This is a genomic window from Actinoplanes sp. NPDC049599, assembly GCF_044465625.1.
In the GTDB taxonomy this organism is placed as follows: domain Bacteria; phylum Actinomycetota; class Actinomycetes; order Mycobacteriales; family Micromonosporaceae; genus Actinoplanes.
This window is the reverse complement of sequence record NZ_JBITLX010000005.1, coordinates 229277-285878: the sequence shown is the minus strand read 5'-3', so window position 1 is coordinate 285878 and position 56602 is coordinate 229277. Positions and strand designations below refer to the sequence as shown.

The 56602-nt window shown below is 73.3% G+C and carries 50 protein-coding genes and 1 pseudogene (1 of these 51 only partly in view); 20 read left to right on the top strand and 31 right to left on the bottom strand.

The window, feature by feature from the left end:
* The 4 genes from ACIBQZ_RS12280 to ACIBQZ_RS12265 form a co-directional block, all read right to left on the bottom strand.
* Positions 1–286: the 5' portion of a response regulator gene (locus ACIBQZ_RS12280; protein ID WP_396088637.1), read on the bottom strand. 908 nt of this gene lie to the left of the window's left edge; only the first 286 of its 1194 coding nucleotides appear in the window; its start codon is at positions 284–286; the stop codon falls past the left edge of the window.
* Positions 283–2220 carry a PAS domain-containing protein gene (locus ACIBQZ_RS12275; protein ID WP_396088636.1) on the bottom strand — a complete coding sequence of 646 codons (1938 nt, stop codon included), beginning with the start codon at positions 2218–2220 and terminating at the stop codon, positions 283–285. Before ACIBQZ_RS12275 ends, ACIBQZ_RS12280 begins: the two co-directional genes overlap by 4 nt.
* Before the next feature lie 75 nt (positions 2221–2295).
* Entirely contained in the window at positions 2296–3735 is a 1440-nt protein-coding gene (locus ACIBQZ_RS12270; protein ID WP_396088635.1) for an RICIN domain-containing protein, read from the bottom strand.
* Between the two features lie 83 nt (positions 3736–3818).
* On the bottom strand, positions 3819–4559 hold the full coding sequence (locus ACIBQZ_RS12265) for a hypothetical protein (RefSeq protein WP_396088634.1): 741 nt from the start codon (positions 4557–4559) through the stop codon (positions 3819–3821).
* Between the two features lie 170 nt (positions 4560–4729).
* Here ACIBQZ_RS12265 and ACIBQZ_RS12260 point away from each other — a divergent pair, with 170 nt between their 5' ends.
* Positions 4730–6670 carry an ATP-binding protein gene (locus ACIBQZ_RS12260; RefSeq protein WP_396088633.1) on the top strand — a complete coding sequence of 647 codons (1941 nt, stop codon included), beginning with the start codon at positions 4730–4732 and terminating at the stop codon, positions 6668–6670.
* Here ACIBQZ_RS12260 and ACIBQZ_RS12255 read toward each other — a convergent pair.
* Both ACIBQZ_RS12255 and ACIBQZ_RS12250 read right to left on the bottom strand, forming a co-directional pair.
* Positions 6625–7668: a glycosyltransferase gene (locus tag ACIBQZ_RS12255; protein ID WP_396088632.1), complete on the bottom strand. Its 1044-nt coding sequence runs from the start codon at positions 7666–7668 to the stop codon at positions 6625–6627. The two genes, ACIBQZ_RS12260 and ACIBQZ_RS12255, sit on opposite strands and share 46 nt — an antisense overlap.
* Entirely contained in the window at positions 7665–8624 is a 960-nt protein-coding gene (locus tag ACIBQZ_RS12250) for a phosphodiester glycosidase family protein (protein WP_396088631.1), read from the bottom strand. Before ACIBQZ_RS12250 ends, ACIBQZ_RS12255 begins: the two co-directional genes overlap by 4 nt.
* A 94-nt stretch (positions 8625–8718) precedes the next feature.
* Between ACIBQZ_RS12250 and ACIBQZ_RS12245 the strand changes: the two genes are divergently transcribed.
* Positions 8719–9270 (top strand): pyridoxamine 5'-phosphate oxidase family protein, encoded by a 552-nt coding sequence (locus ACIBQZ_RS12245; RefSeq protein WP_396088630.1) that lies wholly within the window; start codon positions 8719–8721, stop codon positions 9268–9270.
* Positions 9271–9273: 3 nt separating this feature from the next.
* Here the strand turns inward: ACIBQZ_RS12245 and ACIBQZ_RS12240 are convergent, their stop codons facing one another.
* The 12 genes and pseudogenes from ACIBQZ_RS12240 to ACIBQZ_RS12185 all read right to left on the bottom strand — a co-directional run bounded on the left by ACIBQZ_RS12240 (position 9274) and on the right by ACIBQZ_RS12185 (position 20711).
* The gene (locus tag ACIBQZ_RS12240) at positions 9274–10572 is read right to left on the bottom strand and encodes a tannase/feruloyl esterase family alpha/beta hydrolase (protein ID WP_396088629.1); all 1299 of its coding nucleotides are present in this window, start codon (positions 10570–10572) and stop codon (positions 9274–9276) included.
* 4 nt (positions 10573–10576) lie between these two features.
* Positions 10577–12523 (bottom strand): helix-turn-helix domain-containing protein, encoded by a 1947-nt coding sequence (locus ACIBQZ_RS12235; protein ID WP_396088628.1) that lies wholly within the window; start codon positions 12521–12523, stop codon positions 10577–10579.
* Positions 12508–13269: a 3-hydroxybutyrate dehydrogenase gene (locus ACIBQZ_RS12230; protein WP_396088627.1), complete on the bottom strand. Its 762-nt coding sequence runs from the start codon at positions 13267–13269 to the stop codon at positions 12508–12510. Before ACIBQZ_RS12230 ends, ACIBQZ_RS12235 begins: the two co-directional genes overlap by 16 nt.
* A gap of 9 nt (positions 13270–13278) precedes the next feature.
* Positions 13279–14295, bottom strand: a complete 1017-nt coding sequence (locus tag ACIBQZ_RS12225; protein WP_396088756.1) for a branched-chain amino acid ABC transporter permease — start codon at positions 14293–14295, stop codon at positions 13279–13281.
* A gap of 5 nt (positions 14296–14300) precedes the next feature.
* On the bottom strand, positions 14301–15173 hold the full coding sequence (locus tag ACIBQZ_RS12220) for a branched-chain amino acid ABC transporter permease (protein ID WP_396088626.1): 873 nt from the start codon (positions 15171–15173) through the stop codon (positions 14301–14303).
* Positions 15170–16420, bottom strand: coding sequence for an ABC transporter substrate-binding protein (locus tag ACIBQZ_RS12215; protein ID WP_396088625.1), 1251 nt, complete (start codon positions 16418–16420; stop codon positions 15170–15172). Before ACIBQZ_RS12215 ends, ACIBQZ_RS12220 begins: the two co-directional genes overlap by 4 nt.
* A gap of 10 nt (positions 16421–16430) precedes the next feature.
* Positions 16431–17126: an ABC transporter ATP-binding protein gene (locus tag ACIBQZ_RS12210; protein ID WP_396088624.1), complete on the bottom strand. Its 696-nt coding sequence runs from the start codon at positions 17124–17126 to the stop codon at positions 16431–16433.
* On the bottom strand, positions 17113–17871 hold the full coding sequence (locus ACIBQZ_RS12205; protein WP_396088623.1) for an ABC transporter ATP-binding protein: 759 nt from the start codon (positions 17869–17871) through the stop codon (positions 17113–17115). Before ACIBQZ_RS12205 ends, ACIBQZ_RS12210 begins: the two co-directional genes overlap by 14 nt.
* A gap of 558 nt (positions 17872–18429) precedes the next feature.
* Entirely contained in the window at positions 18430–18702 is a 273-nt protein-coding gene (locus ACIBQZ_RS12200) for a transposase family protein (RefSeq protein ID WP_396088622.1), read from the bottom strand.
* Between the two features lie 97 nt (positions 18703–18799).
* Positions 18800–18964: pseudogene (locus ACIBQZ_RS12195) on the bottom strand (IS5/IS1182 family transposase); the annotation flags it as partial.
* A gap of 306 nt (positions 18965–19270) precedes the next feature.
* The gene (locus ACIBQZ_RS12190) at positions 19271–20107 is read right to left on the bottom strand and encodes a HEAT repeat domain-containing protein (RefSeq protein ID WP_396088621.1); all 837 of its coding nucleotides are present in this window, start codon (positions 20105–20107) and stop codon (positions 19271–19273) included.
* Positions 20108–20171: 64 nt separating this feature from the next.
* Positions 20172–20711, bottom strand: a complete 540-nt coding sequence (locus ACIBQZ_RS12185; RefSeq protein ID WP_396088620.1) for an AAA family ATPase — start codon at positions 20709–20711, stop codon at positions 20172–20174.
* Between the two features lie 116 nt (positions 20712–20827).
* Here ACIBQZ_RS12185 and ACIBQZ_RS12180 point away from each other — a divergent pair, with 116 nt between their 5' ends.
* The 3 genes from ACIBQZ_RS12180 (at position 20828) to ACIBQZ_RS12170 (ending at position 24045) form a co-directional block, all read left to right on the top strand.
* Positions 20828–21736, top strand: a complete 909-nt coding sequence (locus ACIBQZ_RS12180; protein WP_396088619.1) for a hypothetical protein — start codon at positions 20828–20830, stop codon at positions 21734–21736.
* A 61-nt stretch (positions 21737–21797) separates the two neighbouring features.
* Complete coding sequence (locus tag ACIBQZ_RS12175) at positions 21798–23030, top strand: low temperature requirement protein A (protein ID WP_396088618.1); 1233 nt, start codon at positions 21798–21800, stop codon at positions 23028–23030.
* A 16-nt stretch (positions 23031–23046) separates the two neighbouring features.
* On the top strand, positions 23047–24045 hold the full coding sequence (locus ACIBQZ_RS12170; RefSeq protein WP_396088617.1) for a nitronate monooxygenase: 999 nt from the start codon (positions 23047–23049) through the stop codon (positions 24043–24045).
* Here the strand turns inward: ACIBQZ_RS12170 and ACIBQZ_RS12165 are convergent.
* Positions 24038–24643: a DsbA family protein gene (locus ACIBQZ_RS12165; protein ID WP_396088616.1), complete on the bottom strand. Its 606-nt coding sequence runs from the start codon at positions 24641–24643 to the stop codon at positions 24038–24040. The two genes, ACIBQZ_RS12170 and ACIBQZ_RS12165, sit on opposite strands and share 8 nt — an antisense overlap.
* Before the next feature lie 80 nt (positions 24644–24723).
* On the opposite strand from ACIBQZ_RS12165, the gene ACIBQZ_RS12160 reads away from it, so the two are divergent.
* The 4 genes from ACIBQZ_RS12160 (at position 24724) to ACIBQZ_RS12145 (ending at position 29386) form a co-directional block, all read left to right on the top strand.
* On the top strand, positions 24724–26145 hold the full coding sequence (locus tag ACIBQZ_RS12160) for a PLP-dependent aminotransferase family protein (protein WP_396088615.1): 1422 nt from the start codon (positions 24724–24726) through the stop codon (positions 26143–26145).
* Between the two features lie 112 nt (positions 26146–26257).
* Positions 26258–27484, top strand: a complete 1227-nt coding sequence (locus ACIBQZ_RS12155) for an MFS transporter (RefSeq protein WP_396088614.1) — start codon at positions 26258–26260, stop codon at positions 27482–27484.
* A gap of 28 nt (positions 27485–27512) precedes the next feature.
* Positions 27513–28100 (top strand): helix-turn-helix domain-containing protein, encoded by a 588-nt coding sequence (locus ACIBQZ_RS12150; protein ID WP_396088613.1) that lies wholly within the window; start codon positions 27513–27515, stop codon positions 28098–28100.
* Positions 28097–29386 (top strand): MFS transporter, encoded by a 1290-nt coding sequence (locus ACIBQZ_RS12145; protein ID WP_396088612.1) that lies wholly within the window; start codon positions 28097–28099, stop codon positions 29384–29386. The genes ACIBQZ_RS12150 and ACIBQZ_RS12145 overlap by 4 nt, the downstream gene beginning before the upstream one ends.
* A gap of 91 nt (positions 29387–29477) precedes the next feature.
* On the opposite strand, the gene ACIBQZ_RS12140 is transcribed toward ACIBQZ_RS12145, so the two are convergent.
* Positions 29478–30914 (bottom strand): pyridoxal phosphate-dependent decarboxylase family protein, encoded by a 1437-nt coding sequence (locus tag ACIBQZ_RS12140; RefSeq protein WP_396088611.1) that lies wholly within the window; start codon positions 30912–30914, stop codon positions 29478–29480.
* 192 nt (positions 30915–31106) lie between these two features.
* Here ACIBQZ_RS12140 and ACIBQZ_RS12135 point away from each other — a divergent pair, with 192 nt between their 5' ends.
* The 5 genes from ACIBQZ_RS12135 (at position 31107) to ACIBQZ_RS12115 (ending at position 35854) form a co-directional block, all read left to right on the top strand.
* Positions 31107–32573, top strand: coding sequence for a GGDEF domain-containing protein (locus ACIBQZ_RS12135; RefSeq protein ID WP_396088610.1), 1467 nt, complete (start codon positions 31107–31109; stop codon positions 32571–32573).
* Between the two features lie 45 nt (positions 32574–32618).
* Positions 32619–33365 (top strand): SDR family oxidoreductase, encoded by a 747-nt coding sequence (locus ACIBQZ_RS12130; RefSeq protein WP_396088609.1) that lies wholly within the window; start codon positions 32619–32621, stop codon positions 33363–33365.
* Positions 33366–33464: 99 nt separating this feature from the next.
* Positions 33465–34625, top strand: a complete 1161-nt coding sequence (locus ACIBQZ_RS12125) for an alkaline phosphatase PhoX (protein WP_396088608.1) — start codon at positions 33465–33467, stop codon at positions 34623–34625.
* 43 nt (positions 34626–34668) lie between these two features.
* A complete protein-coding gene (locus ACIBQZ_RS12120) occupies positions 34669–35052 on the top strand; it encodes a hypothetical protein (RefSeq protein WP_396088607.1) in 384 nt (127 codons plus the stop codon).
* Between the two features lie 46 nt (positions 35053–35098).
* Complete coding sequence (locus ACIBQZ_RS12115; RefSeq protein WP_396088606.1) at positions 35099–35854, top strand: hypothetical protein; 756 nt, start codon at positions 35099–35101, stop codon at positions 35852–35854.
* 49 nt (positions 35855–35903) lie between these two features.
* On the opposite strand, the gene ACIBQZ_RS12110 is transcribed toward ACIBQZ_RS12115, so the two are convergent.
* Together ACIBQZ_RS12110 and ACIBQZ_RS12105 are read right to left on the bottom strand one after the other, a co-directional pair.
* Positions 35904–37082 carry a cytochrome P450 gene (locus ACIBQZ_RS12110; protein ID WP_396088605.1) on the bottom strand — a complete coding sequence of 393 codons (1179 nt, stop codon included), beginning with the start codon at positions 37080–37082 and terminating at the stop codon, positions 35904–35906.
* A gap of 132 nt (positions 37083–37214) precedes the next feature.
* The gene (locus tag ACIBQZ_RS12105) at positions 37215–38165 is read right to left on the bottom strand and encodes a DUF4034 domain-containing protein (protein ID WP_396088604.1); all 951 of its coding nucleotides are present in this window, start codon (positions 38163–38165) and stop codon (positions 37215–37217) included.
* Between the two features lie 102 nt (positions 38166–38267).
* On the opposite strand from ACIBQZ_RS12105, the gene ACIBQZ_RS12100 reads away from it, so the two are divergent.
* The gene (locus ACIBQZ_RS12100; protein ID WP_396088603.1) at positions 38268–38492 is read left to right on the top strand and encodes a hypothetical protein; all 225 of its coding nucleotides are present in this window, start codon (positions 38268–38270) and stop codon (positions 38490–38492) included.
* 26 nt (positions 38493–38518) lie between these two features.
* Here the strand turns inward: ACIBQZ_RS12100 and ACIBQZ_RS12095 are convergent, their stop codons facing one another.
* From ACIBQZ_RS12095 to ACIBQZ_RS12080, 4 genes are all read right to left on the bottom strand, one after another.
* The gene (locus ACIBQZ_RS12095) at positions 38519–40147 is read right to left on the bottom strand and encodes a methyl-accepting chemotaxis protein (RefSeq protein ID WP_396088602.1); all 1629 of its coding nucleotides are present in this window, start codon (positions 40145–40147) and stop codon (positions 38519–38521) included.
* Positions 40148–40193: 46 nt separating this feature from the next.
* Positions 40194–41636, bottom strand: coding sequence for an RAD55 family ATPase (locus ACIBQZ_RS12090; protein ID WP_396088601.1), 1443 nt, complete (start codon positions 41634–41636; stop codon positions 40194–40196).
* Complete coding sequence (locus ACIBQZ_RS12085) at positions 41633–41992, bottom strand: response regulator (protein WP_396088600.1); 360 nt, start codon at positions 41990–41992, stop codon at positions 41633–41635. The genes ACIBQZ_RS12090 and ACIBQZ_RS12085 overlap by 4 nt, the downstream gene beginning before the upstream one ends.
* A gap of 292 nt (positions 41993–42284) precedes the next feature.
* Positions 42285–42857, bottom strand: coding sequence for a TetR/AcrR family transcriptional regulator (locus ACIBQZ_RS12080; protein ID WP_396088599.1), 573 nt, complete (start codon positions 42855–42857; stop codon positions 42285–42287).
* 194 nt (positions 42858–43051) lie between these two features.
* On the opposite strand from ACIBQZ_RS12080, the gene ACIBQZ_RS12075 reads away from it, so the two are divergent.
* Positions 43052–44647, top strand: a complete 1596-nt coding sequence (locus tag ACIBQZ_RS12075; protein ID WP_396088598.1) for a CocE/NonD family hydrolase — start codon at positions 43052–43054, stop codon at positions 44645–44647.
* Positions 44648–44912: 265 nt separating this feature from the next.
* Complete coding sequence (locus tag ACIBQZ_RS12070; RefSeq protein WP_396088597.1) at positions 44913–46325, top strand: hypothetical protein; 1413 nt, start codon at positions 44913–44915, stop codon at positions 46323–46325.
* A 101-nt stretch (positions 46326–46426) separates the two neighbouring features.
* On the opposite strand, the gene ACIBQZ_RS12065 is transcribed toward ACIBQZ_RS12070, so the two are convergent.
* A complete protein-coding gene (locus tag ACIBQZ_RS12065; RefSeq protein ID WP_396088755.1) occupies positions 46427–46588 on the bottom strand; it encodes a rhamnogalacturonan lyase B N-terminal domain-containing protein in 162 nt (53 codons plus the stop codon).
* Between the two features lie 266 nt (positions 46589–46854).
* Here ACIBQZ_RS12065 and ACIBQZ_RS12060 point away from each other — a divergent pair, with 266 nt between their 5' ends.
* Both ACIBQZ_RS12060 and ACIBQZ_RS12055 read left to right on the top strand, forming a co-directional pair.
* Positions 46855–47337 carry a sigma factor-like helix-turn-helix DNA-binding protein gene (locus ACIBQZ_RS12060; RefSeq protein ID WP_396088596.1) on the top strand — a complete coding sequence of 161 codons (483 nt, stop codon included), beginning with the start codon at positions 46855–46857 and terminating at the stop codon, positions 47335–47337.
* Positions 47334–48149, top strand: coding sequence for a hypothetical protein (locus tag ACIBQZ_RS12055; RefSeq protein WP_396088595.1), 816 nt, complete (start codon positions 47334–47336; stop codon positions 48147–48149). Before ACIBQZ_RS12060 ends, ACIBQZ_RS12055 begins: the two co-directional genes overlap by 4 nt.
* Before the next feature lie 34 nt (positions 48150–48183).
* Here the strand turns inward: ACIBQZ_RS12055 and ACIBQZ_RS12050 are convergent, their stop codons facing one another.
* The 4 genes from ACIBQZ_RS12050 to ACIBQZ_RS12035 are packed head-to-tail and all read right to left on the bottom strand — an operon-like array spanning position 48184 to position 52575.
* Positions 48184–49314, bottom strand: coding sequence for an AI-2E family transporter (locus ACIBQZ_RS12050; RefSeq protein ID WP_396088594.1), 1131 nt, complete (start codon positions 49312–49314; stop codon positions 48184–48186).
* A 47-nt stretch (positions 49315–49361) separates the two neighbouring features.
* Positions 49362–50228 (bottom strand): carbohydrate ABC transporter permease, encoded by an 867-nt coding sequence (locus ACIBQZ_RS12045; RefSeq protein ID WP_396088593.1) that lies wholly within the window; start codon positions 50226–50228, stop codon positions 49362–49364.
* Complete coding sequence (locus tag ACIBQZ_RS12040) at positions 50228–51184, bottom strand: carbohydrate ABC transporter permease (RefSeq protein ID WP_396088592.1); 957 nt, start codon at positions 51182–51184, stop codon at positions 50228–50230. The genes ACIBQZ_RS12045 and ACIBQZ_RS12040 overlap by 1 nt, the downstream gene beginning before the upstream one ends.
* Positions 51184–52575, bottom strand: coding sequence for an ABC transporter substrate-binding protein (locus ACIBQZ_RS12035; protein ID WP_396088591.1), 1392 nt, complete (start codon positions 52573–52575; stop codon positions 51184–51186). The genes ACIBQZ_RS12040 and ACIBQZ_RS12035 overlap by 1 nt, the downstream gene beginning before the upstream one ends.
* A gap of 176 nt (positions 52576–52751) precedes the next feature.
* Here ACIBQZ_RS12035 and ACIBQZ_RS12030 point away from each other — a divergent pair, with 176 nt between their 5' ends.
* Complete coding sequence (locus tag ACIBQZ_RS12030) at positions 52752–55976, top strand: Ig-like domain-containing protein (RefSeq protein WP_396088590.1); 3225 nt, start codon at positions 52752–52754, stop codon at positions 55974–55976.
* Positions 55977–56602: the final 626 nt, after the last annotated feature.

The following is a 56602-nucleotide window of genomic DNA, read 5'->3' as shown; positions in this document are numbered from 1 at the left end:
CCACCTGGATCGCCGCCGCCGGCTCGATGTGCCCGGACAGCACCACCCGGGCCACCTCCGGATGCCGCCGGCTGACGTTGGTGAGCAGCTCGGCGCCGTCCATCCCGGGCATCCGCATGTCCGACACCACCACGTCGTACGGCGCCCGGGCCAGCAGCTCGAGGGCCTCGGCGCCGTCGCAGACGAAGTCCATCTCCCACTCGCCCCGCTTGCCGCGCAGCGAGCGGCGCAGTCCGTCCAGGATCCGGGGCTCGTCGTCGACGAACAGGGCACGGGCCTTGGTCATGCGGAGGCGTCCTGCTTGCCGGCGATCGGCAGCCGCACGATGAACTCCGTGCCCTGGCCCACCGCCGAGCGCACCTCGATCGAGCCGCCGTGCTTCTCCAGCACCGCGCGGGCCAGCGCGAGCCCCTGCCCGGTGCCCTTGCCGACCTCCTTGGTGGTGAAGAAGGGCTCGAAGATGGACTGCTGGATGTCCTCGGGGATGCCGGCGCCGTTGTCCGCGAAGCTGAGCACCACGGTGGGACCGGCCGTCGTGGAGGTGATCCGGATCTCGCCCCGTTCGGCCTTGTCCTTGAGGGCGTCGGCGGCGTTGACGAGCAGGTTGAGGAAGACCTGGTTCAGGTCGCCGAGGTGGCACAGCACGTCGGGCAGCTCACCGAGCTCCAGCACGACGTCGGCGACGTACTTGACCTCGTTGCGGGCGACCGTGAGCGTGGTCCGGATCGCCTCGTTCAGGTCGGCGTACGCCTGCTCCGAGGAGTCCTTGTAGCTGAACGACTTCATCGCCCGGACCAGCGACGCCACCCGTTCGACGCCCTCCAGGCTCTGGCTGACCGCGGCGGGGATCTCGGTGGCGAGGTACTCGATGTCCGCCTTGAGCTCGGCCGCCTGCGCGCGCTGCGTCCGCTCACCCCACTCCACCTCGCCCAGCGCCGGGGTCATGCACTCGCGGTAGACCAGCAGCAGCTCCACCATGTCCTGGTAGGCGTCGGCCAGGAACCGGGTGTTGTCCCCGACGAACTGGATCGGGGTGTTGATCTCGTGCGCCAGGCCGGCGGAGAGCCGCCCCAGGGACTCGAGCTTCTGGTCGTGACGGTCCTCGAGCTCGGCGCGGCGCACCTCGGTCATGTCCCGGAAGGTGACCACCGCGCCGGGTGGCCCGCCGCCGTTCTCCAGCGGTGCGACCGAGCACGCGACACCGAAGGTGGAGCCGTCCTTGCGGACGAAGGTCTCGTCGACGGTCTGCAGGGCGTCCGGCCGGATCCGCCGCAGCGGGCACTCGCTCTCCGGCTGCGGGGCGCCGTTCCAGGGCACGGCGTGCACCACGTCGTGCACCGACAGGCCGAGCAGTTCCTGCTCCTGCCAGCCGAGCATCTCCGACGCGGCCCGGTTCATCGACGTGAGCTTCCCGTCGCCGTCGACCGTGTAGAGGCCCTCGGCCAGGTCGTCCATGATCACCGAGCGGAACGCCTGCGCCTGCTCGCGCTCGGTGACGTCCACCAGCACCAGCGCGACGCCCATCGGCCGCGCCCCGACGCACACGGGATAGCACCCGAGGAGCCAGGAGCGCAGACCGTCGGTGCCGTCCGCCGCCGGGGCGGTGATCGCGGTCCCGACGACCGCCTCGGCGGTCTGCCAGGCCCGGCGGTACGGGATCTCGAGCTGGGGCCAGAGCGCCGCCAGCGCCTCGTGCACGGGCATGCCGAGCTGCTGTGACCGCGGCACGCTCCCCAGCGCGGCCAGGGTGTCGTTGACCCGGGCCAGCCGGGCGTCGCTGTCCACGAAGCCGAAGCCGGCGGGTGCGGCCGACTCCAGGGTCTCCAGCAGGGACCGGGTCTCCGCGAGGCACCGGCGGTCGTCGAGGTCCGTCGCGGTCACGATCCAGGAGCCGGCCGGGTCGTCACCGGGGCGCGCCGGGGTGAACCGCACGCTGTGCCAGCGGCTCGATCCGTCCGCGCCGATCCGGCATTCCACCTCGTACGGTTCCGCGCCGGGCCGGGCCGCCACCGCGTCGGCGTCGTCGGGGTGCACCAGCGAGCTCCAGGGGGCCCCGTCGCCGCCCGGGTACTGCCGGGCACGCTCGTTGGCGTACCGGATGAGCCCCTGCCCGGAGACCACCCAGACGGCGTCGCGGACCGCCTCGGCGACCGCCCGCGCGTCGAGGTCGAGCGGCGGCGGGCCGCCCGGAGCCGGCCGTGGCGCTCGAGGTCCAGTCACGTTTGCCTTCCTCAGGGGCCGCGGCGATGGGCACCCTTCGTACTGCCCATCGGCCGCGCACACGCCGATCTGAGGTCAGGGCGTCCGGCTGAGCCATTGCTGGTTGGCGCCGGTGCCGCAGGCGTACTGGATGAGCCGGACGCCGTCGGCCGTGCCGCCGCTGATCACGTCGAGGCATCGGCCGCTGTGCCGGGCCACCAGCCGGTAGTAGCCGCCGCCCGCGTCCTGCACCTGCCACTGCTGGTTGGTGCCGGTGCCGCAGGTGTACTGCACGACCCGGGCGTTGTCGGCGGTCGACGCGTCCGCCACGTCCAGGCACTTTCCGCTGTGCCGGGCCTCCAGCTGCACGTAGCCGTTGCCCAGGTCGCGCCGGCGCCACTGCTGGTTGAGGCCGCTGCCGCAGGTGTACTGGATGGTCTCGGCACGGTCGGCGGTCGAGGCGCCCACCACGTCGACGCACTTGCCGGAGTGCCGGGCCACCACGGCGGTGTAGGCGCCGCCCGGCCCGGTCACCGTGCCGGCCGCGGTGTCCACGACCAGCGACGGGAAGTAGTCCATCGCCAGCGTCGTGGCGGTCGGGAAGCGCAGCGGCGCCCAGACGTAGCGGGAGTCGTTGACCGTGCCGCCCAGGGAGTTGCCCCACCGGTCGCCCAGATACAGGTACGCCGTGCCGGCCGTGCCCGAGATCGGCAGGACGTACGCCGTCTGCGACTGGTACGCCGTCGCGTCCCCCACGTTGGCCCACGCGCTCCAGGCGCCGGTGATGCTCGTGGCCGACGAGTACTTCTGCTGGTTGGGGCTCCAGCCGGTGGCCCCCGAGGTGAGCATGAAGTAGACGCCGTTGCGCTTGAACAGCGCCGGCGCCTCCCGGACGTCGCCGGGCCAGCTGCGGACCAGCGCGGCGATGCCGGTGTAGTCGCCGGTGAGCCGGTAGACGTTCAGGTCCCGGTTCTCGTTGGCCGAGGACACCATGTAGCCGGTGCCGTCGTCGTCGACGAAGGTGGTGATGTCGCGGGACATGTGCGTGTTCAGCGGCCGGAAGCTGCCCCGGTAGGCGTACGCGCCGTCCACGGTGCTGGACACCGCCACCGCGGCCCGGGCCTGGCCGTAGTCGGTCGCGGTCTCCTTGTGCATCCACATGACGAACTGCCCGGTGCCGGCGTTGTAGATCACCTTGGGCCGCTCGATGTTGGCACTGGCCAGCTCGGCGGCCGACGACTGGGTCAGCACATGGTTGCGGAACTCCCAGGTGCGCAGGTCGGTGGAGCGGTAGGCGGACACGTACCGGAAGGTGTTGTCGGCGTTGCGGTTCTCACCGAACCAGTAGTAGTAGGCGCCGACCTTCAGGACGCCGCCGCCGTGCGCGTGCACCACGGCGCCCGAGGTGTCGGTGAACTGGGTGCCGTTGGTGATCGTCACGGCCGCCGCGCGGACCGGTCCGCCGGTCAGGGCGAGCACGGTGATGCTCCCGGCGAGGGCGGCGACGAGGGCCCGGGCGCAGCGTCTGAACGACATCGAGACCTGCTTTCTATTCAGATCGATCGATGTGACCGTTAACACAGATTGCCCGGAGGTTTCCGCCGTGTCAACACCCCGGGTCAGCGGCGCAGGCCCACCGAGACCAGCACGGCGCGGGCCGTGACCGCCGCAGGCCGCAGCACCGCCTCGCGCACCCACCGCCCGGCGGCCGCGACCACCCGGTGGACGGGCACCACCGTGTGCCGCCAGCCCCAGGCGAGCGCGCGCCCGGCGGGCCGCAGCACCCACCGGTAGAGCTGCCCCAGCACCCAGCCGGCGCCGCGCCACCCGGCAGCCAGCACCGTGGCGACGCCCCGGGCGAGCCCGGCCAGCAGCCACCCCAGGCCCCGCCACAACGGCAGGCTCAGCTCCCACAGCCAGACCACCGGCACGACCAGCAGGTAGTGCAGCACGACCGCGAACGGCCGCAGGAGCAGCCGCCGGTGCCGCCGGAGCCAGGCGAACGCCGGCCCGAGCACCCGCTGCCAGAGCCGGCTCACCGGCACGACCACCAGGTGGCGCCAGAGGAAAGCGGCCGGGACAGCGACCAGATAGCGCCAGAGGAAAGCCGCCGGGACAGCGACCAGGTAGCGCCAGAGGAAAGCCGCCGGGACGGCGACCAGGTAGCGCCACAGGAAAGCCGCCGGGACCGCCACGGCGTAGTGCCACAGCCAGGCCAGCGGACGGCCGACGTAGCGGGCCAGGAACCGGCCGAGATACCCGAGCAGCTCCCACAGCAGGCGGAACGGCAGCACGAAGACGACGGCGAGGATCCGGACCGGCCAACGGATCCAGGCGGGAGGCGGGGGCAGCTCAGTCATGGCCGCCCCACGGTAGCCGACAGCGCCCACCGGCCCGGCCGGGAAAAGGCCTGAACTCAGCGATAGTGCCGCCCGGTCCGGGCGATCAGGCCTACGGTGAAGTGATCCCTGAGCCGAGCCCGCGCACCACATCCGGGTGATGCGCTCGGCGGCACACCGGAGGGCCGACGATGTGGCATTCCCCCGCGACACCGGACGCGGCGCAGACCGGACGCCGGGTGCCCGTGGTGGCCGTCGCCCTGGCCACCGTCACCATGCTGGCGGTGATCGACGGGCTGTCCGCGCCGCACTTCATCATCCTGGGGACGCTCACCACGGGTCCATGCCTGGCGGCCGGCTCCGGGCGGCCGCGGGCGGTGCTGGCGCTGGGCGCCTACGTCCTCGTCCTGATCAACGTCCTGAGCTGGGGGCCCGACCAGATCTGGGGCTCCGACCGGCACGCGTTGTTCAACGTCGTCGCCGTGCTGGCAACCGGGGTCGGGATGGGCATCGCCCACCAGTTGCGGGCCGTCGAGCGGGCCCGGGAGAGCGCGGAGAACGAGCGGCGCATGCTCGCCGCCATCGTCGCGCACTCCGACGACGCCATCCTCGCCGCGACCACGGACGGCCGGCTGACCGCGTTCAACGGCGGCGCGGAGCGACTCTACGGCTACTCCGCCGCGGACGTCGTCGGCCTCACCTTGCCGGCGTTCGGGGATCTCGTGATTCCGGCCGACGCACCGGGACCGTCCATCGACGAGCTCCGCGCCCGGATCGTCGGAGGTGAACCGGGCGTCAGGTTCGACAGCCGCCGGAAACACCGGGACGGCACCGTCAAGGACGTGTCCGTGGCCGTCTCCCCGGTGCGGGACGAGCACGGGGCGATGGTCGGCGTCTCGTGGGTGATCCGCGACATCAGCGCCCAGCGCCGCGCCGAGGAACTCGCCCAGCGGTCCCAGCGGATGGCCTCGCTGGGCCAGCTCGCCGGCGGCGTCGCGCACGACTTCAACAACATTCTCGGGATCATGCTCAGCTTCACCGCGTTCGCCGAGGAGAACAGCACGGATCCCGACGTGCGCGCGGACCTCGCCAAGGCGCGGCTGGCCGGGGAACGCGCCGTCGGCCTCACCCGCCAGCTGCTGACCTTCACCCGGCAGGACACCACGCACCCGGAAGCCCTCGACCTGAACAGCGGCATCGCCGAAGTGTGCGCCATGCTCACGCGCACCATCGACAAGAAGATCGAACTGATCGCCCGGACGGCGCCGGAACCGCTGATGATCTACGCCGACGCCGGGCAGATCCAGCAGATCCTGCTCAACCTCGCGGTCAACGCCCGCGACGCCATGCCCGACGGCGGCACCTTGATCATCGAAGCGACCGAGGCCGAGCCGGACGGCGACCACCCGGACCTGCCCCCGGCACCGGCCGGGGGCCGCTACATCCGGCTGCTGGTCAGCGACACCGGCATCGGCATGAGCGCGGAGGTCGCCGCGCGGGTGTTCGAGCCGTTCTACACCACCAAGCCCAAGGGCAGCGGCACCGGGCTCGGCCTGGCGACCGTGTACGGCATCGTCACCGAGGCCGGCGGCAGCATCAACGTGTACTCCGAACCGGAATTGGGCACGACGTTCCGGGTCTACTTCCCCGCCGCCCCGGCCGGAACCCCGGCCGTGCCGGCGCCGGCCGCCGCCGCTGCTCCGCCCGACGGGGGCGGCCGGACCGTGCTGGTCGTCGACGACGAGCCCGAGCTCGGCGACGCGGTCGCGCGGATCCTCCGGTCCGGCGGCTACCGCACCCTGTCGGCCCGCGGCGGGGCGCAGGCCCTCGCCCTGGACGCCGTGCGCGACTACGACCTGCTGCTGACCGACATCATCATGCCGGGAATGTCGGGCCGCCGGCTCGCCGCGACGATCCAGGAGAGCCGCCCCGATCTGCCCGTGCTGTACATGTCGGGCTACAGCGACGGACTGGTCGGCGACGGCGGCCGGCTGGACGACGAGATCGCGTTCATCGAGAAGCCCTTCACGGCGGACCAGCTGCTCACCCGGGTCGGCGCGATGTGCCGGCCCGGCCTGCCGGCCCGTCATCCCGCGGCGCGGTCCAGCACCGCGCCGGTCGCGACCGGCTGACGCCGGCCGACGAAGACCACCCCGCGCTGGACCGCGAAGCTCACCGTGAACAGGGTGAGCTCGGTGAGCAGCTTCGCCGCGGCCACCGAGCCGGTGGCGGTCGTCCACGCCCGCAGCAGCACCACGTTGGCGAGCAGGAGCAGGCCCGCGAGGGCGGCGTACCGCCACGCGGAACCCGGCCCGCCGCGCGGCCCGAAGACGTACGCGCGGTTGACCGCGTAGTTGCCCGTGGCGCTGATCAGCCGGGCCGCGACCGCCGACAGCGCCAGGTTGCCGGTCAGCGCGACCAGCGTCAGCAGCGCCACGGTGTCCACCGCGAAGGCCGCCAGCGAGGACATCGCGAAGGCCGCCAGCGGGCGGTAGACGCGCAGCGAGTCGCGGACCAGGCGGAAGTGCGAGGACGCGTTGTGCCGCAGGTAGACGGTGGCGATCTCGACCTCCGCGATCGGCAGGCGTTCGCGGGCGGCCCGCAGCAGCAGGCGCTGCTCGTACTCGAACCGGTCGCCGGCGACGCGGCTCAGCCAGGGCAGCATCCGGCCCGGGTACGCCCGCAGCCCGGTCTGGGTGTCCAGCAGCCGCACCCCGGTCACCAGCCGGAAGGCGGCCCGGGTGACCGCGTTGCCGAGGCGGCTGCGGGCCGGGACGTCGCCGGTGAAGCGGCGCCCGCCCAGCACCATCGCGGCGCCGGAGACGGTGACGTGCCGGGCGACCGCCTCGATGTCCTCGGGGCGGTGCTGGCCGTCGCTGTCGGCGCAGACCACGTCGCGCCCGGGGTGCCGTTCCCGGAGGTGCGCGAAGCCGGCCTTGAGCGCGGCGCCCTTGCCCCGGTTGCCCTCCAGCGTGAGCACCTCGGCGCCGAGGTCGCGGACCCGGGCGAAGACCGTGGCGTACCCGGGGCCGCTGCCGTCGTCGACGACCACGACGGCGTGCCCGGCGAGGCGGCGGACCAGCTCGACGAGCGCGGCCCCGGGCTCGTACGCCGGGATCAGGACGATCATCCGGCCACGTACAGGATGTCGCTGGTGCCCCGCTCCTCGCCCCGGCCGAGCGGGTTGTTGACCAGGCCGCCGTTGAAGATCATCGCCGACGAGCCGCCGCCGTCCAGGTTGTACGCGAGGTCCGCGCCCCGGTCGACGAAGATCTGCGCCAGCTCGCTCATCGTCACGCCCCGGCTGTAGCCGGCGCTGCGCCCGTCGACGACCACGAACAGCAGGTGGTTGGCCGCGACCAGGCCGACCCCGGTACGGGGCTGACGGCCCTGCACGGAGTGGTTGCCGAAGTTCGTATCGATCTCGACGGTGTTGATGCCGTTGACGATCCGGCCGTCCTGGACCAGGCCGGGCCCGAAGGACAGCGTGTTCCACACCCCGTCGGCGATCAGGTCGGCGGCGTTCGTGGCGGTCTCGTCGTACAGCCGGGCGGAGCCGTCGGCCCGGAAGGCGAGGCCCTGCCGCGCGCCCTTGTCCCGGAAGGCCACGCCGTTGCGGATGACGATGCCGGTGTCGCGGAACCCGTAGTAGTCGCCGTTGACCGCCAGCACCGCGCCGACGTCGGCGGCGATCTCGGACGGATCGGCGATGATGTTCTCGCCGAACTGGTCGCCGGCGAAGGCCGAGCGCACGATCGTCGCGTCGGTGACCGTCACGTCCGCGACGAAGTAGGTGACCCGGCTGTCCCCGGTGCCGGTGACGACCGTGTCGATCGTGATCGTCGCGGTGCCGCTGGTGTAGCCGGTGGCCGTACCGGTGCCCGCGGGGTCCGCCTCGGCGACCGTCACGGCCGAGCCGGTCAGCGCGGACGCGTCGGCGACCTCGACGTGGTCGATGACGTACCGGTCCAGCGCCCACCCGCCGGCGCCGCCGGCGGCGGCCAGCGCGCCCAGGCCCCCGGCCAGCACCTTGCGCCGGCTGATCGACGGGCGGCGGACGCCCTCTGCTTGCTGTCGGCTGCTCACACCGGCCAGTGCACCCGCGGACCTTGTGCGGCCGCTGTGCCGCGGCTCTGCCCCGGGCATGAGACCGGCGCGGCGCCGATGACATGCTGGGGTCATGAAGCTGCATGAGCGGATCGACGGCCGGTTGCGGGACTTCATCCAGGCGCAGGCGATGTTCTTCGTCGCCACCGCGCCGTCCGGGCCCGAGGGGCACGTCAACCTCTCGCCCAAGGGCATGGGCGGCACGTTCGTGGTGCTCGGTGAGCACCGGGTGGCGTACCTGGACTATCACGGCAGCGGCGCGGAGACGATCGCGCACCTGAAGGACAACGGCCGGATCACCCTGATGTTCTGCGCGTTCCAGGGCCCGCCGAACATCGTCCGGCTGCACGGCCGGGGCCGCGCGGTGCTGCTCACCGATCCGGAGCACGCCGAGCTGGTCGCGCTGTTCCCGGAGGCGCCCGACCGGCACGGGGTGCGCTCGGTCATCGACGTCGACGTGCACCGGATCAGCGACTCGTGCGGCTACTCCGTGCCGCTGATGACCTACGCCGGCGACCGCGACCTGCTGCTGAAGTGGAGCGAGCGGAAGACCGACGCCGACCTCGCGGCATACCGCCGGGCGAAGAACGAGGTCAGCATCGACGGCCTGCCGGCCTTCTCCTGAGCGTCACAGCGCGCAGGTGTTGGCCAGGTCCCCGGACGCCGGGCGGGCCACGGTGTGGCTGGGCGGTGGCGCGGTCCGCCGCCCGGTCCAGGCCGTCAGCGCCGTGAACGCGCTGCGGAAGCACGGCAGGATCGGGCGCAACCGGTCGGGGTGGAGGTCGTACAGGCCGTCGACGTGGTTGCCACCCTCGATGCGGTAGTAGCGGAACAGCCGGTCGCGGTGCCGGTCGCGCACCATCCGCGCGTACACGTCGGAGTCGAGGGTGATCGGCAGCAGGCTGTCCAGGGTCCCGTGCAGGGTGATCAGCGGGCGCTGGATCCGGCCGGTCAGCGCGATCCGCGCGATCGCCGCGCGCACCTGCGCGGGCCGCGAGGCGTAGTCGTAGTCGGCGTCGCAGGCCGGGGTGCCGGAGGCGCAGAACGGCGTGCCGGCCTCGGCCGGGCCGTCGTAGCCGGGGTCCAGCTCCTCGCGGTAGATCCGCTGGGTCAGGTCCCAGTAGACGCGGTAGTGGTAGTCCCGGAGGAACGCCGACTCCGGCGCGAAGCCCGGCGCCGGCCCGGGGTACGCCCGCAGCGCCGGCGGCAGGAACGTCAGCAGCTGCGGCTCGTCCGGGTGCCAGAGCGTGCCCTCCCAGTCGACGCCGCCGTCGTAGAGCTCGGGGTGGTTCTCCAGCTGCCAGCGCACCAGGTAGCCGCCGTTGGACAGGCCCGCCGCGTAGGTGTGCCGGGGCCGGTGGCCGTACCGCTGCGTGACGGCCGCCCGGGCCGCGCGGGTGAGCTGGGTGACCCGCTGGTTCCACTCCACGATGGCGTCGCCGGGGCGGGCGCCGTCGCGGTAGAACGTGGCGCCGACGTTGCCCTTGTCGGTGGCGGCGAACGCGTAGCCCTGGGCCAGCACCCAGTCGCTGATCGCGAAGTCGTTGGCGTACTGCTCGCGGACGCCCGGCGAGCCGGCCACCACCAGGCCGCCGTTCCAGCGCTCGGGCAGCCGGAGCACGAACTGCGCGTCGTGGTGCCAGCCGCGGGTGGTGTTGCCGGTTGAGGTGTCCGGGAAGTATCCGTCGATCTGGATGCCGGGCACGCCGCGGGGGTTGCGCGCCCCGGCGGAGGTCAGCCCGGCCCAGTCGGCCGGGTCGGTGTGGCCGGTGGCCACGGTCCCCGCGGTGGTGAGGTCGCTCAGGCAGGCCGCGAGCTGACGTTCGGCGCCGGGCACGGTGGGTGCGGCGCAGACCGGCCCGGCGGCCGTGGCGGGCGCCGGGGACAGCACCGCGAGGAGGACGGCTGTCGCGAGTGAAGGGAGCATGCCGTCATGCTCCGGCGCGCCCGGTGCCGGGGCCATGGGGGCGGACCACACTGTTGGCCGGCCGGGCATGGGTGGCCCGGCCGGTCTGCAGCCGGTGCAGGCGCAGCGCGAGCTGGAGCTCCAGGCTGCGGTCGGGCCGCTGCCAGCCGGCGCCGAGCACCTGGGCGATCCGGGCGATCCGCTGGGTCACCGTGTTGACGTGCACGTGCAGCACCTCGGCCGCCCGGACCGCGTTGGCGCCGGCGTCGAAGTAGGACTCCAGCGTCCGCACCAGGGCGGTGCCGCGGCGGCGGTCGTACTCCAGCAGCGCGCCGATGGTGTCGGTGACGAACGCGCCCACGTCCCGGTCGGCGCCCACCAGCAACCCGACGAAGCCCAGCTCGGCGGCGCTGGCGCCGTCGCCGGCCCGGCCCAGCGCGAGCAGCGCCGAGGCGCAGCGCTGCGCCTCGGCGTAGGCCTCGGGCACCTGCTGCGGCCCGCTCACCGGGCCCGCCCCTCCCCCGGTCACCGGTACGCCGAGATAGCCGCCGAGCTCACGGGCCAGCCGCCGGGCCGCGTCGCCGGGGTGGTCCCCGCCGACCAGCAGGGTCACGTTGTCCTCCCGCTGGGCGGCCAGCCCTCCGCAGGCGGCCGCGTACGCGGCGCTCCACTGTGCGGCGCGCTCCCGCTGCCGGGGCGGGCAGGTCACCACGACCAGCACGTGCGCGGCGTCGAGGTCCACGCCGAGCCGCCGGGCCCGCTGCCGCACCGTGACCGGGTCGTCGACCCCGCGGCTGAGCAGGTCCTCGAGCAGCTCGCCGCGGACCCGGCCCTCGGCCTGCGCCAGGCTGCGGCGGAACAGCAGCAGCAGCGACGTGACCACGCCGGCGCGTTCCAGGATCCGGGTGTCGGTCTCGCTCAGCTCGCCGGGCGCGTGCAGCACGAGCGTGCACAGCGCCTCGCTGCCCGCGCCCGCGGCCAGCACCCAGTGCTCGCCGTGGCGGGTGGCCCGGCCCAGCCCGTTGCCGGCCACCGCGGTGCCGGCCAGCGAGGCGACCTCGGCGATGGCGCCGACCGCGGCGAGGCAGTGCCCGTCGGCGTCCAGGATGGCCAGCTCGCCGCCGAGCACCTCGGCCACCACGGCGGCCAGGTCGTCCAGGTCGCCGCCGCGCAGGATCACCTCGGTCATCCGGTCGTGCGCCTCGGCGGCGCGTTCCAGCGACTCGCTGTGCCGGCGGACCACGGTGTTGACCGCGCCCAGCTCGGCCAGGGCCGCCCGGGTCTCGCCGAGCAGCCGGGTGTTGTCCAGCGCGACCGAGGCGTGCGCGGCCAGCGAGCCGAGCAGCGTCACCTCCTGGCGGGTGAACGGCCGGGCGCTGCGGTTGGCGGCGAACAGCACGCCCAGCACCCGGGTGCCCAGCCGCATCGGCACGCCGAGGATCGCGACCAGCCCTTCCTCGGCGACACCACCGTCGATCTCGTCGGTGTGCTGGAAGCGGGCGTCGGCGCCGTAGTTGGCGGTGACGTACGGCGCGGCGGTCTGCGCGACCAGGCCGCCCAGGCCGGCGCCGAGCGGCAGCCGCAGCTGCTGGAACCGGGCCGAGACCGAGCCGTAGGTGACCCGCATGTAGGTGTCGCCGCGCTCCTCGTCGTTGAGGGTCATGTACGCCACGTCGGCGTCCAGCAGCTCGCGGGCCCGCCGCACGATCGCCTCCAGCACGGCGTCGATCTCGCGCAGGGTGGCCAGGTCACCGACGGTGTCGACCAGCGCGCTCAGCTCGGCCTCCCGGCGCCGGCGGCGTTCCAGCAGCGCGCGGACCTGCAGGGCGAGCGCCTTGTGCTCGTCCAGCTCGGCCAGTTCCCGGGCCGGCCGGCCCTGCGCGCGGGCCTCCAGCAGCGGGCGTTCGAACTCGACCGCGGCGGCCTCGCGCAGCAGCAGCTCGAGGAAGACCCGGCTCAATGCGCCGTCCATCCGCCGTCCAGCACCATCGAGGCGCCGGTGATGAACCCGGCCGGCGGCGAGCACAGGTACGCGACCAGCTCCGCGACCTCCTCCGGCTCGACCAGCCGCTTGACCGCCACCGGCGCCAGCATCACCTCCCGCAGCACCTCCGCCTCGGGCAGCCCGTGGCTGGCCGCCTGCGCGCTGATCTGCGCCTCGACCAGCGGCGTGCGCACGTACGCGGGGTTGACGCAGTTGGAGGTGACCCCGTGCGCGGCGCCCTCCAGCGCGATCACCTTGGACAGCCCCTCCAGCCCGTGCTTGGCCGCCACGTACGCCGCCTTGTACGGCGAGGCACGCAGCCCGTGCACCGAGGACACGTTGACGATCCGGCCCCAGCCCTGCGCGTACATGTGCGGCAGGCAGCGGCGCACCAGCCGGAAGGGCGCCTCCAGCATCAGCCGCAGGATCAGCGAGAAGGTGTCCGGCGGGAACTCGTGCAGCGGCGCGACGTGCTGCAGGCCGGCGTTGTTGATCACGATGTCCACGGCCGGGTCGAGCCGGTCGACCGCGGCCAGGTCGGACAAATCCACGGTCCGGGCGGTGCCGCCGATCTCGGCGGCCACCCGGGCGGCCGCCGCGCCGTCGCGGTCCAGCACGGTCACCCGGGCGCCCGCGCGGGCCAGCCGCACCGCGCAGGCCCGGCCGATGCCGCTCGCGCCGCCGGTGACCAGGGCGGTCCGCCCGGCCAGCACCTCTGACGGGTTGGTGTCCATGCCGGCCTCTCAGCGCGCGGTGGTGGAGGACGGGGTGCGGACCGGCTCGACCGGCGCCGGCTCTTTCTGCCGGCGCCGCGTAGCAGGCCTCAGCTGCCGGGCCGCGCCCCAGAGTCCCTGCCGGAACAGCAGCACCACCAGCACGAAGACGGTGCCGGTGACGATCCCGATGCCGTCGAAGCCCGAGGTGGACAGGTAGTCCTCGAGCTGCACCACGAGCGCGGCGCCCAGCACGCTGCCCCACAGCGAGCCGATCCCGCCGAGCACGACCATCATCACGGCCTTGCCGGAGGTGGTCCAGTTGACCTCCTGGAGCGAGGCGAAGCCGTGGCTGATCGCGAACAGGCCGCCGGCCAGCCCGGTCAGCGCCGCCGACAGCACGAAGGCCAGCAGCTTGTACCGCTCCACCGGGTAGCCGATGGCCCGGGCCCGGGCCGGGTTGTCGCGGATGGCGACCAGCACGTGCCCGAACGGCGAGTGCACGATCCGCCACAGCCCCCAGAGCCCGAGCAGCACGATCGGCAGCCCGGCGTAGTAGAAGACGAACGGGTCGCTCAGGTCGAGGCCGAACAGCTCCCGCGGGATGCCCTGCAGGCCGTTCTCGCCGCCGGTCACCGAGCGCCACTGGTTGGCGGCGAAGTAGATCATCTGAGCGAAGGCCAGGGTGACCATCGCGAAGTAGATGCCGCTGTTGCGCACGCACAGGTAGCCGATCGGCACCGCCAGCGCGGCGGCCAGCGCCGCGCCGCCCAGCACGGCCACCGGGAACGGCAGTCCGCTGTGGATCGCGATCAGCCCGGCGGCGTAGGCGGAGCTGCCCCAGAACGCGGCGTGGCCGAACGACAGCAGGCCGGTGTAGCCGAGCAGCAGGTCGAGCGCGGCGGCGAACAGCGCCCAGCTGGCGATGTCCATCGCCACCGGCGGGTAGATCAGCCAGGGCAGCGCCAGGGCCAGCAGCAGCCCGGCGGCGAGCAGCAGGTAGCGCAGCGGGCGCCGGCCCGCCGGCTCGGTGTGGCGCAGGACCATCCGGATCACGTGCGGGCCTCCTCACGGCCGAAGAGTCCGGCCGGGCGCCACAGCAGCACCCCGGCCATGATGATGAAGATCAGCGTCTGGGACAGCGCCGGGACGTAGAGGTTGCCCAGCGACTGCACCAGGCCGATGCCGAAGCCGGCCAGCACCGAGCCGAAGACCGAGCCCAGCCCGCCGATCACCACCACCGCGAACACCGCGATGATCAGGTCGGCGCCCATCAGCGGGTTGACCGCCCGCATCGGCGCCGCCAGCACCCCGGCCAGCCCGGCCAGGGCCACCCCGAACGCGAAGACCGGGGTGACCCAGCGGCCGACGTTCACCCCGAGCGCCCGGGTCAGCTCGGCGCGCTCGGTGGCGGCCCGCACCACCATGCCGACCCGGGTCCGGGTCAGGACCAGCCAGACCGCGACGCAGAGCACCACCGCGACGGCGAGCACAAAAACCTGGTACGCGGGGTAGTCGAACAGCACCAGGTCGAGCGAGCCGGTCAGCTCGGCGGGCCGCGGGTACGGCTGGGACTGCACCCCGTACTCGCGTTTGACCAGGTCCTGGAGCACCAGGGTGAGCCCGAAGGTGAGCAGGAAGTTGTACAGCGGGTCGAACGGGACCAGCCGCCGGATCAGCGTGCGCTCCAGCACCGCGCCGAGCAGGAACAGCAGCGCCGGCACCAGGAACAGCGCCGCCCAGAACGGCACGCCGAACTCGGCGAGCGCGACGTAGGCGCCGAACGCGCCCAGCATGAAGAACGCGCCGTGGGCGAAGTTGACCACGCCCAGCATCCCGAAGATGACCGCCAGCCCCAGCGCCAGCAGCGCGTAGAAGCCGCCGCTGACCAGGCCGTTGAAGCACTGCTGCAGGAAGCCGGTCACAGTGCGCAGCCGCCCGCGTCAGCCGGCCGGAACGCCTCGGCCGCCGGGATCGTGCGCAGGATCTTCTCGTAGTCCCAGGCGGTCGTGACCTCGCTCTTCGGCTTCACCTCGGCGAGGTAGACGTCGTGGATGACCCGGTGGTCGGCAGCGCGCACGGTGGCGTTGCGGGCGAACATGTCGTCGTACTGGTAGCCCTCGAGCTTGCCCACGACGGCGTCGGCGCCGTCGGTGCCGGCCCGCTGGACCGCCTCCAGGTACTGCATGGCGGCCGAATAGTTGGCGGCGTGCGCGAACGACGGCCGGGTCTGGGTCTTCGCGGTGAACGCGTCGGCCCACTGCCGGTTGCGGTCGTCGAAGTTCCAGTACCAGGCGTCGGTGAAGGTGGTGCCGGCGAACGCGTCCGGGCCCAGCGAGTGGATGTCGGTGATGAACATCAGGCCGACCGAGAGCTTGATGCCCTTGTCCCGCAGCTTGAACTCGTTGTACTGCTTGACCAGGTTGACCAGGTCACCGCCGGCCTGCATGGTGCCCAGCACGTCCGGCTTGGGGTTCATCCCGGGCGCCTTGAGCAGGAACGTGGAGAAGTTGTCGTTCGGGAACGGGGTCGGGTCCTTGGCCAGCACCTTGCCGCCGGCCGCGGTGATCGCCGCGCTGAACGACTTCTCCATGTCCTGCCCGAACGCGTAGTCCGGGTAGACGATGTACCAGTTCCTGCCACCCTCCTTGGTCACCGCCGAGCCGGTGCCGTTGGCCAGCATGTACGTGTCGTAGGCGTAGTGGAAGGTGTACTTGTTGCACTGTTTGCCGGTGAGCTCGGTGGTGGCCGCGCCGATGTTGAAGTAGAGCTTCTTCTTCGCCTTGGCCACGTTCGCCACCGCCAGGGCCGCCGACGAGGTCGGCACGTCGAGGATGACGTCCGCCTGCTGCCGGTCGTAGAGTTCCTGCGCCTTGGAGTTGGCGATGTCCGGCTTGTTCTGGTGGTCGGCGGTGACCACCTCGATGTTCTTGCTCAGGGCCCGGTCGCCGTACTTGGCCTGGAAGTCGGCGACGGCCATCCGGACCGCCTCGACGCTGTTGCGGCCGGACAGGTCGGCGTAGACACCGGACTGGTCGTTGAGGACGGCCAGCACGATCTTGTCACCGCTGACCTTGTCGTCGCTGCCGCCGCTGGGCCCGCCACGGCCGCACCCGGCGACCAGCAGGGTCCCGGTGGCGAGAACGGCGGTCAGCGCCCGAATGGTCTGCATGGGGGTCTCCTTAGATGCCGAGGTAGGCGAGAAGTTCGTGTTCGCGCCGCCGGACCGCGCCGTTGTCGAGGCTCATCCCCACCCGGCCCTCGGCCAGCAGGTGGTGCCGGTCCGCCACGGTGGTGGCGAAGTGCAGGTTCTGCTCGATGAGCAGCACGGTGACGCCGGCCGCCTTGATCTCCCGCAGGATCTCGCCGATCTGCCGGACCAGCAGCGGCGAGAGTCCCTCGGTGGGCTCGTCGCAGAGCAGCAGCCGGGCGCCGGTGCGCAGCACCCGGGCCAGCGCGAGCATCTGCTGCTCGCCGCCGGAGAGCTGGGTGCCGGCGAAGCGCCGGCGTTCCCGCAGCACCGGGAAGGTGTCGTAGACCCGGCGCAGCGACCAGGGGTCGGGGCCGACCACCGGGGGCAGCAGCAGGTTCTCCTCGACGGTGAGGGTGGCGTAGATGCCGCGGTCGTCGGGCACGTAGCCGACGCCGGCCCGGGCCCGCCGGTGCGCCGGCCGGGTGCCGAAGGCGGTGTCCCCGCGCAGCCCGATCCGCCCGGTGCACTGGGTGTGCAGGCCCATGACGCAGCGCAGCAGCGTGGTCTTGCCGGCCCCGTTGCGCCCGACCAGGGTCACGATCTCGCCCTCGGCCACGGTGAGGTCGACGTCGCGCAGCACCTGCGCCTCGCCGTACCAGGCGTTGAGCCCCTCAACGGTCAGCATGCGACTCTCCCAGGTAGGCGGTGATCACTCGGGGATCGGCGCGGACCTCGGCGTAGCCGCCCTCGACCAGCACCGTGCCGCGCTGCAGCACGGTGACCCGGTCGGCGAGGTTCTTGACCACGCTCATGTTGTGTTCGACCAGCACCACGGTGCGGCCCGGCCGGACCCGGCGGATCAGCTCGATGGTGCGGTCGATGTCCTCGGCGCCCATGCCCGCGGTGGGCTCGTCCAGCAGCAGCACCCGCGGGTCCAGGGCCAGCGCCACGGCCAGCTCCAGGGCCCGCTTGCGGCCGTAGGCGAGCGCGGCGGCCGGGACCTCGGCGGCCTCGGCCAGGCCCACGTCGTCGAGCAGCGCCAGCGCCCGGTCCCGGAACCGGTCGAGCTGCCGTTCCGAGCGCCAGAACCGCCAGCCCAGCCCGGTGCCGGACTGCAGCGCCAGCTCCACGTGCTCGCGGGCGGTGACCTGCGGGAACAACGTGGTGATCTGGAACGAGCGGGCCACCCCGAGCCGGGCCACCCGCTCGGGCGGCAGCCCGGTGACGTCGGCGCCGTCCAGCGTGATCCGGCCGGCGCTGGGCCGCAGGAAGCCGGTGAGCAGGTTGAACAGGGTGGACTTGCCGGCGCCGTTGGGCCCGACGAGGGCGTGCACGCTCTCCGCGGCGATGTCGAGATCCACGCCGTGGACGGCCCGGAAGCCGCGGAACCGCTTGCCGAGCCCGCGGGTCCGGAGGATCGGCGAAGACATCCTGACCTCCTCTGAGGGAGGGCGGCGACGTCGGATCGGCAGCGCCCTGTGACGCAGAACACTATGGATCGCGGGCCTCGGGGGCCATGGGTGCTGTCCACATATTCAGGTGGGTGCACGTGGTGGAGTCCGCCATGCCGCGTCACGAGCCGTTCACGTGCGGGACTCGGCGACCCAGGGTGAATGTGGTCGCCGCGTACATAGGGGATCGGCCGATGACCCGGTGGGCCCGGGCGGTCTCGCAGAGGGTGGTCGACGCGAAGGCGTTGCACAGGCCCATCCGCCGGCCTGCAGGTGCGCGTAGTTGGTCGCGGCCACCCGGTGCAGCCGCACCTGATCGGCCCCCGACCTTGCATGGTTTCCTGTTTCTGCCAGGTTCTTGGTTGCTCGCTGCTGGGTGCAGGTCGGCCTGGGTGATCCCCTTGCGGTCCGGGGGTCTGGCTTCCGCGCTTGTGGTGACGGCGGGGGATTCCGTCGGGCAGGCCAGGCTCTGTGGTGGGGCAAGCGAACAGACCGCGCCGGTTGCGGTCGGTTTGCGCCTCGCTCAGTGAACTGATCTCAACAAGATCCGGTTAGGTATTTGTATTCGAAATGGGTCAGGTGAAGCGCTGCGGCGACGACATCACCGATCCGTGTCGGGCTGATCGTGGTGCGGCGCAGGGCCTTCCAGCGGCCGACGAGGATCGCGAAGCCGCGTTCGCCCTGCCACCGCAGACCGCGCAGGAGCCGGTTGCAGGCGCGGTTGTCGGTGGCGAGGGGCTTGCCGTCGGTCGGTTGCTTGACCGGGGTCTTGATGCCCTGACCAGTGCATTCGTATCCGGAGTCGGCCAAGGCCGGCAGGTCGAGTTCGGCGGCAGCCCAGTTCAGCGCGGGCGGTCACCCCGAGCTCGCGGGCGCACCTGGTGTCGTGCAGATGCCCAGGCATCGCCGACGATGTCCAGACCGGTAGCCCGTCCGGGCGCATGATCGCCTGAATGTTCGCGCCGAAGTCACGATGCTTTCCCGAAAACCAGGCGTCGATCGTCTTGCCCTTGACCGACAGCGCAGTCTCGGACAGGCGGTCACAGTCGAACAGCTTGCCGTCGAGGATCACATACGACCAGCCGTCCTCGGCCACCCGGCGCAGCACGGTGTGCAGATCCTGCGCCTGGGCGGCAAGCACCGCGACGCCTTCGTCGCGATAGCGGTACGCAGTCGCCCGGGAGATCCCGAAACCGGCGCCCAGCAGCGTCAGGTCTTCCTGCTCACGGAACCAGGCGAGCTGTCATTCCTTGCTGAGATCAGTTCAGTGCCGCGGGCGCAGTGCCGCGGGCGGCAACGGCTCCAAGATCACCCGCTTGCGGCCGTCGGAGCGGAATGGCCCTTACCGGTTCGACGGGGGACGTCCGTGATCCGCCGGTCAGGACCTGGTGGGGGTTGGTTCGGGGGTTGGGGGGTTGCGGTCGGCTATCGCGGTCTGGATGCGGCGCAGGGTGCGCAGGGCCTTTTTGGCCGCGGCGCGGACTTCGCCGTCGAAGACGGTTACGCCTCGGTCGGTGGCCATCAGACGCTCGAGGGTCGGGACTGCTCGGTTGTCGCCTGTTGATCCGAGGGCGATGGCTGCCCAGTACCGCTGGTCCGGATCCGGGCTTTCGGCCGCGGTCAGCAGCCGGGGTACCACTTCCGGGGTGAAGAGGGCCAGCGTGCTGGCGATGTAGCCGATCCGGGGGAAGCGCCGATGCTCGAACTCGTGCCAGAGGGCCTCCAGCGCCGCGTCGCCGCCGATGCTGGCCAGGGCGTCGGCGGTGCGCTGGCGCAGCCAGTCGGCCGGGTCACCCAGCAGCGGTCGCAGCGCCGGCACGACCGAGGCGTCGCCGAGGCGGCTGAGCGCGGTCACCGTTTCGCCCCGGACGATCCACTGCGAGTGGTCGAGCAGCGTGACGAGCTGCGGCACGGCGGCCCGGATGTCCATTGCCGCGCAGCCCATGGCGGCCCAGGCCTGACAGTTGTACCGGGAGTCGCCAAGCGCGGCCAGCAGCGGCTCCTGCAGTCCGCCGTCCGCGAAGACGGCCGCCTGGTTCATCGCCCGTGAATACAGCGACCGGTGGAAGTCCCGGTAGTCGCGGACGAGCACGTGCAGCGCCGCGATGGCCGATTCGTCGCCGTGCGTCCTGGCCCGGTCGAGCAGGCGGTGCACGTGCGCTTCGCGGGTCTCGAGGTCTCCCGATCGAAGGCCTTGCAGGTCAGCGGGATTCACCGCCAGACCATACGCGCCGCCGTCGCCCCGGCCGGACCCGGCCGTCACGGCGAGCGCACAGGTGTCAGGAGACCGACGGCGGCCAGCGGTGGCCGCGCCACTCGTCCCAGGTCGCGAATCCAACCGGCGGGTCGTCGATGGGTTCGCTGCCGTCGAGTTCGCCGCGCGTGGGGATCTCGATGGTGGCGGCCCACTCGGCGAGCTCATCGTCGGACATGGGCCACGTCGTGTGCGGCGCCTCGGCCTGACGCTGATCCACTCGTCTCCGCTGCTCGGCCGGGGTGAGCGCGAAGTAGTGCAGCTCCACCGCCGCGCCCAGGTCCGCCGCGGCCTGACGCAGCGCGGAGCGCTCGTCCCGGCTCCAGAGGCCGTAGTCGATCACGACGTTGGTGCCCAGTCGCAGGGCGCGCAGCCCGATCTGGATGAGCCGTCCCTCGATCACGTCCCCGGCCGACGGCGGATTCTCGTGCCCGTAGAGCGCCTTCACCCACTCGTCCTTCGTGAGCCGAAGCGCCTCCTGCTCGACCTCGATCCGCCGAGCGGCGGTGGTCTTCCCGGTGCAGGGAAGTCCCACCGTCAGGAACAGCGTCGGTCGCCCCATCATCACCCGCTCTTGCCCGATCCGAACGCCTCAGCGCCGTGCCCATTCCGGCCGTGAATGATACAGCCTGTGCGTGGCGCGCCTCCCGGCTGTTTGCGCCGGTGCCCCATCATCGATTCATGGACGCCCGACCTGCCGATCTCGCCGCCCTTGTCGATCAAATTCTGACGTCGTCGCCGAGCAATGGTGGCGAGGTGATTCTGCCGTGGCCGCACCACGCTGATCCGGGCGGTCGGGTGCGGTACCGGCTGCGTTTGATCATCGAACCGATCGACCGGCCACGCGACGGTGAGGGTCAGGACGAGGGCCGCACCACGAGAGACATATCGTGGCTCGATGCCGGCAGACCAGCCCATGACGATGGATTGCTGCGACGTCTCGCCGATGCCTTTCCCCGGTGGGCGGACTCCGTGGACCGCCTGGTCGACAGCCTGGTGCTCCTGCAGTCCAAGAAGCCGCAAGAATACTCGCGCCTGACGGGACGGATACGGGAGCGGCTGTCCGCAGCGAAGCGCAGCGGAATCACCGTCGATGATGATGTCGTTGCGGAATTCATGGCGCACCCGGATCGCCTCAGGAAATTCTGGGCCGAGAACCGGCAGACCGTGATCTTCATTCTCGCGACCGTGGCCGCTGCCGCAGTCGTCGGGGCACCACTGGCGGCTCTGGCCAGGCACGAGAGCATAGTCGGCGCAATGATCGAAGAGGCGATAAAGACATTCGTCACCGCGTCAGCCGCGGAAATCGTCACGCACTCCGATACGCCCCCGTTCCGGTCCGAGGTGGGCGCCGCATCCGGGGGTCCGGTGGCGAAGCCGGTCGCAGCAACCAGTGAGAGCCAAGGCGGCCCCCTTCCGGCACCCAAGATCGATGCCCATACATATGTTGTAGTAGGTGCGATTCCGAATCCGGATCTGCGTTCTGCCACCCCGAACAGCACGCCGGCGAAGGCTGCAGCAAGCTCTGTGGCTTCGTCGGATCCGCCCTGTCCCCCCGTGAGCGGGCTGAGCGTGCACATACGGGTATGACCGGCCGCCGCCGGGGGTAGTGCGAGCGCACAGCCGGCACCGGCCGGCGCGGGAGGACCCAGTGACGCACGCGGACGACCAGCTCGAGGACGACCAACGCCGACACCTCGACGACGAGGAGGCCGAACAGCTCGAGGCGATCCGGCCGCCCGACCTCAACCAGGACTCGAACCGGTCCGCCACCCGCCTGGAGCTCTTCTTCGACCTGGCCTTCGTGCTGTTCGTGGCGCGCTGCGCCGACCTGCTGGCCAAGGACGAGACCTGGCACGGCGCCGCGGTGTTCGCCGGGCTGCTGACGGTGGGCTGGTGGGCCTGGGCCAGCACCACCCTGTACGCCAACCGGTTCGACACCGACGACGCGGTGTTCCGGCTGCTGACGCTCGCGGCCATGGTGGGCGTCGTGGCGATGGCCGCCTCGGTCGACGACGTCGCCGGGCCGGCCGGGCGCTGGTTCGTGCTGGGTTACGTGCTGATCCGGCTGGTCCTGGCGGCCGGCTACCTGCGGGCCTGGCGGCATGTGCCGAAGGCCCGCTCGACGGCCCGGCTGTACCTCATCGGGCACGGGCTGGGCGCGGCGATCTGGCTGGCCTCGCTGGCCGTCCCGGAGCCGGCCCGGTACGTGGTGTGGGGCGTGGGCGTGCTCGCCGACCTGGTCTGGCCCACCGCGGCCGCCCGGCTGAAGGACGCCGTCCCGCTGCACCTGGAGCATCTGCCGGAACGCTTCGGGCTGTTCGTCATCCTGGTGCTGGGCGAGTCCGTCGCGGCCGTGGTGACCGGCCTGCACGACGGCGGCTGGAAGCCGGCCGTGGCCGCGACGGCCGGGCCCGCGTTCGTGGTGGCGGCGGCGCTGTGGTGGATCTACTTCGACCTGTCCGGCGGCGCGGCGAAGCGGCGGCTGGCCGCCGAGGGTGACGTCACCAAGCACGGGGTGCACGACTTCTACGTGTACGTGCACCTGCCGCTGGCGGTCTCGCTGGCCGCGGTGGCGGTCGGCCTGGAACACGCCGTGCTGCACGGCGCCGACGACCACCTCACCGCCGGCACCCGCTGGGTGCTCGGCATCGCCACCGCCGGCTACCTGCTCAGCGCCGCGGTCATGCAGGGCAAGCTGGGCGGGCGGGTCCGCGGCGCGGTGCTCTGGCCCGGCGCCGGGGTGCCGCTGGCGCTGCTGATCGCGCTGCTGGACCTCTCCCCCCGGCTCACCGTGGGCCTGCTCGCCGTGCTGGCCGTCGCCGGGGTGCTCACCGGCTTCCAGCTGCACCGCTCCGGCGAGGTCCGCACGGCCAAGGTGTGAGGCCTACAGTGGCGGGGTGCTGGACCACAGCGAGCGGCCGGTCGTGGTCGCGCCGATGGCCGGCGGGGTCTCCACGACCGCGCTGGTCCGGGCGGCCGCCGAGGCGGGAGCCGCGGCGTTCCTGCCGGCCGGCTACCTGAGCCCGGAGGCCGTCGACCGGCAGCTGCGGGAGCTGCGCGCCACCGGCCGCCCGTACGGGCTCAACCTCATCGTGCCGTCCCGCTCCGTTCCCGGCCTCGCGGCGGTCGCGGCCTACCGCGAGCGGCTGGTCCCGGAGGCCGAGCGGTACGGCGTCGAGCTGCCGGCGCCACGCCCGGACGACGACGACCACTACCCGGCCAAGGTCGAGCTGGCGGTGGCCGCGGCACCGGCCTGGGTGAGCTTCACCCTCGGCATCCCGGACGCCACCGTGGTCGACGCCCTGCGCCGGGCCGGGTCGACGGTGCTGGTCACCGTCACGGACGCCGGCGAGGCGCGGCGGGCCGTGGCGGCGGGCGCCGCCGTGCTCGTGGCGCAGGGCGGCAGCGCGGGCGGGCACTCGGCCACCACGAGCCCCGGGAGCTACCGCGGCGACCGCGGCGCCCTCGACGTGCTGCGTGAAGTGCGGGCAGCGGTGTCCGTGCCGGTGGTGGCCGCGGGCGGGGTGGGCGGCGCGGCGGAGGTCCACGCGCTGCTGGCGGCCGGGGCGACCGCGGTGCAGGTCGGCACGTTGTTCCTGCTCGCGGCCGAGGCGGGGACCCGGCCGGCGCACCGGGACGCGCTGGCAGCCGGCGGCGCGACGGTGGTGACGCGGGCGTTCACCGGTCAGCCGGCCCGGGCGCTGCGCAACCGGTTCACCGACGCGTACTCGGCGGACGCGCCGATCGCCTATCCGGCGGTGCACCAGCTGACCGCGCCGATCCGGGCCGCCGCGGCCCGGATCGGCGACGCCGGGGCGCTCCACCTGTGGGCCGGCACCGGCTTCGCCCGGGCCCGGCCCGGCACCTGCCGGGAGATCCTCGACCGGCTCACGTGAAGCTCAGCGTGCCGGTGCGGGTGCGCTTGAGCTCGAAGAAGTCCGGGTACGCGGCGAGCGCGCGGGCCCCGTCGAAGATCCGCACCGCCTGCTCGCCGCGCGGGATGCTGGACAGCACCGGGCCGAAGAACGCCACGCCGTCCAGGTGGATGGTGGGCGTGCCGACGTCCCCGCCCACCGGGTCCATGCCCTCGTGGTGGCTGCGGCGCAGCGCCTCGTCGTGCTCCGCGACGCGGGCCGCCGCGGCCAGCCCGGCCGGCAGGCCCACCTCGGCCAGCGCCGCCGCCACCACCGCGTCGAAGTCCTGCTCGCCACCGGGGTGGATCCGGGTGCCGAGCGCGGTGTAGAGGTCGCCGAGCACCTGCTCGCCGTGCTGCTGCGCGGCGGCGGTCACCACCCGGGCCGGGCCGAGCGAGCGGTCGACCAGGTCGCGGTACCACTCCGGCAGCTCCCGGCCCTCGTTGAGCACGAACAGGCTCATCGGCCGGAAGCGCAGGTCCAGCTCGCGCAGCCGGCGCACCTCGAGGATCCAGCGCGAGGTGATCCAGGCGAACGGGCAGGCGGCGTCGAAGTAGAAATCCACCCGGGTTCGTGTCATGTCGGGAACTCTAGGAGCTAAAGTGGCACCACCCAAGAGCCAATTCGTGGCCATCCGAGCAGACCAATTACGGGAACCCGATGAGCTTCCAGGTGCACGTGGCGGGGCCGGACGATCTTGTCGTGCAGGTGTACCGGCAGCTGCGCGAGGCCATCCTCGACGGCCGGCTGCGGCCCGGCGAGCGGCTGCCGGCCACCCGGGAACTGGCCCGCAGCGCGGCGGTGTCCCGCAACACCGTCTCCACCGCCTACGAGCGGCTGCTGGCCGAGGGTTTCGTCACCGCCCGGGTCGGCTCGGGCACCTATGTGGACGGCACCGCGGCCGGGCCCCGGCCGGCCGCGACCGCCCCGGGCGGCATCCTGCGACCGCGCCGCGCCTGGCGGGACCTCCCGCTGCCCGCGCCCGAGCCCCCGCTCCCCCGGTACGACCTGCGGCCCGACGCCCCCGACGCGACCCTGTTCCCGCTGCCGTCGTGGCGCCGCCTGGTGACCCGGGAGCTGCGCGCCGCCACCCTGGCGGGCGGCCGCGCCGATCCGGCCGGCCATCCCGCGCTGCGCGCCGCGGTGGCCCGCTGGCTGGGCATCTCCCGCTCGATCCGGACCGGCCCCGACGCCGTGCTGATCACCCACGGCGCGCAGCAGGCGCTCGACCTCATCGGCCGGGTGCTGGTGGAGCCGGGCGACGTGGTGGCCGTCGAGGAGCCGGGTTATCCGCCCGTCCACCGGCTGTTCCGGTCGCTGGGCGCGACCGTGGTGGGCGTGCCGGTCGACGCCGAGGGCCTGGTGGTCGACGCGCTGCCGGCGGCCGCGCGGATCGTCTACACCACCCCGTCGCACCAGTTCCCGATGGGCGTGCCGCTGTCGCCGGCCCGGCGCCGGGCGCTGCTGGCCTGGGCCGACCGGCACCACAGCGCGATCATCGAGGACGACTACGACAGCGAGTTCCGCTTCCGGAAACGGCCGCTGGAACCGTTGCAGAGCCTGGACGGCAGCGGCCGCGTCATCTACGTCGGCACCTTCTCCAAGACCATGCTGCCGGCGCTGCGGCTGGGCTTCCTGGTCGCGCCGGCCACCCTGGGCCCGGCCCTGCTGCACGCCCGCCAGGTCTGCGACCTGTACGGCAGCACCCACACCGAGGCCGCGATGGCCGCCTTCCTCGAGGAGGGCCTGTTCGCCCGCCACCTGCGCACCGCCACCCGCGCGTACGGCGCCCGGCACGCCCTGCTGCTCGACGCGCTGGGCGACGGGCCGCTGTCCCGGTGGCTGGCGCCGGTGGTGTCGGTGGCCGGCCTGCACCTGAGCGCCCACCTGCGCCCGGATGCCGGCGTCGATGCGGCGACCGTGGCCGCCCGGGCCGCGCGGGCCGGGGTCGCGGTGCAGACGCTGGGCGAGTTCTGCCTGACCCCGCCGGCCCGCGACGGGCTGGTGCTCGGTTTCGGCGCGATCCCGACCGACCGGCTGCCCGAGGCGCTGCGGCTGCTGGCCCGCTGTCTGCCCGGCTGACCGGCCCGCACGGCATTGGCCCGAACGGATCGGCGCGGATTGGCGCTACAGCCGGGCCCGGATCGGGCCGACGATGGGGCCGTCCGGTCCGTACCCGTCGAAGGCGGAACGATTGCACGCCGACACCCGCAAGGTCTCCGCCACGCTGGCGCGCACCCACCTGGTCAACGCGATCGGGGACGGCGCCTTCCTGGTCACGTTCGCGCTCTACTTCACCCACGTGGTCGGGCTGCCCGCGGCCCGCTTCGGGCTGGGCATGTCGCTGGCCTGGGCCGCCGGGTTCCTGGCGAGCGTCCCGGCGGGGCACCTGGCCGACCGCTTCGGCCCCCGCCGGGTCGCGGTCGCCCTGGCGGCGGGCACGGCGGTGACGGTGGCGGTGCTGCCGGCGGTCCGCGGCTTCCCGGCGTTCCTGGTGGTGATCTGCGCCTACGGCGTGTGCCAGTCGGGCCTGACCGGCGCGCGGCAGGCCCTGCTGACCCGGCTGGTCGCGCCCGCCGAGCGGACCCGGGTCCGGGCCCGGCTGCAGGCCCGGATCAACGGCGGGCTGGCGCTGGGCGCGGTCGCCGGCGCGGTCGCCCTGGCGGTGGACACCCGCGCGGCCTACCTGGCGGTGCTGGCCCTGGACGCGGTCGCGTTCGGCGTCGCCGCGCTGCTGCTCAGCCGGCTCCCGGCCGGTGCCGGCCCGGCCCCGGCGGCCGGTGCCGGGCGCGTGCTGACCGTGCTGCGGGATCGCCCGTACGCGGTGCTGACCGCGCTGAACGCCGTGATGCTGCTGTACATGCCGCTGCTGAGCCTGGTCATTCCCTTGTGGATCGCCGAGGCCACCGCGGCGCCGACCTGGCTGGCCGCCGCGGTGCTGGCGGTCAACACGGTCGGCGTGCTGCTGTTCCAGGTCCGGATCGCCCGGCGGGTCACCGACGTGGCGTCGGCGGCGCGCACCGTCCGCACCGCCGGGCTGGTCATGCTCGTCGCGTGCGCGGTCTTCGCCGCCACGGCCGGCACCGGCTCGCCGTGGCTGACCGGCGCGGTGCTGCTCACGGGCGCGCTGCTGCAGGTGCTGGCCGAGATGCTGCAGGCCGCCGGGAGCTGGGAGCTGAGCTTCGCGCTGGCGCCGGCCGGGCAGCACGGGCTCTACCAGGGCATGTACACCAGCGGCATCCCGCTGGCCCGGATCCTCGGCCCGGCCGCCCTGACCGGGCTGATCCTGGGCTACGGCGTGCCGGGCTGGCTGGCGCTCGGTGGCCTGATCGCGGGGGCCGGGCTGGCCACCGTACCGGTGACGCGGTGGGCGGCCCGGCACCGCCGGCGTCGGAATGCTTCCAGAATAATCTCTGCATAAAAGTCTCTGCAAGGCGTACCGTCGGGGGATGACCGACCCCCAGCAGGAGCGCCACGTCACCGATCCCGCCGACCTCAAGGCCGTGGCCCACCCGCTGCGGGTCCAGCTGCTCGCGCTGCTGCGCCGGCACGGCCCGGCGACCGCCACCGAGCTGGCGCGGCGGCTCGCCACCGAGACCGGCTCCACCAGCTACCACCTGCGCATCCTCGCCAAGCACGGGTTCGTCGCCGAGGCGCCGGCCGGGCCGGAGGGCCGCCGGCATCCGCGGGAGCGCCGCTGGGCGGCCGTGCACCGCACCACCGGGTGGAGCAACACCCGGCTCGCCGCGACCGACGCCGGCCGGGAGGCCGCGGCCATGATGCGCCGCCGCCAGGTCGAGGTGCTGGTCGGCGACGTCGAACGCTTCGAGGCCGAGCAGGACCGGCTGGACCCCGGCTGGGTCGAGGCCGCGGGCATCGGCGACCTGCAGGTCCGGCTGACCCTGGCCGGGCACGCCGAGCTGTGGGACAGGTTCTACGCCCACCTCGACGAGCTGCGGGCGCGCGACGCCGACGACCCGGCGGCCGCCGTGGTCTCCGTGGTGGTGGCCGGGTTCCCCCGCGCCGCGGACCGATGACCGGCGGGGCGGCCGCACGCCGCTACGCGCTGCTGAGCTTCCTGCTCTGGCTGCCGGCCGGGCTGTATCTGGTCCCGTTGGTGCTGCTGATGCTCGACCGCGGGCTGCCGGTCGCCACGATCGCGGTGGTCGGCGCCGTCTACGGGCTCACCACGGCGGCGCTGGAGCTGCCCACCGGCGGGCTGGCCGACGTGCTCGGGCGCCGGCCGGTCCTGATCGCCTCGGCGGTGGCCGGCGCCGCCGGGCTGCTGCTGCTGGGTCTGGCCGGCACGGTCGCGCTCTTCGTGGCCTCCGCGGTGCTGCGCGGGGCCGCCCGTGCCCTGTCCACCGGCCCGCTCGAGGCCTGGTACGTCGACACCGTGCACGCCGAGCACGGCCGCGACGCCGACCTGACCGCCGGCCTGGCCCGTGGTGAGGTCGCCGCCTCGCTGGCCCTGGGCGCCGGCACGCTGGTCGGCGGGCTGCTGCCGCTCGCCCTGGGCGCCGCCGGCCCGCTGCCGGCGCTGGCCGTGCCGGTCCTGCTCGCGGCCGGCGTGGAGGTGCTGCGGGCCGTGGTCACCACCCGGCTGCCCGAGCCCCCGCATCCGCGCCCGGCGGCGGGAGCCGTGCTGCGCGGTGTGCCCGCCACGGTCCTCGCGGGGCTGCGGGTGGCCGGCCGCGACCGGGCCCTGACCCGGCTGCTGCTGGCCGCCGGCGGGGCCGGCATCGCGCTGGGCACCATCGAGCTGCTCACGCCCGCCTGGCTGGCCGGGCTCTCCGCCGGCCCCCGCGCCGCCGCCACGTACGCGGTGGTCGCGGCGGCCGGGTTCGGTGCGGACGCGGCCGGCGGGATGCTCGCCGCGGGCGCGGTCCGCCGGCTCGGCTCGCACGCCCGGGCGGCCACGGCCGGCTGGACCGTGGCGGCGCTGGCCCTGGCCGGGCTGGCCGGCTGCGCGCTGCTCGCCGGGCCGGTGGCCATGGTGCTCGCCGGGATCGCGTACTGCCTGCTGTTCGCCGGGCTCGGCGCCGCCTTCCCGGCGCAGGCCCACCTGCTGCACGAGCGGGTCGCGCCCGGCGAGCGGGCGACCGTGCTGTCGGTGCAGTCGCTGCTGATGCAGGGTGTCGGCGCGGCCGGCATCCCGCTGATCGGCTGGTCGGCCACCCGCAACGGCATCGAGGTGGGCTACGCCGTCGCGGCGGTGGTGCTGCTGGCCTCGGCCGGGATCTTCCTGCGGCTGCGCACCGCCCACCCCGGGCCGGACCGCGCTGATCCGCTCCCGGCCGCACCGACGCCGGCGGCACGGTGATCAGCACGACCGACGAGTTGGCCGCGCGTCACCCGCAACGGTTCCGGGCCTTCGTGGTCGGCATCGCCGGCGACGCCGCGGCGGCCGCGCGTCAGGCGACCGCCCGGGTGCGGCCGGCCAGCTCCCGGACGACGTCGACGAACAGGTCGATGTCGGCCTGGGTGGTGCGCCAGTTGACCACGGCGGGCCGCAACGCGACCCGGCCGCCGTAGACGGTGGTGCCGCAGAAGACCCGGCCGTCGGCGAGCAGCGCCGCGCCGACGGCCCGGTTCCACCGGTCGAGCTCCTCCTCCGCCAAGCCGGGCAGCGCGACCCGGAAGCACACGATGCACAGCGGCACGTCGGCGAGGCGCTCCAGCTCGGGCGCCTCGTCGACCCGCCGGGCCAGGTGCTGGGCCAGGTCGAGGTGGCGCTCGACCATGGCGCGGTGGCCCTGCCGGCCGTACGCGGCCAGCGTCGCCCAGATCGGCAGCGCCCGGGCCCGCCGGGACGACTCGGGCCCGTACAGGCCGTAGCCGCCGGCCGGGTCCTCGCGCCCGGGCAGGTAGGCCGCCCCCGGCATCCCGAACGCGGTGCCGAGCCGGTCCGGCTCCCGCAGCAGCGCGAACCCGCTCTCGTACGGCACGTTGAGCCACTTGTGCCCGTCGGCGGCGACGGAGTCGGCCCGGTCGATGCCGCGGACCAGGTGCGCCGAGCGTGGCGACAGGGCGGCGAACAGCCCGAAGGCGCCGTCGACGTGCAGCCAGGCGCCGTACCGGCCGGCCAGGTCGGCCAGCGCGTCCACCGGGTCGAAGTCCCCGGCGTTGACCTCACCGGCGTTGGCGATCAGCACCGCGGGCGCACCGTCCGATGCGGCCAGCCGGCGCTCGACGGCGGCCAGGTCGACCCGGCCCACCGCGTCCCGGGAGAACACCTCGACGGCCTCCCGGCCGTGCCCGAGCATCTGCAGCGCCTTGCGGGCGGACGCGTGCACGTAGCCGCCGGAGAGCACCGGCATCCGCGGCAGCCCGGCGAGACCGTCCCGGACGGTGTCGGCGCCGTGCCGCTCGCCCCACCACTGGGTGGCACAGCCGAGCGCGGTGAAGTTCGCGAAGGTGGCGCTGCCGACCAGCGCCCCGCCCCAGCCGGCCGGCAGCCCGAACAGCTCCCGCAGCCAGTCGAGCGCCACGGTCTCGGCCCGGTGTGCGAACGGCGACGACACCCGGGCGAACGCGTTCTGGTCGAGCAGCGCCGCGGTCCAGTCGGCGGCGAGCGCGGCCGGGGTGGCGCCGCCGGTGACGAAGTGGAAGAACCGTGGCCCGGACGACGCGGTGGCGGCGGCCGTGCCGATCTCGAGCAGCCGGGCGACGGCCGCCGCGGTGCCGGCGCCGGCCTCGGGCAGCGGGCCGTCGAGCCCGGCCGGCAGCCCGGCCGCGGCGGGGTCCTGCACGGGCCGCTCGGCCAGCGAATCCAGGTACGGCCCGGCGGCGGCGGCCACCTGGGCGAGGGCCGGCGCGGCGGCGGCCCGGTCGAGCAGAGGATCAGCCATCCCCGCAGCCTGCCGCAGACCGGGCCGGCCCGACGTCCGTCGATCGGCCGGTCACCCGAGCGGCGCCCGGCCGCATCCGAGATCACGAAGTGTCACCTTGTGGGTATCCGTGAGCCACTGATCCATGTTCTGCTCAGGTACCCGTCGGCAGGACCGATGAGGGCTGGGATACGTGGAGGAGGAAAAGTGCCGATGCGCTGGCCGCGAGCCACGGCACCGGCGTGGCCCGTGCACGCCGTCACGGCAGCCCTGATCGCCGGCGCCGGCGCCGCGTACGCCCTGGCCGGCCCGGGCGGCCGCCCGGCGATCTACACGCTGGTCTCGGTGCTGCCGATCATCACGTTCCTGGCCGCGCTGGCCAGCGGTCACCTGCCGGACCGCCGCCCGTGGCTCATCGCCGTGGTGGGGCTGGTGCTGCTGTTCGCCGGTCAGCTGGGCTGGCCGGGCTGGATGAACGAGCACCACCTGGGCCGCGCGCAGGGCTCGATGCTCGACCTCATGCAGTCCACCGCGCACACGTTCTTCCTGGTCGGCACGGCCATGGCGATCCGCCGGCGGGCCCGGTCGGACCCGGCCGGCATCATCGACGCGGCGCTGTTCGGGCTGTGCGCGGGCGGGCCGCTCTGGGAGTGGGTGATCCAGCCGAACCTGCCCGCCGCGGCCACCCCGCTGGGCGAGACCCTGCTGCTGGCCGATCTGCTGGTGCTGGGCGCGGTCATCGGCTGCCTGCTGCGGCTCGGCGCGATGGCCCGGCCGGGCCGGGGCACGCTGGGCTATCTGCTGGTCACGGCGCTGCTGACGCTGGTCTCCACGGTCACCGGGACGCTGTCCACCGACGTCGGCAGCGGGTGGAGCACGGGGCTGATGCTGATGGCGTACCTGACCATCGCGGCCGCGCCGCTGGCGCCGGACGCCCCCGCGATGACCGTGCCGGTGCCGCGCACCGGCCACGTGGCCGGCCGCCAGCGGCTCGGCTGGCTGGCCGCGGCGCTGAGCGCCAACCCGCTGATCGCGGCGGTGCAGGTGGTGCGCGGCTCCGAGTCGGCGAGCCTGCTGCTGCCGGTGGGCACGCTGCTGGTGGTGCCGCTGGTGCTGCTGCGCATCCGGCACCTGTCGGCGCAGCGCGACCGGGCCGAGCGGACGCTGGCCTACCACGCCACCCACGACGAGCTGACCGGGCTGTACAACCGGCGGCACATCGCCGCCGAGATCGACCGCGCGCTCGCCGAGGTGCAGCGGGGCACGCTGGACGAGGTGACGATCCTGCTCTGCGACCTGGACGGCTTCAAGCCGGTCAACGACCGGTACGGCCACCCGGCCGGCGACGCCGTCCTGAAGGCGGTCGCCGAACGGCTGACCGCCACCGTCCGCCGCGACGACCTGGTCGGCCGGCTGGGCGGCGACGAGTTCCTGATCGTCTGCCGGGGCACGCTGGGCCCGGACGCGGGCGACCTGCCCGCCCGGATCACCGAGGCCGTACGCGCGCCGTTCCCGCTGCCCGAGGGCGTGGTGTCGGTGGGCGTGACCACCGGCCTGGCGCAGGCCGGCCCGGGCCGGGCGGCCGACCGTGACCTGCTGATCGGCCTGGCCGACGCCGCCATGTACGCGGGCAAGGCGGCCCGCGGCGGGGACGCCCGCCGGGTCGACGCCGCACCCTGACGGCCCCGCCTGCGCGCCACCGCGGCCGGGCGGCACACTGTGCGCGTGCGGAAGAAGATTCTCATCACCGGGGCGAGTGCCGGGCTGGGCGAGCAGATGGCCCGCGACTTCGCCGCGCGCGGGCGTGACCTCGCGCTGTGCGCGCGCCGGCTGGACCGGCTGGAGGCCCTGCGCGACGAGCTGCTCGCCGCCCATCCCGGCCTCACCGTCGCGGTGCGGCAGCTGGACGTGACCGACCACGCGCAGGTGTTCGCGGTGTTCCAGGCCTTCCGCGCGGACCTGGGCGGACTGGACCGGGTGATCGTCAACGCCGGCGGCGGCAAGGGCCGGCCGGTCGGCACCGGCGGCTTCGCGGAGAACCTGGCCAGCGCCCGCACCAACTTCGTGGCGGCGCTGGCGCAGTGCGAGGCCGCGGTGGAGATCTTCCGCGACCAGCGGCACGGACACCTCGTGATGATCTCCTCGATGAGCGCGATGCGCGGCCTGCCCCGCGGCATGACCACCTACGCCGCCACCAAGGCGGGCGTGGCCGCGCTGGCCGAGGGCATCCGCGCCGACCTGCTGGGCACCGCAATCAAGGTCACCACCGTGTACCCCGGTTACATCGTCTCGGAGGCCAACCCGGCCGCGCGGCCCAAGCCGCTGATGGTCTCCACCGAGCGCGGGGTCCGGGCGATGGTGCGCGCCATCGAGCGGGAACGCCCGAAGGCCCAGGTGCCGGCGTGGCCCTGGGTGCCGCTGGGCCTGCTGATGCGGCACGCGCCGCTGCGCGCGGTGGCCCGCTTCAGCTGAGCCCGGATCGCGGTCCGGAATCCACCGCGGGTTCATCCGGCGCACCGGGTCCGGCCACCCACGGCCCGCAGGCTGCCAGGAACCCATCGAGGAGGTTCCATGGACAGGCGAACGATGCTGCGCGCGACCGTGGTCGGCGCGGGGGCGGTGGCGCTGCCCTTCACCGCGTGGTCGGCGGCGTACGGCGCCCCGGCCCAGAACGCGACCGGCCCGTACGGCCCGCTGCAACCGGCCGACGCCCACGGCATCCAGCTGCCGGCCGGGTTCACCAGCACCGTCGTGGCCCGGTCCCGGCAGACCGTCGGCGGCACGTCGTACGTCTGGCACGACGCCCCCGACGGCGGCGCGGTCATCCCGAACGGCACCGGCTGGGTCTACGTGTCCAACTCCGAGGTCGGCTCCGCGGCCGGCGGCGGCGCCTCGCGGATCCTGTTCAACTCCGCCGGCGCCGTCGTCGGCGCGTCCCGGATCCTGTCGGGCACCAGCCAGAACTGCGCCGGCGGCAAGACGCCCTGGCACACCTGGCTGTCCTGTGAGGAGATCAGCCGGGGCCGGGTCTTCGAGACGTACCCGCTGGGCGGCACGGCCGTCGACCGCCCGGCCATGGGCCGGTTCAAGCACGAGGCCGCGGCCGCGGACCCGGTACGCCGGGCCGTCTACCTCACCGAGGACGAGACCGACGGCCGGTTCTACCGGTTCGTCCCCACCACCTGGGGCGACCTGTCCGCCGGCACCCTGCAGGTGTTCCGGGCGGGCACCGCGACCTCCGGCAGCTTCACCTGGGCGACCGTGCCGGACCCGGACGGCTCCCCCACCGCCACCCGCTACCAGGTGTCCGGCGCCAAGTCGTTCAACGGCGGCGAGGGCTGCCACTACGCCGACGACACCGTCTGGTTCACCACCAAGGGCGACAACCGGGTCTGGCAGGTGAACCTGGCGGCCGGCACCTACGAGCTGGCCTACGACGACAACCTGGTCAGCCCGGGCAGCGCCCCACTGTCCGGGGTGGACAACATCACCGGCACCGCCGCCGGTGACCTGTACGTCGCCGAGGACGGCGGGACGATGGACATCTGCATCATCACCCCGGACGACACCGTCTCGACGTTCCTGCGGGTCACCGGGCAGAGCGGGTCGGAGATCACCGGGCCCGCGTTCACCCCGGCCGGCGACCGCCTGTACTTCTCCTCCCAGCGCGGCACGAGCGGCGCCTCGTCCGGCGGCATCACCTACTGCGTGACCGGCCCCTTCCGCCGCTAGGAACGGGGCAGACGGCGGCAGCCGGCTTCCGTAGCCTGCCCCGGTGACTGTTTCGCCGGCCGAGCTGCGCTGCCGCTTCACCGTCGCCGGGGCCGACGGCGCGCCGCGCGCCGTCGGCACGGTGACCGCGATCTGGTACCGGAACGCCTTCGCGGGCCGGTTCTTCTTCGAGACACGCCGTGAGCAGGCCGCCGGATCGATCTATCAGCGGTCCGGCCTGGCGGAGCTGACCGGGCTCGGCGACGCCGCTTTCACCTATCACGACAGCGACGCCCGCTTCCGGGTCGCCACGCTGGACTCCAACCTGTTGCTGGACCTCCAGGTGGCCGTCGTCCCGGGTGATCCACTTTGGCGAGCGGGCCAGGTGGGGCCGCCTTTCGCGGCGCTGGCCGACACGCTGCGGGCCTCGCTGCCGCGGCTCCGCTGACGGGGCACCGCGGATGATAACCGGACAAAGTTGATAGAATGGTCGAATGAGTAAGAAAGCCAATAACTTCCTCCCCGCCCCGCGTCGCCTGACCGCGGCCGCCCTGGCGCTGACCGCGGCGACCGCCCTGGTGGCGTACGCCCAGCCGGCCAGCGCCTCCTCGCACCGGCCCTGCGCGATCGTCAAGCACCGCAGCACCGCCGGCGTGACCACGGTCGGCACCGCCACGGCGACCCTCGGCGCCGACGGGGTCCGGCTGACCACCGCCCGGTCGGCGAACCCCGACAAGGTGTCGTGGCAGACGCTGGTCAAGCCGGTGCTCGCCGCCGCCGTCACCGAGGTCAGCTACGAGACGATGAAGCTGGACAGCACGGCCGGCGACAACAACGTCGTCAACGACGCCGCGCTGCCCGCGTACCACATCTTCGTGCGGACCGACGCCGGCGCCGGCGTGCTGATCTACGAGCCGTACAACTACCTGGCCACGATCGGCGGCGGCAACCCGCAGCGCGGCGTGCGCACGGAGTGGAACGTGCTGACCGGTCCGCTGTGGACGTCCTCGACGACCATCGCCGGCCTGCCGAAGACCGCGGGCGGCCCGGCGACCAAGACCTTCGCCCAGGTCGTCGCGGACAACCCGCGGATGACGGTCACCGGGATCGGCTTCGGCCTCGGCACCTACAACGCCGGGGTGATCGCCGTCCTGGACGAGCAGCGCTTCGCCACCACCCGCACCTGCTCCGAGCACCAGTGGTCCACCAGCTTCAAGAACGGCCGCTGGTGGCCGGGCCGGACCCGCTGACCCGCACCCGGTGACGTCCGGGCCGGGTGGGTTCGCCCACCCGGCCCGCTCAGGCTCCGGCCCCGGTGGTCAGCCGCACGGCGGTGTACCCCCGCAGGACGAAGGTCGGGCGCTGGACCGGCTCCGCGGCCAGCGCGAGCCGCGGCGCGTGGTCGAGCAGCGCACCGACCGCCGTCCGCAGCTCCAGGCGGGCCAGCGGGGCGCCGAGGCAGAAGTGCAGGCCGGCGCCGAAGCCGACGTGCGGGTTGGGGTCACGCCCGACGTCGAAGGTGTCCGGGTCGGCGAAGACCGCCGGGTCGCGGTTGGCGGCGCCGAGCAGCGCGGCCACCTCGCCACCGGCCGGGATCGGCACCCCGGCCAGCACCACGTCGGTGGCGGCGGTGCGGACGAACATGTGCAGCGGCGGGTCGTACCGGATCATCTCCTCCGCCGCGGTGCGCAGCAGCCCCCGGTCGGCGCGCAGCCGGGCGAGCTGCGCGGGATGCCGCAGCAGCGCCACCACACCGCCGCCGAACGCGTTGACCGACGCCTCGTGGCCGGCGTTGAGCAGCAGGATCGCCGACGCGACGAGCTCGTCGGCGGAGAGCCGGTCGGTGCCGTCGCGGACCGCCACCAGTGCGCTGATCAGGTCGTCGCGCGGCTCGGCGCGGCGCCGGGCGGCCAGGTCGCGCACGTAGCCGGCGAACTCCCGGCAGGCGGTCAGCGCGGCGGCCTCCGTCTCCGGGGTCCGGGTCACCTCGTACATCCGCACGATCGCCGCCGACCACGGGCGCAGCCGGTGCCGGTCGGCGACCGGCACGCCGAGCAGCTCGGCGATGACCGTGACGGCGAGCGGCTCGGCAACCTCGGCGAGCAGGTCGAACTCGGGCCCGGTGGCGGCCAGCAGCGCGGTGGCCTCGGCGGCGACCGCCGGGCCCAGCCGCGCGACGTGCCCGCGGGTGAACGCCCGGGCGACCAGCGACCGCAGCCGGGTGTGCACCGGGGGCTCGTTCTCCATCATCTGCTCGCGGTGCAGCAGGTTGAACGGCTCGTAGACCGCCGCGGGCTCACGGTCACGCCAGAACCGGCCGAGCCGCCGGTCCCGCAGCACGGCCCCCACCGTGGCGTGATCGGCCGCCACCCACCGGCCGGTCGGCGCGTGCCGGCTCACCGGCCCTCGCTCACGCAGCACCGCCAGCCCGGGGTACGGGTCCCGCAGGAACTCCGGATCCGTGAAATCGACGTCCACCCCGGCACGGTAACCCGTCCAGGATCCAGGACCGCACCCACGAGATCACCCAGCGCAGACCCGATCGTGATGACCCACGCCCGCGCGCTGACCATCAACGGCGCCATGGGCCGCCTGCCCTGACCGACCGGGTCAGCGGTGGCGCTGGGCCTGCCGGCGGGCGGCGGCGAAGGCACGCGCCGGGCTGCCCAGCACGGGCCGGTAGCACCACGGCCAGTCGGTGACCCGGTCGCCGATCAGGTCGAAGACCCGCGCTGCCCGGGCGTACTCGCCGGTCGCGGTCAGCGCCATCGCGAACGTGTTCAGCCGCGGCGGCCAGCCGAACCGCGGCACGAACGCCGGGTGCAGGACGGAGTGCTCGGCCGCGGTCACCACGTCGGCCCGGACCGGCCCGCTGATCAGGTACGCGTCGTCCTCGCCGCCGGGCAGGCTGAGCCAGTACTCCAGGTGGGCGACGACCAGCAGCTCCGGCAGCAGGCTGCCGTGCGGCGCGCGGGCCGTGGCCTCCCGGGCGAAGGCGAACATCTGCTGGTGGCTGCCGAACCACTTGCCGCACAGGTACTGCAGCCGCTGCTCGTGGGCGACCAGGTGGTCGGGGACCCGCCTGGTCACCTCGGCGAACCGGGCCTCGGCCTCCTCCGGGCCGACCTGCCGGCCGCGGGCCGACAGGGTCAGCCAGGTCCAGGCGGTGACCTCGCCGGGGTCGCGGGCGACCACCTCGTACAGGCACTCCTCGGCGAACTCGAGCCGGCGGAAGAACTCCTGGAACTGCTGCGCGCGGGTGAACTGCGCGTAGCGGGCGCCGCGGGCCTCCCAGGCCCAGCTGACCCCGTGACACCCCTGCAGCAACAACGGCAACGTGGCGCCCGGCTCGGCGGCGACCCACTCGCCGATCCAGTCCTGCACCCCGGCGGCGTCGGCGGCGACCTCCATCAGGCAGGCGTGGTCGTCCGGGCCGGCGGCGGTCACGAAGATCTCCCGTACGGTCTGCCGGTCGCGCGCGCCCAGCGCGGCCAGCAACGCCCGCGCCCGCAGGTCACCGCAGGCCGGATCGATCACCGGCGTACGTCGGAACGGCCACATGCTGATCTTTCCTCCCCGTTGCCCGGCACAAGATCCTAGCCACCCCGGGAGCAATCGGCGCACCCCCGCTTCCACCAGGGAGAATGCTTGTACTCTGCGAGGGTGGACGACGGCGGCGGAGCGGCTGGACCGGCGGACCGAGAGGCGGAGATCGTCTCGGTGTGCCAGGCCGTCAGCGACCTGTTGCAGGCGCAGGAGATCCTCATCGAGACGCTCCGCGCACAGGGCATGCTCGATTCCCGGGCCACCGGCGTGCTCGCCGCGATCGACCAGCTGAAGGCCGAGGCCGAGCACACCCGGCAGCGCGCCTCGGTGCGAACGGCCTGACCGTGCCGGGCAGCGGCTGACCGGCGTCAGTACCGGAACTGCGTGACCAGGGTCTGCAGGTCGCTGGACATCCGGGCGAGGTCGGCCGCCGCGATCCTGGCCTCCTCGACGCCGGCCCGGGTGCTGTCCGCGGCGGTGGCGACCGCGGTGATGTTGGCGGCGATCTCCTCGGACCCGGTGGCCGCCTGGGAGATGTTGCGGCTGATCTCGTTGGTGGTGGCCGTCTGCTCCTCGACCGCCGAGGCGATCGTGGTCTGCAGATCGTTGATCTGCTGGATGACCCCGCTGATCTGGTTGATCGCCTGGGCCGCCCGGGCGGCGTCGGCCTGGATGTTGGTGACCTTGGCGGTGATGTCGCCGGTGGCGCGGGCGGTCTCCTGTGCCAGGTCCTTGACCTCGCTGGCGACCACGGCGAAGCCCTTGCCGGCGTCGCCGGCCCGGGCGGCCTCGATCGTCGCGTTGAGCGCGAGCAGGTTCGTCTGCGCCGCAATCGCGGTGATGACCTTGAGGACGTCGCCGATCTCGGCCGAGGAGGCGCTGAGCTGACCCACGGTGGTGGTGGCCTCGGACGCGTTGGTGACGGCCATATCGGCGACCCGGGCCGCCTCGGAGGAGCTCTGCGCGATCTCCCGGATCGACGCGGACATCTCCTCGCTGCCGGCCGCGACGGTCTGCACATTGGTGGACACTTCTTCCGCGGCGGCGGCCACGGCGGTTGCCTGGGTGCCGGTCTCCTCAGCCGCGCCGGCGACCTGCCTGTTCGTCGTCGACAGTTCCTCCGAGCTGGCGGCCAGGGTGTGCGCGGTGTCCGCGACAGCGCCGATGGCGGTGCGGGTGCGCGCGTTGGCCGCGTCCAGCGCGGACGCCATGACGCCGATCTCGTCCCTGGTGCTGACGCCTGCGGTGGCGGTCAGATCCCCTTCCGCGACCGCGTTGATGGCCTCGGAGACCCTGCGCAGCGGAGCCGTGATGCATCGTGCGGCGTAGAGCGACAGGGCCAGCGCGAGAAGGATGCCGGAGCACAGCACCACGATCAGCTGCGTCCGGCCGTTCTCGAAGGCGTCTCTGGCCAGCATCGCGGTGTGCTGTCCGTCCGCCGCCTCGATCTTCCTGAGGTCCGCCAGCACGTCGACCGCCTGGACCGCGAGCGGGTTGACCGCCGCCAGCGCTGCGTTGAAGGCCTTTTCGTCATCGCCGCGGGCGGCCGGCATGGTCGTCGTGTCTCGGGCCTGCTTGTACGCCGCCCAGTCGGCCTCGAACTGCCGCAGCCGGGCCGGTTCCGGGGCGACCGGTCGATAGATGGCGATGTCCGCGTCGATCGCCGTGTCGGCAGCTGCCATCCGCTGGACGGCCGCATCCTGGGCGGCGCCGTCATTGAGGAAGACGTCGCGGATGGCGATCCGGACGCGTTCGACCTGGAGCCCCGCGTCGGCCAGGTAGCCGGCCGGCACCAGGTTGTAGGTGGCGATCCGGTCGCCGGCCCGGTAGACCGTGCCCAGCGTGCTGATCCCGATCAGGCCGGTGCCGATCCCCGCGACCGCGACGGCGCCGACCGCGATGAGGATCTTGCTGCGGACCCTGCGGTTGTTGAACCACCGTCCCAGCGGGTTGCCGCCCCGGAGGGTCGGACTCGAACCGACGACCGGAATCATCATTGCTGTCTCATTCCCCCGAGGAAAAGTTCCGTGAGTCCGGCGGTGGTCACGGGCCGAGCTCGTCCGCGTGCGCGCGCAGCGCGCTCCAGCCCAGCACGCCGGTCACGTGCCGCAGACCGGCGCCGATGCGCAGGCCCTGGTCGTCGATGGTGAACTCGTGCACGGCCTTGCTGTGGTCGCTGTTGCGCATCTTGACGATGTTCAGGGCCCGGCCGGTCGCGGTCTCCCGCTCGAGGTACCGCAACAGGATCACGTTGTGGAACAGGAACATGACGCCGCCGATGGGTTCCGGGCTGGGGCCCAGGGCGGTGGTCTCGCTGGTGATCAGCACGGTGGCGCCGGCGTTGCGGATCAGTCCGATGAGGCTGCGCGCGTATGCCGGGAACCGGTCCGTCTCGCGGGCGGCGAAGACCATTTCGGCGAGGCTGTCGATCACGACCCGCCGGATCGGGCCGCGGGCCAGTTCCTCCCGGATCCGGGAGGCGAGCAGATCCAGATCGAGTTCGCCGAGCGGGACGTGCAGCACCACGAGGTCGTTGCGGTCGCGGGCCTCGGCCAGGTCCCAGCCGAAGCCCGACGCCATCGAGACGAGCTGGTCGGCGGTGTCCTGGAACGTGACGTAGAGGCAGGTGTCCCCCCGGCCGACGCCCTCGGTGACGAAACGCAGTCCCGCGATCGTCTTGCCCGCCCCGGACGGCCCGAGGACCAGGGTGGCCTCCCCGGCGCCGATCCCGCCACCCATCAGCTCGTCGAGGTGGCGGATCCCGCTGGGGATCCGCCCGGCGACGGCGACGGCCGGCCCGGTGTCGAGCGTCTCGATGCGGGGGAAGACCTCGAAGCCGGTGGAACAGATGCGGAAGGTGTGCTTGCCTTCCAGGTGGTGGGTGCCGCGCATCTTCACCACCCGCAGCCAGCGCCGGTCGATCGGTTCGCGGGGCTGGTAGGCGAGATGGACGATGGTGTCGGCGAGCGAGAACTCGACGCCGGAGGCCATCTCGTCGGGGGTGTACTCGCCCAGCAGCAGCGCCGTGTCGGTGTGCGTCAGGCGGCTGGTCAGGTCGTAGAACGCCATCCGCAGCTCGCGGTCCCCGGCGAAGTCCCGCAACGCCTTCGCGCTGTCGATCACCACGATGGTGGGGTTCTCCTCCGCCGTCTTGCGCGCCACCTCGTCGACCAGCGATGCCATCCGGCCGGACCGGTCGCCGCGGATGAGGTCGCCCAGGTGCAGATACTCCACCTCGGGACCCAGCGCCGCGGAGACGAAGAAGTCGAAGGACGCCAGGTGGCGCAGCAACTTGGCGTGCGGCTCCGACAGGGTGGTGTAGTAGACCGCCTTGCGCTCGGCGGTCGCATTGGCGAAGCACATCTGCTGCGCCAGGATGGTCTTGCCGGACCCGGGCGCGCCGGCCAGCACCGCGACCGAGCCGCGCTCGATCCCGCCGCCGAGAATCACGTCCAGGCCGGGCACGCCGGTCGCCACTCGCGTCATCGAGGATCCGCCTTCCGGGCCAGGAGCGCGGTCGCCGCCGCCAGCAGCTGGCTCGGCTGATACGGCTTGGTCAGCACCGCGTCGGCGCCGGCGGCCAGTTGCGCGTTGCTGGTCGCCGCGAGGATCGGGATCCGGGCGGTGCGCGGGTCGGCGCGCAGCCGCCGGATCAGCTCGGCCCCGTCCATCACCGGCATCATCATGTCGGTGACCACCAGGTCGGGAAGGGGCCCGGAGACGACCTCGAGCGCGGCCGCACCGTGGCCGGCGTCGATCACCTCGTGGCCCGCCCGCTCGAAGACCCGACGCATGATGTACCGCAGGTCCGGCTCATCGTCGACGACCAAGATCCTGGACAACGCAGACCCCCCACCCGTCCGCTGACACCCCGCTCGACCGGACCGGCGCCGACTCCGAATCAGCACCGGCGGATGCCGGGAAGGGAAGGTGTGGGCTGCTGCCGCGGGTATCGCCTGTCATCACGACCTCATCAGATCCGGGCTGACCAACCTCCGACGGGCGCGACATGGTGCTGAAGTCGCCGAGGTCCGGAGCGATGCGAATCGAGCGTAGCGCCGTAGCAGGTGATAAGGGGTTTTTTCGGCACACAGCACCCGCTTTGTACGTCGCCGAAGCCGGGAGCCGGGGCCGTCACCCGGCCCGGGAGCGGAAGATGCCGTTGAGCACCAGGTCGATGGAGCGGGCGGCAGCGGCCTCGGTGTCGGCCAGATCCCCGGTGGCCTCGGCCACGCCCTGCACCATCGCGAGCAGCACCAGCAGGTCCTCCGGAGCGACGTCGCCGTGGACGTACCCCTCGCGCTGCGCCCGCCGCAGCGGTTCGCAGAAGGCCGCCACCAACCGCTTCTGGTAGCGCTCGCGGGCGCCGGGATCGAAGCGCCGGGCCAGCAGCACCAGCGGGCGCATCGCCACCAGCGAGTGCAGCACCTCGCGGAGCAGCAGCTGGAACACCGCGGGCCGGCAGGCCTCGGTCGCCACGAACGCCTCCAGCCGCTGGAGGTGGTGGGTGATGACCGCGGCAGCCAGCGCGGACCGGTCCGGGAAGTGCCGGTAGAGGGTGGCCTGGCCGACGCCCGCGCGCCGGGCGATCTCCGGCATCGGCACGGCCGAACCGCCGCCGGCCATGACCTCGCTCGCGGCCAGGACGATGGCCGCGCGATTGCGCTGGGCGTCTTGGCGACGCGCCGTCGGGGCACCGTACAGCACGGTCACACTCCTCGGACAGGCGTCGTATGTTACCTGCCGGTAACGAGAATGTCACCATCTTCAATTTCTCACTACCGGTTCCTACGCTGCCGCCACCGAACCACCGCTGCTCCACCGCAGCTCCTCATCGGTGCGCCCATCAGCAGTCGTCAGGTGCGCCTCTTCCGACGCCGTCCCGTCCACAAGGAGTGCGCATGGCGCCCCGCCGCCCCACGCTTTTCCTCGCCCTGCTGGCCATGCTCGCCGGCACCGTGCTGGCCGGCACCGTCGCGGCCACCCCGGCCGCCGCGGCCCCCGTCGTCACCGCCGCGCCCACCACCGGCGTCCGCTTCGTCGACATCCCCGCCGCCGGGGCCGTCCTCAAGGCCAACGTCATCGCCCCCACCGCCGCCGGCCCGCACCCGGCCGTCCTGCTGCCCGCCAGCTGGGGCCTCAACGACCTGGAGTACCTGGCCCAGGCGAAGACCCTGGCCGGCCGCGGCTACGTCGTCGTCTCCTACACCCCGCGCGGCTGGTGGCTGTCCGGCGGGGAGATCAACACCGCCGGCCCGGCCGACATGGCCGACCTGTCCACGGTGATCGACTGGACGATCGCGAACACCGCCACGGACCCGGCGCGGATCGGCGCGGCCGGGATCTCGTACGGCGCCGGGCTCAGCCTGCTCGGCTCGGCGTTCGACCGGCGCATCCGGGCCGTCGCCGCGCTCAGCGGCTGGACCGACCTGAGCTACTCGCTCTACGCCGACTCCACCCGCCACCAGCAGGCGCCCGGGCTGCTCAAGGTCGCCGCCGACCTGCTCGGCAACCCCGGCCCGGAGCTGACCGGCAAGCTCGACGACTTCGCCGCCAACCGCAACGTCGACCAGGTGCTCGCGTGGTCCCGGGCCCGCTCGGCGGCGACCTATGTGGACGCCATCAACGCCAACGGGCCGGCGATCCTGATGGCCAACGCGTGGGGCGACTCGTTCTTCCCGCCCAACCAGCTGGTCGACTTCTACGGCCGGCTGACCGGGCCCAAGCGCCTCGAGTTCCGGCCGGGCGACCACGCCATCGCCGAGATCACCGGCATCCTCGGCCTGGAGAACGAGGTCTGGACCAGCGTGCACCGGTGGTTCGACCAGTACCTCGGCGGCGTGGACAACGGCGTCACCGGCGAGCCGCCGGTGCAGATCAAGCCGTACAACGCCGCGACCGAGCGCTACCCGGCCTGGACCGCGATGAACTCCACGACCCGCCGCTACGGGCTCGGCGCGATCCGCCGGCTGGACGGCACCGGCCTGCTCGGTGGCGTGCCCACCACCGGCTGGACCAAGAGCATCCCCACCGACGCGAACACCACGGCGGACGGCGGGGCTGTGCTCATCACCAACGGCATCGCCGCGTTCACCGGGCAGCAGCCGAGAATCTGGCTGCCCACGGTCAACCGCGCCCGGGCGGGCGTCTGGGCCGCGGAACGGCCCGCGACGGCGCAACGCATCCGGGGCATCCCGAAGCTGCACCTGGAACTGACCGGCACGGCGGCGCGCGGCACGGTCGTGGCCTACCTGTACGACCTGGACTCGCTGGGCAACGCCGGCCTGATCACCCACGCGCCGGTCACGTGGCTCGGCGCCGGCGGCGGCAACCGGAGCGTCGACCTGTCCCTGCCGGCAACCGCCTTCGACCTGCCGGCCGGCCACTCCCTCACGCTGGTCGTCGACACCGTCGACCCGCTCTACTACGAGGAGAACGCGCCGGACGGCTCGATCACCATCGGCGGCGGCTCCTACCTGGATCTCCCGCTGAAGTAGGGGTTCCGTGGCTCCGGCGCCCCAGGTCCCGACGGGCGCCGGAGCCAGTCCACGCCACACCCCCTGGAGCATCCTAGGAACCTGGCCTGTTGGGTGGACGGGATCAAGCGCCCGCGGTGCGGGCCGCCAACACGCCCGGGACAGTGTGCCCGCGGCCCGGAAAGGTTGCCCCGGAGTGGGGAACGTCGCTCATCGGCGTGAATCGATGACCGCCGCAGGCCGATCAGGCACACTGTCGGGCCGGATCGAGGGACAGGTGGACCAGATGGATCCCGACACGGACGCGCCACCGGCCGGGCGCCGCAAGCACCGTACGCCCACCTTCCGGCTGGCCGTGCTCGCCGCCGTGCTGGCGACCGTGGCCGCGGCGGCGCTCGTGGCGCTCGTCCTGCCGGCGTCCGGCGGCAACCGGTTCGCGCTGCCCTGGTCGGCCGGTTCCCCCGCGGCGGGGACGTCGGCTGCCCCCGTACCGTCGTCGACCGCGACCGTTTCCAGCACCGCCGCACCATCCGCGCCGAAGGCGGCGGGTGGCTGCGCCCGGAAGACCGCCGCCGGGCCGGTCACCACGGTCACCGAGGTGACGATCGGCAAGCGGGTTGTCGGCTACGGCCGGCAGGGCGACACCGAGCCGCTGCCGATGGCGATCGCGGCCACCCCGGGCGGCGGTTCGTGGCTGGCCTGGCTGGGCGCCGACGGCCGGGTCCACCTCGGCAAGCTCGACTGCCGGGACCGGCTGACCGGCACGCCCACCAGCTTCGCCGGCATCGACCTGCAGGACGTGCACGCCGACAGCAAGGGCGGGGTCCTGCTGCTGACCCGCCGGGGCGCCTGCCGGACCGGCCCGCTCTGCGGCGGCGAGTCCAGCCCCTGCAACACCATGCACATGATCCGCTTCGACAACGCGGGCCGGCAGGTCTGGGAGCGCCAGGTCACCAACCTGACCGCCGGCCGCGGCGGGTACGACGACGGCGCCCGGTTCGTGTGGTGGTACCAGCACCACGGCCGGCTCGCCTCCGACGGCACCAACTACGCGGCCTACTTCGGCGTGGCCGTCACCGTGCGCAACGGCTCCTGTGTGGACATTCACCAGGCGGACCGGATGCAGGTGGTCGACGCCAAGGGAAAGCTGGTCGGCGGGCGCGGCGGTTTCGAGGTGGGATGCAGCCACGCCTGGACGTCGCGCATCGTGTGGGATCCCCGCGCCAGGAAGTTCACCACGGTGTGCGCCACGGACAACGCGTGCCGGATCGCCCAGCCGAACCCGTACCGCACGGTGGCGGCCGGCGCCTGCGACGGCACGCTGTTCGGTGGTGACCTGGTGCTGGCCGCGGGCAAGGGCTACTGGACCGCGTGGAGCCAGGGCGGCCAGGTCCGGCTGTCGCACTTCGCGGGCGGCAAGGCGGACAGGACGATCAAGACCGCCGCCCGGGCGGCACACCCCCACCTGGTCCGGTACGGGCCGGAGCGCATGCTGCTGACCTGGGCCTCGGGCGCGGCGATGCGGGGACAGACGTACGACGCGACGACGGGCAGGGCGCTGGGCAAGCAGTTCACCATCGGTGTGCGGGACCACGCGTACCAGGCGTTCAAGGCGTATCCCGACGGCAGCGCCGCGTACCCGGCGGCCGGCCGCAGCAGCGCCTCGATCAGGATCGCCCGGGTCCTCCCCCTGCGCTGACGCCGGCCGTCCGCTCCCGGAAGGCGGTGACCAAGCGGGGTCCGGGGACAGGGCGTCGAAGATGACGTTCGGGCTCAGGAACGTCTCGCCGCTGCTGCCGCTCAGCACCGAGATGGACAGCTGAACACGTCCGAGTCCTCGACCGTGCCGGTGCTGCCGGCCGTGCGGGCCGCGACCGGCGAGCCGGTCAGCACCTTGGGGTTGAGCCGGCTGATGAACCGGGCCTCACCCGGGTTGAGCGCCTTGCTGATGCCGGTGGCCAGGTCAGCTCGGTGCCGTTGTGCCTGAGCGAGGTCATGTTCCCGGTCGTGGCTACGGCCGGGGACGAGGACCGCGGGTTCATGCGACCGCCTGGTTCGAGGGTGGGAACGACGCTCCTAGGTGGCCCGGACGGGCAGAAAAGTTGCTCGGCGCCCGGAGATTTCTTGGAGACGCCGATCGCATTGCCGCCGCGCGGTACGGGCCTCTACGGTCATCGCGGCGGACCCGTTCATCCCGCGGGTCCCGGCGAGCGGCGGAGGAGGCGTTGATGTCCGGCAGCGCAGCCGCCTTCCCCGCGTTCTTCGACCGGCACTACGCCGAGCTGTCCCGGCTGGCGTACCTGCTGACCGGCGACGCCTCGAGCGCCGACGACCTGGCCGCCGACGCCCTGAGCCGGGTGCGGCGCGACTGGCGCGGCGGCGGCGACGACCCGGCCGCCCGCGCCCGCGGGCTGGTGGCCGCCCTGACCCGCCACCGCGAGCGGTGGAGCCGGTTCGGCCCCGGCCACCGTCCGGGGGCGGGCACCGCGCCGGACCTGCGGGCGGCGCTGCGCCGGCTGCCGCACCGCCGCCGGGTGTGTGTCGTGCTGCGGTACGCGTACGGGCTCTCCGAGGGCGAGGTGGCCCGGACGCTGGGGATCACCGCGGGCGCCGTCCGGAGCCGCACCGCGCGCGGGGTCCGGCAGCTGTCGGCCCTGCTCGGCGGCGCGCCGGCGGTCACCCACCGCGGCGGCTGGGAGGCGGCCCGATGAGGGGTTACCCGGAATTGTCCGAGCACGAGCTGCGCACCACGCTGTGCTGGATCGCCGCCGAGCACCAGCCGGACCGCGCCGCGATGCTGCACCGTGTCACCCGGCACCGCCCCGGCGCGCCGGTCACCGAGCGGCAGCCGGCCGGGCAGGCGCTGCGGCTGGCCGGTTCGGCGCTGGCCGTGGCCACGATCCTCGGGGTCGGCGGGGTGGCCCGCTGGGCGCTGGCCGACGGCCCGGAGCCCGGCGTCGTGCCCCTCGCGCCGGCCACCGCGTCCCCGTCCGGGCCCGCGCCGCCGCGGACGACCGTGGCGCCGCCGACCGGCGCGCCCACGCCCGCCCGGCCGCGGGTCGCGCAGCCGCCGGCGAGCGTCCCGCCGCCGCCGGCGAAGGGGAAGGCGAAGCCGAAGACGCCTCCGGCCGCGCCGGAACCGCTCTGGGCCGACGGGTCGATCAACCCGAACACCGACAACACGGAGGGGCGCAGCGACATCACGCTCAAGGTGCGCGAGCCGCTGCGCGCGCTGCGGCTCACCGTCCGGGTGGCGCCGACGGCCGGGCTCACCGACCAGGGCGGCACGCACGACGCGGCCACCGCGAAGATCAACACCTCGGTGGTACGCGAGCAGCAGACGCTGGTGTTCCACTTCGACCTGGCCGACGGCGCGACCCTCGACGCGGGCACCTACGTCTTCACCGCGAGGTACGGCTACGACAACGACGGTGGCCGCGACGCCGGCGACGACACGTACGCGGTGACCGCCACGACGGTGGCCGCCGGCGTCGCGCTGGACCTGGACGGCGGCTTCGCCTGACCACCGGGGCCGCGGCCGGCGAGCGCCGGGATGATCAGGCCGGCTCCGGCTCGGTCAGGGCTTCCCGCACGGCGGGTTCGGGTTCCGGTACGGGATCCGGCTCGGGGTCGCTGAGCTGCTCCCGCAGGTAGCTCCAGAACACCGCGATCAGCGCGGCGACCGGCACGGCGAGCAGGCTGCCCACGATCCCGGCCAGGCTGCCGCCCAGCGTGACCGCCAGCAGCACCACCGCGGCGTGCAGGCCCAGCCCCCGGCTCTGCACCATCGGCTGGAACACGTTGCCCTCCAGCTGCTGCACCGCCACGATGATGGCCAGCACGATGAGCGCGTCCACCGGCCCGTTGAACACCAGCGCGATCAGCACCGCGACCAGGCCGGCGAAGAGCGCGCCGACGATCGGCACGAACGCCGTCACGAAGGTCAGCACCGCCAGCGGCAGCACCAGCGGCACGCCCACGATCCACAGGCCCACGCCGATGAACACCGCGTCGAGCAGGCCGACGAACGCCTGCGACCGGACGAACGCGCCGAGGGTGTCCCAGCTGCGCAGCGCCACGGTCGGCACGTCGACGGCGAGCCGGCCGGGCAGCTGGCGGGCCAGCCAGGGCAGGAAGCGCGGGCCGTCCTTGAGGAAGAAGAACATCAGGAAGATCGCCAGGATGGTGGTGACCAGGCCGCTGACGACCGTGCCCACGCCGGTGACGGTCGCGGTGACGATGCTGCCGACGCTGTTCTGGATGCGGTCGATGGCCGCGTTGGACGCGCTGTCGACCTGGGCGTCGCCGATGTTCAGCGGCGGGCCGGCGGCCCACTCCCGCACCTTCTGGATGCCGTTGACCACACCGTCGGCCAGTTCGCCGGCCTGCGCGGCCACCGGCACCGCGATCAGCACGATGATGCCCACCGCGACCAGCAGCGACACCACGGTCACGGTGCTCGCCGCCAGCGCGGGACGCCACCCGTGCCGGCGCAGGAAGCGGGCCAGCGGCCAGGTCAGCGTGGTCAGCAGCAGGGCCACCACCAGCGGCCAGAGCACCGACCACATCTTGCCGAGCAGCCACAGCGCCACCCCGGTCATCACCAGGATCACCAGCACCTGCAGCGAGATGCGCGCCGAGGTGCTCAGTGCGGCCCGGGTCTTCGCGGAACTCAAGGATGTCGCCATGGGCATCACCCTAGGGATCTCCGCCCGCAACCGCACGGACGCGCCCGTCAGCCCTTGTCGGCGCCGGCGGTCAGACCCTCGGTGAGCAGGCGTTCGGCGGCGAAGAACAAGATCACGACGGGCAGCGTGAGCACCACCGAGCCGGCCATCAGCACGGTCTTGCTGACCTCGATGCCGCCGGAGAGCTGGGCCAGGCCCAGCGAGACCGTCCAGTCGCTGCGGTCCTCGACCAGGAACAGCAGGGCGAACAGGAACTCGTTCCAGGCGATCATGAAGACGTACAGGGCGTTGGCCATCACCGCCGGGGCCGCCAGCGGCAGGACCACCTTGCGGATCGTCTGCAGGCGGGTGTAGCCGTCCACGGCGGCGGCCTCCTCCAGGCTCACCGGGATGGTCGACAGGTAGTTGCGCAGCATGTAGATCGACACCGGCACGGTCTGCGCGATGTACACGATCGTCAGCCCGGCCAGCGAGCCGCGCAGGCCCAGCCGGGTGAAGAGCACGAACAGCGGGATCGCCAGCAGGATCGACGGGAACAGGTAGACCGCCAGGAACAGGAAGTGCACCTGGCGCCGGCCGGTGAAGCGCAGCCGGCTGACCGCGTACGCGCCGGGGATGGAGACCAGCAGGGTCAGCGCGGTGGCGGCGATCGAGACCATCGCCGAGTTGCCCAGGAAACGCAGGAAGCCCTGCCCGCCGCTGCCGGAGGGGGTCAGCACCTCCCGGTACGTCGACACGGTCCACTCGGCCGGCCCGGCCCACAGCTTGCCGGGGTTCTGCAGCACCTCCTCGATCGGCCGGATCGACAGCAGCAGCATGTAGAGGAACGGGAACAGCGTCACCCCGACCAGGACGGCGATGACGACCCAGCGCAGGATGCCGAACAACCGGGTCTCGAAGGCGGCACGGTCCATCAGGTCTCCTCCTCGCCTTCCACCCGCGGCGCCAGGTACCTCAGGTACACGACGAGCAGGACGATCAGCCCGGCGGCCAGGACCAGCGCCTGCGCGGAGGCGGCGCCGATGTCGAAGCGCGCGGTGAGGAACTGGTAGACCCGGATGCTGACCACCTCGGTGCCGGCTCCCCCGCCGGTCAGCAGGTAGACGTCGTCGAACTTGTTGAACGTCATGATGAAGCGCAGCACGGTCAGCAGCGCGATCACCGGGCCCAGCTGCGGCAGCAGGATGTGGCGGAAGATCTGGGTCGGCGCGGCCCCGTCGACCAGCGCCGCCTCCTCCAGGTCCCGCGGCACCGCCTGCAACCGGGCCAGCAGGAACAGGAAGGCGAACGGGAAGTACCGCCAGGCCTCGAACGCGATCACCGTCAGCAGCGCCAGCGGGACGTCGAAGTGCCAGCCGAACAGCGACACCTCGTACTCGCGCTGGCTCAGGAAGGCGATCGGCCGGTCCCAGCCCAGGAACCGGGTGCCCCAGTTGTTGGCGATGCCGAACTGGGGGCTGAGCATGATCTCCCAGACGAAGGTCACCGCGACCACCGGCGCGACGTACGGCAGCAGCACCGACGCCCGCACCAGCGTGCGCCCGCGGAAGGCGCCACGCAGGGCCAGCGCCGCGACGAGCCCGAACAGGATCGAGAAGAACGTCGCCCCGATCGTGTACGCCAGCGTGGTCCACAGCGACGACCAGAAGCCCGGCGAGGTGAGCACCAGCTCCAGGTTGGCGAAGGTGTAGTCGCCGAACACGCCGGCCTGGCGCAGGTTGATCAGCCGGATCCGCTGGAAGGCCAGCATGACCGTCCAGATGATCGGCAGCACCACCACGACCAGGACGACGACCAGCGTCGGCGACAGGTAGGCCAGCCCGGCGCGGTTCTCCCGCTGCCGCCGGGTCAGCGGCCGTTCGGCGGCCACTACTCGAGCGACTTCTGGATGTTCTTCACGTCGTCGGCGGCGCGCTCGGCCGCGCCGGCCGCGTCCAGCTCGCCGCTGGTCAGGGCGTTGACGGCCTTGGGTACGGGCAGCTCGCCGAGGGTGGCGCCGACCAGCGCGCCCTGTTTCTGCGGGAACCCCCAGCGCTGGAAGGTGTCCGGGCTCTTCTGCAGCGCCGCGATGACCTCGGCCGGGTAGACGTCGCCCAGCGGCTTCTTGGTGTCCACCCCGGCCGGCAGGTCGTTCCAGGCGTCGGTGAACTTCGTGGCCTGCTGCTGGGTGCCCTTGCGCACCGGGAACTTGCCCTCCGGCGCGATGCCGAGCCAGTCGGTGTACCCCTCGTTCATCATGTACGAGACGAACTTGCGGGCGTTGCCGGTGTTCTCGCCGCCCTTGGTGATGGTCCAGCTGGTGATCTCGCCGAACTGGGCGGGCTGCCCGCCGGGGCCGGCGACCGCCGTGACGACGCCGCTGTTCTTGGCCAGGAACGCCTTGTCCGACCTGCACTGCGGGCAGGTCGGCGCGGCGTCGTTGCGCAGCCCGGCCATCTCGTCGAGCAGGAACGAGGACCAGACCACCATGGCGGCCTTGCCGGCGAAGTAGGTGGCCCGGGTGGTGTCGACGTCCTGCGCGCCCGGCACGGAGTAGTTCTTGACCAGGTCCTCGTACAGCTGGAAGGTCTGGACGCACTGGGGTGAGTCGAGCGTGACGGTCTTGTTGGCGTCGACCAGCTGGCAGTTGTTGCCGAGCGCGAAGTTCTCGAAGGTCTGCTCGGTGAACGCGTCGTTGGGCACGGTGGCCACGGTGATGCCGGCGAGGTCCTTGGTGTTGAGCTGCTGCGCGGCCTGCTTGATCTTGTCGTAGCTGTCCGGGGCCGTCAGCCCGGCCTGGTCGAACAGGTCCTTGCGGTAGAAGAGCAGCTGCGCCCACCCGTCGGACGGCACCGAGAGCTGCTTGCCGTCCTGGCCGGTGAGCTCCAGGGCACGCGGCGAGAACGTGCCGGCGCCGAGCCCGTCCACCACGGCCTTGGCGGCATCGGTGTCGAGCAGGTCGTTGGTGGACATCTGCGCCACCGCGGCCAGCGGCAGCGCGCCGACCACGTCGGGCAGGGTGCCGGCCGCGGCCGCCGAGGTGATCAGGCTGCTGAACTGGTTCTCGTCGGTCGCGACGATCTTGACCTTGAGGCCGTTCGCGGCGCCGAACTTGTCGGCGACGGCCTGGGTAGCCTGCACCCGGTCCGTCTGGTTCTCCAGGCTCCACACGGTGAGCGTGCCGCCGCCGCCGCCCCCGTCGTCACCGCAGCCGGTCAGTGCGGCCGCCACGAGCAGGCCCGCCGCCGGGAGACGCCAGCACCGTCCATGATCGATCTTCACGAGATGTCCTCTCGGTGACGCATCGATGTCGACTGGTTACCGTCGCATCACATCAAGGACTTGACCTGGTCGCAACCGCTGGCGGGGACCCGACACCTTGACGCTCCCGCAAAGAGCTGGAAACATCACGAAGCCTCGATGTTTACGCAAACATAGCCCGCAGGAGAGCGTCCAGGATGGCCAGACCGCAGCTCGCCGCCGCTATCGCCACCGCACTCGCGCTCGGCCTCGCCGTCGCCGCGCCCGCCCGTGCCGAGCAAGCCACCGCGCCCGCCCGGGCCGAGCAAGCCACCGCGCCCGCCCGTGCCGAGCAAGCCACCGCGCCCGCCCGTGCCGAGCAGGCCGCCGCGGTCGCCGCGACGGTGACCGTGCGGCCCGACCCGTCGTACCAGGGGGAGCCGTTCGAGGGGTGGGGCACCAGCCTGGCCTGGTTCGCCGAGGCCACCGGCGACTATCCCGCCGAGATCCGCGAGCAGCTGGCCGCCCTGGTCTTCGGCGAGCAGGGCCTGAACCTCAACATCGCCCGCTACAACATCGGCGGCGGCAACGCCCCTGACGTCCCGGACTACCTGCGCCCCGGCGGGGCCGTGCCGGGCTGGTGGCGGGCGCCGGCGGGCACCACCCGTACCGATGTGGACTGGTGGGATCCCGACGACCCGGCACATTGGAACCTCGACGCGGACCGCACCCAGCGCTGGTGGATCGACCGGATCAAGAACGACGTCACCCGCTGGGAGACGTTCAGCAACTCGCCGCCCTGGTTCCAGACCGTCAGCGGCTACGTCTCCGGCGGCTTCGACGCCGGCCAGGACCAGATCCGCGCCGCCACCGTCGACGACTTCGCCACCTATCTCGCCCGGGTGACCGCCGAGCTGGAACGCACGCACGGCATCACGGTCGACACGATCGACCCGCTCAACGAGCCGAACACCCCGTACTGGAGCACCCGGCTGGGCGCCGACGGCAACCCGGTCGGCGGACGCCAGGAGGGCGCGCACGCCGGTCCGGCCCTGCAGCAGCAGGTGATCCGCGCGCTGGCGGCGGAGCTGACCGAACGCGGCAGCCGCACCCGGATCTCCGCCATGGACGAGACCAACCCCGGCACCTTCGCCACCGACTGGAACGCCTACCCCGATGACGTCCGCGACCTGGTCGCCCGGCTCAACGTGCACACGTACGGCACCGGGCAGCGCACCACCGTGCGCGACATCGCCAAGGGTGAGCGCAAGCCGCTGTGGATGAGCGAGGTCGAGGGCTCCTGGGGCGCCGGGCAGAGCTTCACCAGCATGGCGCCGGGCCTCGGCATGGCCCAGCGCATCGTCGACGACCTGCGCGAACTGGAGCCCTCGGCCTGGGTGTTCTGGCAGCCGGTCGAGGACTACGACAACATGAAGCCGGGCGGCGAGAGCGCCGCGGGCGCCAACTGGGGCAGCATCCAGCTGCCGTTCGGTTGCACCGCGACGGACACGCTGCGGACCTGCCCGATCCGCACCAACACCAAGTTCCACACGGTCCGCAACTTCACCCACCACATCCGCCCCGGCGACCGGCTCATCGGCGTCGGCGACACGGCCAGCGTGGCCGCGGTCTCCGGCGGCGGCCGGGCCGCGGTCGTGCACGTCAACGACACCACGCAGGCGCGGACCGTCCGGCTCGACCTCTCGGCGTTCGGCTTGGTCGCCCGCAACGCCACGGTCACCCCGGTCGTCACCAGCGTGGCCGGCGCCCTGCGGCAGGGCACCCCGGTGCCGGTCCGTAACCGCGCCGCGACGGTGGAGGTCCCGGCCGAGTCGGTGACCACGCTGCTGGTCACGGGCGTCTCCGGGGTCGCCCCGGACGCCGCCCTGGTGCAGGCCGGCCACGTGTACCGGCTCCGGGGCGTGCAGAGCGGCAGGTCGCTCACCCCGGACGGCTCCGGGGCCGTGATCCGCACCGACGACGCCGGCCCGGCGCAGCTGTGGCGCCTGACCGGGCTGTCCACCGGCGACAGCAACCGCGCCCGCTACACCCTCGCCACCGGCACGGGCGACCGCCACGTCGCCGTCGTGGACGGCAACCTGACCCTCGTACCCGCCCTGGCGGCGCCCGCCCCGGCCGCTCAATGGATCATGTCGAGCACCGGCGACGGCACGTACACGCTGGTCAACGTCGCCACCAAACGCCTGCTGGAGGTCGGCGGCCAGGCCACCCAGGACGGCGCCGCGGTCTCCACCTGGCTGGCGAACTCCGGGCTCAACCAGCGCTGGCGGGTGATCGACGAGACGGTCCTGGCCACCGAACCGGCGAGCGTGTTCACCGTGCCCGGCGTCGCCCCGGCACTGCCGGCCACCGTCGTCCCGGTGCTCCGCGACGGCGCCCGGGGCTCCCTGCCGGTCACCTGGCGGTTGCCCCCGGCCTCGGCGTGGCGGCGCCCGGGCACCGTCCGGGTAGAGGGCGTGGCCACCGACACGCTGGGCGGGACCCACCGGGCCCGGGCCACCGTCCAGGTCGACATCCTGGTCTCGACCGCCCCGGCCCGCGCGAAGACCTTCACCGGCGGCCACCCGGAGCTACCCGCTGCGGTCACCGCGACCGGCCGGCACGGCGCCCGGGTCGAACGCCCGGTGGTGTGGCAGGCAACCGGAACCTTCGACACGCCCGGCGTCGTCACGCTCACCGGCCAGGCCGACGCCGGCGACGGCCGCACCCTGCCGGCCACCGTCCGCGTCCAGGTCACCCCGCCGGTCGAACGGGCCACCACCGGCGGCGAGGCCACCGCGACCTTCACCGAGCCCGGCTACTCCCCCGCGGGCCTGCGCAACGGCATCCTGACCGACAAGGCCTGGTCGAACTGGCGATCCGGCCCGAAGAACACCGCCGACACGCTCACCGTGACGCTGGGCGAGCCGCGGCGCATCACCCGGGTCGTCACCCACTTCTTCCGCGACGGCTCGGACAGCTACGCCCAGAGCCTCCAGGTCCAGGTCCGCGACGCGCAGGGCGGCTGGAGCGACGCCGGCGGGCCGATGACCGTACCGTCCGGGACGGCGACCGCGCCCGCGGTGGACGTCCCGGCGCCGGCCACCACGGACGCCGTCCGGGTGTTGCTCACCGCCCACCCGGACCGGCACATGACGGTCAGCGAAATCGAGATCGACGCCGCGGCCCCGGGAACCTCGTCGGACCCGGCAGCGGCGAGCATCACGCTCGACGGCGCCGCGCTGCCGGGCTTCGCCCCGGACCGCACGACCTACTCGGTGCGGGCACACGGCAAACTGCCGAAGGTCACGGCCACGGCCGCGGACCCCTACGCGACCATCGAGGTACGCGGCCCGACCGCCCACAACCGCACGGCGACGGTTGCGGTGACCAGTGAGGACGGTACGCAGCGGCGCACGTACACGATCAGCCTGCGACGGTGACAGCGAGGTGAGCACCAGCACGGCCGCACCCTCGGCCCGACGCGGACAATTCCGCCGACGGGCTCGGGCGACGGGCTCGGGCGACGGGCTCGGGCGACGGGCTCGGGCACGGGCTCGGGCACGGGCTCGGGCGACGGGCTCGGGCACGGGCTCGGGCTCGGGCGAGCCGGGCCTTCCGTGGCCGGGCCGACCGGTTCGTCGCCTTGGCGCGGCTGGGCGACAAACTCGGCGAGCAACCCGTCATCGACGTCCGCGCGGCATCGACCCGTGCGCCCGGATCCCGACGCTCACCTTCTCGCCCGCCGACCCCAACTCGCGCTCACTCGCCGGCCGACGACGCCTGTCCACCCACTCACCCAACGGCCCGACAACAACCCTCGCCAGGCCGACAACAGCCCCAACCCGCCGGACCGACGACACCCCCCGCCGGACCGACGTCAAGCCCCACCCGCCGGACCGACAACCCCACCCGCGGGAGTGACGACACCCACCCGCCCGACCAACGACAACCCCCACCGCACCGACGACAACCCCCACCCGCCGGACCGACAACCCCACCCGCGGGAGTGACGACACCCACCCGCCCGACCAACGACAACCCCCACCGCACCGACGACAACCCCCAC

Excerpts from the sequence above, each read along its gene's own strand:
- ACIBQZ_RS12270 (WP_396088635.1), bottom strand. The coding sequence starts at position 3,735 with ATGTCGTTCAGACGCTGCGCCCGGGCCCTCGTCGCCGCCCTCGCCGGG.
- ACIBQZ_RS12265 (WP_396088634.1), bottom strand. The coding sequence starts at position 4,559 with ATGACTGAGCTGCCCCCGCCTCCCGCCTGGATCCGTTGGCCGGTCCGG.
- ACIBQZ_RS12260 (WP_396088633.1), top strand. The coding sequence starts at position 4,730 with ATGTGGCATTCCCCCGCGACACCGGACGCGGCGCAGACCGGACGCCGG.
- ACIBQZ_RS12255 (WP_396088632.1), bottom strand. The coding sequence starts at position 7,668 with ATGATCGTCCTGATCCCGGCGTACGAGCCCGGGGCCGCGCTCGTCGAG.
- ACIBQZ_RS12245 (WP_396088630.1), top strand. The coding sequence starts at position 8,719 with ATGAAGCTGCATGAGCGGATCGACGGCCGGTTGCGGGACTTCATCCAG.
- ACIBQZ_RS12240 (WP_396088629.1), bottom strand. The coding sequence starts at position 10,572 with ATGCTCCCTTCACTCGCGACAGCCGTCCTCCTCGCGGTGCTGTCCCCG.
- ACIBQZ_RS12235 (WP_396088628.1), bottom strand. The coding sequence starts at position 12,523 with ATGGACGGCGCATTGAGCCGGGTCTTCCTCGAGCTGCTGCTGCGCGAG.
- ACIBQZ_RS12230 (WP_396088627.1), bottom strand. The coding sequence starts at position 13,269 with ATGGACACCAACCCGTCAGAGGTGCTGGCCGGGCGGACCGCCCTGGTC.
- ACIBQZ_RS12225 (WP_396088756.1), bottom strand. The coding sequence starts at position 14,295 with ATGGTCCTGCGCCACACCGAGCCGGCGGGCCGGCGCCCGCTGCGCTAC.
- ACIBQZ_RS12215 (WP_396088625.1), bottom strand. The coding sequence starts at position 16,420 with ATGCAGACCATTCGGGCGCTGACCGCCGTTCTCGCCACCGGGACCCTG.
- ACIBQZ_RS12210 (WP_396088624.1), bottom strand. The coding sequence starts at position 17,126 with ATGCTGACCGTTGAGGGGCTCAACGCCTGGTACGGCGAGGCGCAGGTG.
- ACIBQZ_RS12205 (WP_396088623.1), bottom strand. The coding sequence starts at position 17,871 with ATGTCTTCGCCGATCCTCCGGACCCGCGGGCTCGGCAAGCGGTTCCGC.
- ACIBQZ_RS12185 (WP_396088620.1), bottom strand. The coding sequence starts at position 20,711 with ATGATGGGGCGACCGACGCTGTTCCTGACGGTGGGACTTCCCTGCACC.
- ACIBQZ_RS12180 (WP_396088619.1), top strand. The coding sequence starts at position 20,828 with ATGGACGCCCGACCTGCCGATCTCGCCGCCCTTGTCGATCAAATTCTG.
- ACIBQZ_RS12165 (WP_396088616.1), bottom strand. The coding sequence starts at position 24,643 with ATGACACGAACCCGGGTGGATTTCTACTTCGACGCCGCCTGCCCGTTC.
- ACIBQZ_RS12160 (WP_396088615.1), top strand. The coding sequence starts at position 24,724 with ATGAGCTTCCAGGTGCACGTGGCGGGGCCGGACGATCTTGTCGTGCAG.
- ACIBQZ_RS12150 (WP_396088613.1), top strand. The coding sequence starts at position 27,513 with ATGACCGACCCCCAGCAGGAGCGCCACGTCACCGATCCCGCCGACCTC.
- ACIBQZ_RS12145 (WP_396088612.1), top strand. The coding sequence starts at position 28,097 with ATGACCGGCGGGGCGGCCGCACGCCGCTACGCGCTGCTGAGCTTCCTG.
- ACIBQZ_RS12140 (WP_396088611.1), bottom strand. The coding sequence starts at position 30,914 with ATGGCTGATCCTCTGCTCGACCGGGCCGCCGCCGCGCCGGCCCTCGCC.
- ACIBQZ_RS12135 (WP_396088610.1), top strand. The coding sequence starts at position 31,107 with ATGCGCTGGCCGCGAGCCACGGCACCGGCGTGGCCCGTGCACGCCGTC.
- ACIBQZ_RS12125 (WP_396088608.1), top strand. The coding sequence starts at position 33,465 with ATGGACAGGCGAACGATGCTGCGCGCGACCGTGGTCGGCGCGGGGGCG.
- ACIBQZ_RS12115 (WP_396088606.1), top strand. The coding sequence starts at position 35,099 with ATGAGTAAGAAAGCCAATAACTTCCTCCCCGCCCCGCGTCGCCTGACC.
- ACIBQZ_RS12105 (WP_396088604.1), bottom strand. The coding sequence starts at position 38,165 with ATGTGGCCGTTCCGACGTACGCCGGTGATCGATCCGGCCTGCGGTGAC.
- ACIBQZ_RS12095 (WP_396088602.1), bottom strand. The coding sequence starts at position 40,147 with ATGATGATTCCGGTCGTCGGTTCGAGTCCGACCCTCCGGGGCGGCAAC.
- ACIBQZ_RS12090 (WP_396088601.1), bottom strand. The coding sequence starts at position 41,636 with ATGACGCGAGTGGCGACCGGCGTGCCCGGCCTGGACGTGATTCTCGGC.
- ACIBQZ_RS12075 (WP_396088598.1), top strand. The coding sequence starts at position 43,052 with ATGGCGCCCCGCCGCCCCACGCTTTTCCTCGCCCTGCTGGCCATGCTC.
- ACIBQZ_RS12070 (WP_396088597.1), top strand. The coding sequence starts at position 44,913 with ATGGATCCCGACACGGACGCGCCACCGGCCGGGCGCCGCAAGCACCGT.
- ACIBQZ_RS12060 (WP_396088596.1), top strand. The coding sequence starts at position 46,855 with ATGTCCGGCAGCGCAGCCGCCTTCCCCGCGTTCTTCGACCGGCACTAC.
- ACIBQZ_RS12055 (WP_396088595.1), top strand. The coding sequence starts at position 47,334 with ATGAGGGGTTACCCGGAATTGTCCGAGCACGAGCTGCGCACCACGCTG.
- ACIBQZ_RS12050 (WP_396088594.1), bottom strand. The coding sequence starts at position 49,314 with ATGGCGACATCCTTGAGTTCCGCGAAGACCCGGGCCGCACTGAGCACC.
- ACIBQZ_RS12045 (WP_396088593.1), bottom strand. The coding sequence starts at position 50,228 with ATGGACCGTGCCGCCTTCGAGACCCGGTTGTTCGGCATCCTGCGCTGG.
- ACIBQZ_RS12030 (WP_396088590.1), top strand. The coding sequence starts at position 52,752 with ATGGCCAGACCGCAGCTCGCCGCCGCTATCGCCACCGCACTCGCGCTC.